Annotated in this window: 55 protein-coding genes (1 of these 55 cut by a window edge); 23 read left to right on the top strand and 32 right to left on the bottom strand. The window is 54.9% G+C overall.

What is annotated here, in order from left to right:
- Nucleotides 1-110: 110 nt before the first annotated feature.
- Both A4E19_04015 and aspA read right to left on the bottom strand, forming a co-directional pair.
- On the bottom strand, nucleotides 111-662 hold the full coding sequence (locus tag A4E19_04015; GenBank protein OQW33559.1) for a hypothetical protein: 552 nt from the start codon (nucleotides 660-662) through the stop codon (nucleotides 111-113).
- Nucleotides 663-876: 214 nt separating this feature from the next.
- Nucleotides 877-2295, bottom strand: coding sequence for an aspartate ammonia-lyase (aspA, locus tag A4E19_04020; GenBank protein OQW33659.1), 1419 nt, complete (start codon nucleotides 2293-2295; stop codon nucleotides 877-879).
- 200 nt (nucleotides 2296-2495) lie between these two features.
- Here aspA and A4E19_04025 point away from each other — a divergent pair, with 200 nt between their 5' ends.
- Nucleotides 2496-2687 (top strand): hypothetical protein, encoded by a 192-nt coding sequence (locus tag A4E19_04025; GenBank protein OQW33560.1) that lies wholly within the window; start codon nucleotides 2496-2498, stop codon nucleotides 2685-2687.
- Nucleotides 2688-2732: 45 nt separating this feature from the next.
- Here the strand turns inward: A4E19_04025 and A4E19_04030 are convergent, their stop codons facing one another.
- A complete protein-coding gene (locus tag A4E19_04030; GenBank protein ID OQW33561.1) occupies nucleotides 2733-2996 on the bottom strand; it encodes a hypothetical protein in 264 nt (87 codons plus the stop codon).
- Between the two features lie 219 nt (nucleotides 2997-3215).
- On the opposite strand from A4E19_04030, the gene A4E19_04035 reads away from it, so the two are divergent.
- Both A4E19_04035 and A4E19_04040 read left to right on the top strand, forming a co-directional pair.
- Complete coding sequence (locus A4E19_04035) at nucleotides 3216-3485, top strand: hypothetical protein (GenBank protein ID OQW33562.1); 270 nt, start codon at nucleotides 3216-3218, stop codon at nucleotides 3483-3485.
- A 252-nt stretch (nucleotides 3486-3737) separates the two neighbouring features.
- Nucleotides 3738-3965, top strand: a complete 228-nt coding sequence (locus A4E19_04040; protein OQW33563.1) for a hypothetical protein — start codon at nucleotides 3738-3740, stop codon at nucleotides 3963-3965.
- 306 nt (nucleotides 3966-4271) lie between these two features.
- On the opposite strand, the gene A4E19_04045 is transcribed toward A4E19_04040, so the two are convergent.
- A complete protein-coding gene (locus tag A4E19_04045) occupies nucleotides 4272-4721 on the bottom strand; it encodes a heat-shock protein Hsp20 (protein ID OQW33564.1) in 450 nt (149 codons plus the stop codon).
- Nucleotides 4722-4862: 141 nt separating this feature from the next.
- The gene (locus A4E19_04050; GenBank protein ID OQW33660.1) at nucleotides 4863-5999 is read right to left on the bottom strand and encodes a citrate synthase; all 1137 of its coding nucleotides are present in this window, start codon (nucleotides 5997-5999) and stop codon (nucleotides 4863-4865) included.
- 154 nt (nucleotides 6000-6153) lie between these two features.
- On the opposite strand from A4E19_04050, the gene A4E19_04055 reads away from it, so the two are divergent.
- The gene (locus A4E19_04055) at nucleotides 6154-6543 is read left to right on the top strand and encodes a hypothetical protein (GenBank protein OQW33565.1); all 390 of its coding nucleotides are present in this window, start codon (nucleotides 6154-6156) and stop codon (nucleotides 6541-6543) included.
- A 9-nt stretch (nucleotides 6544-6552) separates the two neighbouring features.
- Here A4E19_04055 and A4E19_04060 read toward each other — a convergent pair whose 3' ends face one another.
- Nucleotides 6553-6921 carry a hypothetical protein gene (locus A4E19_04060; protein ID OQW33566.1) on the bottom strand — a complete coding sequence of 123 codons (369 nt, stop codon included), beginning with the start codon at nucleotides 6919-6921 and terminating at the stop codon, nucleotides 6553-6555.
- Between the two features lie 92 nt (nucleotides 6922-7013).
- On the opposite strand from A4E19_04060, the gene A4E19_04065 reads away from it, so the two are divergent.
- Nucleotides 7014-7364 carry an arsenate reductase gene (locus A4E19_04065; protein ID OQW33567.1) on the top strand — a complete coding sequence of 117 codons (351 nt, stop codon included), beginning with the start codon at nucleotides 7014-7016 and terminating at the stop codon, nucleotides 7362-7364.
- Between the two features lie 4 nt (nucleotides 7365-7368).
- Here A4E19_04065 and A4E19_04070 read toward each other — a convergent pair whose 3' ends face one another.
- The 4 genes from A4E19_04070 to A4E19_04085 all read right to left on the bottom strand — a co-directional run bounded on the left by A4E19_04070 (nucleotide 7369) and on the right by A4E19_04085 (nucleotide 12270).
- A complete protein-coding gene (locus A4E19_04070) occupies nucleotides 7369-8679 on the bottom strand; it encodes a hypothetical protein (GenBank protein OQW33568.1) in 1311 nt (436 codons plus the stop codon).
- Between the two features lie 200 nt (nucleotides 8680-8879).
- Nucleotides 8880-10091 carry a hypothetical protein gene (locus tag A4E19_04075; protein OQW33569.1) on the bottom strand — a complete coding sequence of 404 codons (1212 nt, stop codon included), beginning with the start codon at nucleotides 10089-10091 and terminating at the stop codon, nucleotides 8880-8882.
- Nucleotides 10092-10098: 7 nt separating this feature from the next.
- Nucleotides 10099-10728 (bottom strand): hypothetical protein, encoded by a 630-nt coding sequence (locus A4E19_04080; GenBank protein ID OQW33570.1) that lies wholly within the window; start codon nucleotides 10726-10728, stop codon nucleotides 10099-10101.
- Between the two features lie 99 nt (nucleotides 10729-10827).
- On the bottom strand, nucleotides 10828-12270 hold the full coding sequence (locus A4E19_04085) for a malate dehydrogenase (GenBank protein OQW33571.1): 1443 nt from the start codon (nucleotides 12268-12270) through the stop codon (nucleotides 10828-10830).
- 141 nt (nucleotides 12271-12411) lie between these two features.
- Here A4E19_04085 and A4E19_04090 point away from each other — a divergent pair, with 141 nt between their 5' ends.
- The 5 genes from A4E19_04090 to A4E19_04110 all read left to right on the top strand — a co-directional run bounded on the left by A4E19_04090 (nucleotide 12412) and on the right by A4E19_04110 (nucleotide 19777).
- Entirely contained in the window at nucleotides 12412-16092 is a 3681-nt protein-coding gene (locus tag A4E19_04090) for a hypothetical protein (protein OQW33572.1), read from the top strand.
- A gap of 34 nt (nucleotides 16093-16126) precedes the next feature.
- Nucleotides 16127-16699: a hypothetical protein gene (locus A4E19_04095; GenBank protein ID OQW33573.1), complete on the top strand. Its 573-nt coding sequence runs from the start codon at nucleotides 16127-16129 to the stop codon at nucleotides 16697-16699.
- Nucleotides 16700-16807: 108 nt separating this feature from the next.
- Nucleotides 16808-18361 carry an exopolyphosphatase gene (locus A4E19_04100; protein OQW33574.1) on the top strand — a complete coding sequence of 518 codons (1554 nt, stop codon included), beginning with the start codon at nucleotides 16808-16810 and terminating at the stop codon, nucleotides 18359-18361.
- Nucleotides 18358-19107, top strand: a complete 750-nt coding sequence (locus A4E19_04105) for a thymidylate kinase (protein OQW33575.1) — start codon at nucleotides 18358-18360, stop codon at nucleotides 19105-19107. Before A4E19_04100 ends, A4E19_04105 begins: the two co-directional genes overlap by 4 nt.
- Nucleotides 19055-19777: a hypothetical protein gene (locus tag A4E19_04110; protein OQW33576.1), complete on the top strand. Its 723-nt coding sequence runs from the start codon at nucleotides 19055-19057 to the stop codon at nucleotides 19775-19777. Before A4E19_04105 ends, A4E19_04110 begins: the two co-directional genes overlap by 53 nt.
- Here the strand turns inward: A4E19_04110 and A4E19_04115 are convergent.
- Nucleotides 19774-20307 carry a hypothetical protein gene (locus A4E19_04115; GenBank protein ID OQW33577.1) on the bottom strand — a complete coding sequence of 178 codons (534 nt, stop codon included), beginning with the start codon at nucleotides 20305-20307 and terminating at the stop codon, nucleotides 19774-19776. The genes A4E19_04110 and A4E19_04115 overlap by 4 nt on opposite strands.
- Before the next feature lie 205 nt (nucleotides 20308-20512).
- On the opposite strand from A4E19_04115, the gene A4E19_04120 reads away from it, so the two are divergent.
- Together A4E19_04120 and A4E19_04125 are read left to right on the top strand one after the other, a co-directional pair.
- Nucleotides 20513-21037: a hypothetical protein gene (locus A4E19_04120; GenBank protein OQW33578.1), complete on the top strand. Its 525-nt coding sequence runs from the start codon at nucleotides 20513-20515 to the stop codon at nucleotides 21035-21037.
- Entirely contained in the window at nucleotides 21034-21237 is a 204-nt protein-coding gene (locus A4E19_04125; protein OQW33579.1) for a hypothetical protein, read from the top strand. The genes A4E19_04120 and A4E19_04125 overlap by 4 nt, the downstream gene beginning before the upstream one ends.
- 13 nt (nucleotides 21238-21250) lie before the next feature.
- Here the strand turns inward: A4E19_04125 and A4E19_04130 are convergent, their stop codons facing one another.
- The 10 genes from A4E19_04130 to A4E19_04175 form a co-directional block, all read right to left on the bottom strand.
- Nucleotides 21251-21679, bottom strand: a complete 429-nt coding sequence (locus A4E19_04130; protein OQW33580.1) for a hypothetical protein — start codon at nucleotides 21677-21679, stop codon at nucleotides 21251-21253.
- Between the two features lie 228 nt (nucleotides 21680-21907).
- Nucleotides 21908-23335 carry a hypothetical protein gene (locus A4E19_04135; protein ID OQW33581.1) on the bottom strand — a complete coding sequence of 476 codons (1428 nt, stop codon included), beginning with the start codon at nucleotides 23333-23335 and terminating at the stop codon, nucleotides 21908-21910.
- Between the two features lie 24 nt (nucleotides 23336-23359).
- Nucleotides 23360-24181 (bottom strand): exopolysaccharide biosynthesis protein, encoded by an 822-nt coding sequence (locus A4E19_04140; protein OQW33582.1) that lies wholly within the window; start codon nucleotides 24179-24181, stop codon nucleotides 23360-23362.
- 13 nt (nucleotides 24182-24194) lie between these two features.
- Nucleotides 24195-25925, bottom strand: coding sequence for a hypothetical protein (locus A4E19_04145; GenBank protein ID OQW33583.1), 1731 nt, complete (start codon nucleotides 25923-25925; stop codon nucleotides 24195-24197).
- Nucleotides 25926-25971: 46 nt separating this feature from the next.
- A complete protein-coding gene (locus tag A4E19_04150) occupies nucleotides 25972-27129 on the bottom strand; it encodes a hypothetical protein (GenBank protein ID OQW33584.1) in 1158 nt (385 codons plus the stop codon).
- A 74-nt stretch (nucleotides 27130-27203) separates the two neighbouring features.
- Nucleotides 27204-27806, bottom strand: coding sequence for a sugar transporter (locus A4E19_04155; protein ID OQW33585.1), 603 nt, complete (start codon nucleotides 27804-27806; stop codon nucleotides 27204-27206).
- Between the two features lie 9 nt (nucleotides 27807-27815).
- On the bottom strand, nucleotides 27816-30245 hold the full coding sequence (locus tag A4E19_04160) for a hypothetical protein (protein OQW33586.1): 2430 nt from the start codon (nucleotides 30243-30245) through the stop codon (nucleotides 27816-27818).
- Nucleotides 30246-30274: 29 nt separating this feature from the next.
- Nucleotides 30275-31909, bottom strand: coding sequence for a hypothetical protein (locus A4E19_04165; GenBank protein ID OQW33587.1), 1635 nt, complete (start codon nucleotides 31907-31909; stop codon nucleotides 30275-30277).
- Between the two features lie 29 nt (nucleotides 31910-31938).
- Entirely contained in the window at nucleotides 31939-33513 is a 1575-nt protein-coding gene (locus tag A4E19_04170; protein OQW33588.1) for a hypothetical protein, read from the bottom strand.
- A 176-nt stretch (nucleotides 33514-33689) separates the two neighbouring features.
- Nucleotides 33690-34364 (bottom strand): hypothetical protein, encoded by a 675-nt coding sequence (locus A4E19_04175; protein OQW33589.1) that lies wholly within the window; start codon nucleotides 34362-34364, stop codon nucleotides 33690-33692.
- A gap of 434 nt (nucleotides 34365-34798) precedes the next feature.
- On the opposite strand from A4E19_04175, the gene A4E19_04180 reads away from it, so the two are divergent.
- The gene (locus A4E19_04180; protein ID OQW33590.1) at nucleotides 34799-35548 is read left to right on the top strand and encodes a hypothetical protein; all 750 of its coding nucleotides are present in this window, start codon (nucleotides 34799-34801) and stop codon (nucleotides 35546-35548) included.
- Between the two features lie 94 nt (nucleotides 35549-35642).
- Here A4E19_04180 and A4E19_04185 read toward each other — a convergent pair whose 3' ends face one another.
- From A4E19_04185 to A4E19_04215, 7 genes are all read right to left on the bottom strand, one after another.
- The gene (locus A4E19_04185; GenBank protein ID OQW33661.1) at nucleotides 35643-36392 is read right to left on the bottom strand and encodes a teichoic acid biosynthesis protein; all 750 of its coding nucleotides are present in this window, start codon (nucleotides 36390-36392) and stop codon (nucleotides 35643-35645) included.
- A 180-nt stretch (nucleotides 36393-36572) separates the two neighbouring features.
- On the bottom strand, nucleotides 36573-37787 hold the full coding sequence (locus A4E19_04190; GenBank protein OQW33591.1) for a hypothetical protein: 1215 nt from the start codon (nucleotides 37785-37787) through the stop codon (nucleotides 36573-36575).
- A 73-nt stretch (nucleotides 37788-37860) separates the two neighbouring features.
- A complete protein-coding gene (locus A4E19_04195; GenBank protein ID OQW33592.1) occupies nucleotides 37861-38064 on the bottom strand; it encodes a hypothetical protein in 204 nt (67 codons plus the stop codon).
- A 439-nt stretch (nucleotides 38065-38503) separates the two neighbouring features.
- Nucleotides 38504-39634: a hypothetical protein gene (locus A4E19_04200; GenBank protein ID OQW33593.1), complete on the bottom strand. Its 1131-nt coding sequence runs from the start codon at nucleotides 39632-39634 to the stop codon at nucleotides 38504-38506.
- A gap of 292 nt (nucleotides 39635-39926) precedes the next feature.
- The gene (locus tag A4E19_04205) at nucleotides 39927-40943 is read right to left on the bottom strand and encodes a hypothetical protein (GenBank protein OQW33594.1); all 1017 of its coding nucleotides are present in this window, start codon (nucleotides 40941-40943) and stop codon (nucleotides 39927-39929) included.
- A 242-nt stretch (nucleotides 40944-41185) separates the two neighbouring features.
- Nucleotides 41186-42940, bottom strand: a complete 1755-nt coding sequence (locus A4E19_04210) for a hypothetical protein (GenBank protein OQW33595.1) — start codon at nucleotides 42938-42940, stop codon at nucleotides 41186-41188.
- A gap of 86 nt (nucleotides 42941-43026) precedes the next feature.
- On the bottom strand, nucleotides 43027-44295 hold the full coding sequence (locus A4E19_04215) for a hypothetical protein (protein ID OQW33596.1): 1269 nt from the start codon (nucleotides 44293-44295) through the stop codon (nucleotides 43027-43029).
- 180 nt (nucleotides 44296-44475) lie between these two features.
- On the opposite strand from A4E19_04215, the gene A4E19_04220 reads away from it, so the two are divergent.
- Nucleotides 44476-44664 carry a hypothetical protein gene (locus A4E19_04220; protein OQW33597.1) on the top strand — a complete coding sequence of 63 codons (189 nt, stop codon included), beginning with the start codon at nucleotides 44476-44478 and terminating at the stop codon, nucleotides 44662-44664.
- Between the two features lie 246 nt (nucleotides 44665-44910).
- On the opposite strand, the gene A4E19_04225 is transcribed toward A4E19_04220, so the two are convergent.
- From A4E19_04225 to A4E19_04240, 4 genes are all read right to left on the bottom strand, one after another.
- Entirely contained in the window at nucleotides 44911-45969 is a 1059-nt protein-coding gene (locus A4E19_04225; protein OQW33662.1) for a UDP-N-acetyl glucosamine 2-epimerase, read from the bottom strand.
- 214 nt (nucleotides 45970-46183) lie between these two features.
- A complete protein-coding gene (locus tag A4E19_04230; GenBank protein ID OQW33598.1) occupies nucleotides 46184-47146 on the bottom strand; it encodes a GDP-fucose synthetase in 963 nt (320 codons plus the stop codon).
- Between the two features lie 20 nt (nucleotides 47147-47166).
- The gene (locus tag A4E19_04235; protein OQW33599.1) at nucleotides 47167-47535 is read right to left on the bottom strand and encodes a four helix bundle protein; all 369 of its coding nucleotides are present in this window, start codon (nucleotides 47533-47535) and stop codon (nucleotides 47167-47169) included.
- A gap of 91 nt (nucleotides 47536-47626) precedes the next feature.
- On the bottom strand, nucleotides 47627-48634 hold the full coding sequence (locus A4E19_04240) for a GDP-mannose 4,6-dehydratase (protein OQW33600.1): 1008 nt from the start codon (nucleotides 48632-48634) through the stop codon (nucleotides 47627-47629).
- Between the two features lie 155 nt (nucleotides 48635-48789).
- On the opposite strand from A4E19_04240, the gene A4E19_04245 reads away from it, so the two are divergent.
- The 9 genes from A4E19_04245 to A4E19_04285 form a co-directional block, all read left to right on the top strand.
- Nucleotides 48790-49698, top strand: a complete 909-nt coding sequence (locus tag A4E19_04245) for a hypothetical protein (GenBank protein OQW33601.1) — start codon at nucleotides 48790-48792, stop codon at nucleotides 49696-49698.
- Between the two features lie 314 nt (nucleotides 49699-50012).
- Nucleotides 50013-51764 carry a type II secretion system protein GspE gene (locus A4E19_04250; protein ID OQW33602.1) on the top strand — a complete coding sequence of 584 codons (1752 nt, stop codon included), beginning with the start codon at nucleotides 50013-50015 and terminating at the stop codon, nucleotides 51762-51764.
- A gap of 34 nt (nucleotides 51765-51798) precedes the next feature.
- Complete coding sequence (locus tag A4E19_04255) at nucleotides 51799-53100, top strand: hypothetical protein (GenBank protein OQW33603.1); 1302 nt, start codon at nucleotides 51799-51801, stop codon at nucleotides 53098-53100.
- Nucleotides 53101-53288: 188 nt separating this feature from the next.
- Nucleotides 53289-53696 (top strand): type II secretion system protein GspG, encoded by a 408-nt coding sequence (locus A4E19_04260; protein ID OQW33663.1) that lies wholly within the window; start codon nucleotides 53289-53291, stop codon nucleotides 53694-53696.
- Between the two features lie 7 nt (nucleotides 53697-53703).
- The gene (locus tag A4E19_04265; protein ID OQW33604.1) at nucleotides 53704-54306 is read left to right on the top strand and encodes a hypothetical protein; all 603 of its coding nucleotides are present in this window, start codon (nucleotides 53704-53706) and stop codon (nucleotides 54304-54306) included.
- A 6-nt stretch (nucleotides 54307-54312) separates the two neighbouring features.
- On the top strand, nucleotides 54313-54750 hold the full coding sequence (locus A4E19_04270; GenBank protein ID OQW33605.1) for a hypothetical protein: 438 nt from the start codon (nucleotides 54313-54315) through the stop codon (nucleotides 54748-54750).
- Nucleotides 54722-55345 carry a hypothetical protein gene (locus A4E19_04275; protein OQW33606.1) on the top strand — a complete coding sequence of 208 codons (624 nt, stop codon included), beginning with the start codon at nucleotides 54722-54724 and terminating at the stop codon, nucleotides 55343-55345. The genes A4E19_04270 and A4E19_04275 overlap by 29 nt, the downstream gene beginning before the upstream one ends.
- On the top strand, nucleotides 55342-56223 hold the full coding sequence (locus A4E19_04280; protein OQW33607.1) for a hypothetical protein: 882 nt from the start codon (nucleotides 55342-55344) through the stop codon (nucleotides 56221-56223). Before A4E19_04275 ends, A4E19_04280 begins: the two co-directional genes overlap by 4 nt.
- A 104-nt stretch (nucleotides 56224-56327) precedes the next feature.
- Nucleotides 56328-57671: the 5' portion of a hypothetical protein gene (locus A4E19_04285; GenBank protein ID OQW33608.1), read on the top strand. Its footprint extends 246 nt past the window's final position; 1344 of the gene's 1590 nt are visible here — the first part of the coding sequence; its start codon is at nucleotides 56328-56330; its stop codon lies beyond the right edge, outside the window.

Consider the following 57671-nt stretch of genomic DNA (forward strand, 5'->3'; position numbering starts at 1 on the left):
TTTCCGAACGCGCCATTTCGTTCGCGCTCTTTGAGAGGTGGAGAAGAAAAAGTCGCCGAGCTTTCAGTGGTCTTCCAGGTCAGGAGGGCATGACGGGAGATCGCAACATGTCAATGTGCCAGGGTTCCGAACGCGGCAAACAGTCGACCCGTCAGGTAATAAGTCCCCGGGGCGTCACCCTGGTACTTGCGTCGCAGGTAGTCGTTCAAAATCCGTCCATCAGCGGCCTTGTGCATGTCGGGATGTTTCAAGTTCATGCGATAGCGTTCGATTCCGGCGGAAACCGAGCTCACAAACACCACGGTCCCGTCCAGATCCACCTTTTCGACGACACCGACATGCGTCAACGGATCGTTCGGCAATCCGTCACGGTTGAAATCCCAGGTATTGTGGAAAAAGACCAGATCCCCCGGATTGACGGTTGGGCCATAGTGAATCCGCCCATGTTGCACCACATGGGTAAAGATGCGCCCGACGCCGTTGCCGCCGTCAAGCTCGCCCAGTCCGCCGTACAAGTCAACACGCTGCGAGGCGTACACCCCCCGGACAAATCCGGAGCAGTCCGGGGCATAGCTTCGGCCACCGACCTGAATACGGGACTGACCCACAAACCGCACGGCGGTTTGTGCGAGCGCCGTCTGCCGCGGGATGCCTTTGGCCATCGCACAGCAATGTGCTCCCCGTGTACTCATCGGGGACATTAGGCTTCTTTCACCATGGAGCGGCTGGCGCCCGTTTGCGGCACAGCCGGAGACCAGGCCGGAAACCAGCAGGGCCAGAATCCCGATCATGAATGAGCGGCTGTGTCCGACAGAACTCATCATGCACTTAGTATACAGACCGGCTGCCATAAGACAATACCTACGGTCCGTTCCGCTATCCTCCGGCGGAACCCACTGGCCCCCCTGGTTCCGTCATGCGCCAAGGATCGAGGAGTTGAGCAAGACGTTTGTCCGGCAAAACCTTTTGGTCTTTGGCCACCTGTCTGACAGTCTTGCCGGACTTGTAGGCGTCCTTCGCCAGTTTTGCCGCTGCTTCGTACCCGATCTCCGGGGCAAGCGCCGTGCACATCGCGAGACTCTCCTCAATGAGACTCTTGCACCGCTCTTCGTTCGCCTTAATGCCCTCAATACACTTCGCGGCAAAGTTATTGGACGCCGTGGCCAGCAGTTCGATCGACTGGAGCAGATTATAGGCCATCACCGGCATCATGACGATGAGTTCAAAGTTTGCCGCTTGGCCGCCGACCGTGACCGTCACATCGTTGCCAATCACTTGTGCACAGACCATCGTCACGGATTCCGCGATGACCGGGTTCACCTTTCCCGGCATGATGGAAGAGCCAGGCTGGGTCTCTGGCAAATTGATTTCTCCTAGTCCGCAGCGGGGGCCCGACCCAAGCCAGCGAATGTCATTGGCGATCTTCATCAGGCTCACAGCCAACACTCGCAATTGCCCACTGGCTTCAACTAGCGAATCTTGGGCCGACTGGGCCTCGAAATGATTCTTGGCTTCTTTGAAGGAGCAGCCAGTCTCTTTAGAAATGATCGCCATCACCTTAGCGGAAAATTTCGGATGGCAGTTGAGCCCCGTCCCCACTGCCGTCCCTCCAAGCGCCACTTCAGCCAAAGCTTCCTGGGCCTGCTTCACTCGCTGAATCCCAAGTTCAATCTGGCGGGCATAGCCACCGAATTCCTGCCCCAAACGAACCGGCGTCGCATCCTGCAAATGCGTGCGCCCGATCTTCACGATTGTGTCGAACTCCTTGGCCTTGCCTCTCAGCGCCTTGTGCAGCCGAGTGAGCGCCGGGAGCAGTTGCTGCTGCATCATCTCCGACCCGGCGATGTGAATGGCCGTCGGAATCACATCGTTGCTCGACTGGCCAAGGTTCACGTGGTCGTTCGGATGCACCAGCTTGCTGCCGCGCGCGCCGCCGAGGAGCTCCGTCGCGCGGTTGGAAATGACCTCGTTCGTGTTCATATTGGTGGACGTGCCGGACCCCGTCTGAAAAATATCGACCGGGAACTCGGCGTCCAATCTACCTTCGACCACTTCGGTCGCCGCCTGTTTGATCGCCTCAGCCGGCTTCTTGTCCAACAAGCCAAGAGAATGGTTCACCGTGGCCGCGGCGCGCTTGATCATTCCCATGGCCCGGATGACCGCCCGCGGTATCCGGAGCGAGCTGATCGGGAAATTTTCGATCGCGCGCGCCGTCTGCACACCATAGTAGGCTTCGGCGGGAACAGCGAGTTCCCCCATGGTATCTCGTTCCATTCGAGTCGGCACTGATGACATACTTTGATTCGGTTTCATGCGTGGCGCTCCATCAATTAGAGGTTCTCACTACTCGCGGGCGCCATGATAAACTCAGCTCGCCGACTTTCACAAGAGCAGACCTCCCATGACTCCTCCGTCCGTCACCGGTCGACGCCTATGCCGGGGCATAAGCGTGAAGAAACACCTCGTGCCGTTACAGTGGATGAAGCCCCTTATCGGTGGAGGAGGATTTGGATCCCTGGCGCACCAAGATCCAGAGCTGCTTTCGCGTCCGCGCCGGCGACGGGCAGCGATATGTGTTGCGGTATGGCCTCGACGAAGATGTCTGTCCGACAATTAACGATCTGAGCGCTGTGGGGAAGAACCAGAAGGCCCGCCTTGGGCTGGCGGGTTTTTGCGACGATCAGTGAGGCAATCCTGTTCGGTTCAGATGTCCTACAATGCCTCTCAGTCCATCACCTTTGCGTGATTTCGCCCTCGCCCCCGTTGACGCTATTCGCCTCGGGTCGGAACATGTAGACCGGTTCGTGCTTCGCGATCTTGAACAAATGCACGATGTCGATCCCCATCCCTGTTAATGCGAGGCACCACCCCCCGACGATCATCAACCAGGCCGGTGAAAACGCTTCTGACGGCTGGTCGAAGTCGAATACAGCCATCACGCCCGCGAGCGCCAGCACCATTCCAACCGTTATCAGTCCATAACTGAGAGTTTTCATCTTCGCCTCCTCAAACATGTCCAGACCATGAACAAGTTCGACAGTTCAGCGGAGAGCCCACCCCTTCCTATTCGTGCGATGGCAGCGCTTCACACCTCCTCTGCATGCACCTGACCAGTACGGCGAGAATCCTGAAAAACTTGGGAGGGACTCTACTCGTTTTCGTCAAATAGGCAATACGCAAAGATGACCCTATCGAGCAGATCCGATTGGGTCTTCATGGTCGATGGAAATATCCGAGGCGGTGGATTGCGCCGATCACTCCTCCGGCGAAGTGACGGTTCCTCGTTTAAAGAATGTCGCCAGCTGCTTGGCCGCAAATGCACTCAAAACGATGCGGTTCGTGAGCGAGATCTGACTATCAGGCTGTCTCTGATCTCGGGATTGATTCAATCCAACGCTCAAAATAATCTCTCCTTTGGTGCTCACCACCTGACGGATGTTGGGGACAATAATCTTGGCGCCGACACGATCGAGCCGAATGCATGAAGACAGAAGTCATTGAGACAAACGGATGGCAACAGATGGAAGCGGCACCCCTTATGGTCCATCGTATGGTATACAGAGCCCTGTGGAAAAACGTTCCTGACCGGAAAGGGAAAGGCCCCATGGCGAAACAGCTTAAAAAACCCACCGTAGAAGTCCCGGCCGACCTCTTAACGCCTGCGACCACGGCAAGCGGCGAAGGGGTCACCTCCACCGTGAGAAGAGGGCTTGAATTGGTCGCTGCCGGAGACGCCTATGGTCGCCTGGGGCGATTTCGCGGCAAGGTCAAGTTGGGGTCAAGTTCTCAGAGCTGCGGCTGGACTGATGCTGCGCCTCGATACAAGTTCCCTGATCGACTATCCGCAAGGCGAAGAAGGGGCTGATGTTGATGTGATCGATCAGGCTCTCCTTGATCAAGTCATAGTTCTTTCACCGGTCACCGTGTCGGAACTTCTCAGCGACCCCCATCTCTCACAGATTTGAAACGGACGATCTTTGAACTTCCTACTCTCCATTACAACAGAAGGCTTTTTGGAACGTGCCGGACTCCTCCGAGCGAAAGTGCTCAGAACCGGTCGCCGAGCCAATTTGGCCGATACCCTCATCACTCAAAGCCGCCTCGATCACCATGCGATACTTGCCATGATCCAGCGACCAACGACGGTATGGGCTGCGATATCCCTTTGATGACGAGGCCTGGGAAATGGATGATGCAGGAATTAAGTACTAAGCAATAAAAAGGCCCGCCTTCTGAGGCGGGCCTTTGTTCGAGAACTGTTTCGGATCGGCTTACCCCACCTTGACTTCGATAGCCTTCGGTTTCGCCTTCTCCGACTTCGGGAGATGGAGATTCAACACCCCATCCTTGAACTCGGCTTTGACCTTCTCCTCTTCGATCACATCCGGCAAGGAGAAGCTCCGAACGAAACTGCCGTACGATCGTTCGATCCGATGGAACTTCTTCCCCTTCTCTTCCTTCTCGTGCTTGCGCTCACCCTGAATGGTCAACACCCCGTCTTCGAGCGTGACCTTCACGTCTTCCTTCTTCACGTCCGGAATCTCGGCCTTGATCTGATACTCCCCTTCGGTCTCGCTGATATCGACCGACGGTGTCCAATCCGCCACAATCATGGTTTCCTTCCCATTGGTACGCGATGCGGCAGGACGCGCGAACATACGATTCAACCGATCCGAGACTTCTTCCAGTTCACGAAACGGATCCCATCGTACGAGTGCCATAGCAACCTCCCTTTATGTGCGTTCTTATTCAGAATGTTCGGTTATGTCTGCTGGCGCCGCGCCGATTCAACCGCCTGACGGATAGATAAATCCGCCTGTGGGCAAGTCAAGAGGATGCGGAGGAGCTGGTCAATACGGAGGTTACCGCTGGTCTATCGGCACATAGGGACGGTCATGCTCGCCGGAATAGATTTGATCGGGTCGGAACAGTTTGTTTTCGCGCAGCTGTTCCAGCCAATGAGCCAACCACCCTGAGACCCGCGCAATGGCAAACAGCGGCGTGAAGAGATCGACATCGATGCCCATCTTATCGTAGATAATTCCGGAATAGAAATCGACGTTGGGATATACCCCTTTGTTGTTCAGGACCTTTCCGGCCGTCTTCTCGACCTCTAACGCCGTTTCATAAAGAGGTGAACTGCCGCACTCTTCGAACAGCCGCCGGCAAAGATCCTGAAGGACGGTGGCACGGGGATCTTTGACCTTGTAGACACGGTGACCGAACCCCATCAGCTTTTTCTTGCTCTGCAGGGCCTGCTCAACGTAAGACCGCGCCTTCTCCGAGGCGCCGATCTCTCTCAACATGACGACCACTTCTTCGTTGGCGCCCCCATGCAAGGGACCTTTCAAGGCACCGATCGAGGATGCCACGACCGTATAGGGATCGGCCAAGGTTGAGGCCGTCACCAGTCCTGTGAAAGTGGACGCGTTCATGGTGTGTTCCGCGTGGAGAATCAGGCAGTCATCAAAAATCTCGGACCACAAGGGCGGCACCGCGGTCTCGGTCAGCATGTAGAAAAAATTCTCGCTGAACCCAAGGTCGTCGCGGGGGGAGATTGGATCATCACCACGGCGCAGCCTTGCCCAGGCCGCCACGATCGTGGGCAACTTCGCGACAAGCCGAACGGCGCTCCAATAATTGTTTTCGACGTCTTTGACGTTACGGCCGGGATAAAACATGCCGAGTGCCGCCACCGCCGCCTGGAGGGCATCCATCGGATGTCCTTGTTCGGGCAAGCACTTCAAGAGGTCGATGATGCGGAACTTGATGCGCCGATGATGGGTGACATCGGTCATCCATTGTTGAAATTCCCTCTTTGACGGGAGATGACCAAAAAGCAGGAGATAGGCCGTTTCCAAGTACGATGAACTCGTACAGAGGGTCTCCACGCGAATGCCCCGGTACTCGAGGATGCCTCGTTGCCCGTCCACATCGCTGATCGATGACGTGGCCGCCGGCACACCGGCTAAGCCAGGCATAAAATCATGGGGCATGATCACACCTTAGAACAAAGACATACGTCGCTTGATTACCCTACCATGGCGACGCGTCGTTCTTGCAATGAAAAATCGTGCTTGGCATACTGAATTCTACGAACTCGCCGTGCCGTCGCGATTGGACGATATCGGCACATGGACCAGATCGTGACCGATGCGAACAGCCCTCTTCATGTGCGGCGTTGTCCTCACGATGACGGAAGTCATGCACGCCTCATCCGCCGTCGCGGAGGAAGATATGGTGGCGTTTGCCGTCGTGAGCGAGCTTCCCAAGGACAAGAGTCGGGTTCCTGCGAAGGTCGCCATCGATGGAGCGGTCACCGACATGAAGCTCCTCGCCTCTGATTCCATCCTGTCGAATTTGGTCTGGAAAAAATTGGAAATCTGCCATGCACTCAAGCTCGAAGGGCACAAGTCTTCGGAAGGTTTCCGGATACAGTCCGTGCGTGCCATCGATGGAGCCATGCTGCCGATGGTACTACAGGGCTTCGCGGGAGATTGTCTGCTCAAAAAGGCGCTGGAAGTAGCGCCCTTTGTCGACTAAGATCGGAGATCAGGCCATGCAGTCCGGACATTGCTCAGGTTCATGGTCGGACTCATATTCCTCCATGGTAAGCGGAAAGAGCGTCTCACAGGATCGGCAGTGCCGGATCTCGAAATAGGGGATGCCCTGCTCGTCGATTTCGGTGGGAAGAAGAAGCTCGTGAGGGTCGTAACCCACGAGTCCTTCATCGCTGAACTTGACAACGGCGAGTCGATCGTTAAAAGCTTCAAAGGTGCCTTCTTGCCCTTTCCGAGCGAGCACATGCCCAAGGACAAAGACCGGCTGTCCCTTACGCTTGATACGAAGGTCCTTCAGCCTGCGCTGGGAGGCAGTGGCACAGGCGAACTGACCGGCGGAAGTGGTACCGACCCACGGCATAGAAGACCTTGTTGACACACCACTGATTAGGATCTAATCATAGACCGAAAAAAATCGTCAAGACCGGTCTTTCCACCAAGGAGCACGTGATCATGGCGGACATTACCATCTATCAGAAACCGACCTGCACGACATGCCGGCAGGCCGTCCAGCTGCTCAAGGACAGCGGTAAGCCCTATACGGCGATCAACTACTACGAGCGTCCCTTTACCAAAGGGCAGCTGAAAATTTTGCTGAAGAAGGCCGGCTTGTCCCCTCAAGACGTGCTTCGAACAAAAGAAGAGATTTATCGGGAACTTGGTCTTGGGACGAAGCAACTGTCAGACGATGCGCTCCTTGACCTGATGGTCAAACACCCCGATTTGATTCAACGGCCGATCGTGGAGAAAGGCGACCAAGCCATTTTGGCAAGACCAGCCGACTCGATCAAGAAACTCCTGTGACCCGTCAGGAGTGCTCGAACTCACTATACGCAACGATACGTCCTGTTTCAGCAAGAGATGGTTTGCGAGGTTCTAGCATGACCGACCCTCGTTTGACCTGGTTTCCCCCTGCTCCTTTGACATCGTACAATGCCCGATACGCTGCTTTGGTGACCAGGTCAAGCGAGGCTCCTGCATTCCCTGTTTCCGCAAATCCGATACTGGCTGTGATCACGAGCTCTTCATATCCAGATCGTGGACGCGATGACCGTACTCTTTCGAAAACACGATCGTGACGCCCCAAATAGATGGTCATGTGTTCCACGGCTTTGCGGATGTGTTCGAGTGCCACGAGGGTTTCCACTGCGGTTTTCTGAGAGAACAGAACCGTGAATTCCTCACCAGCCAGCCGAAAGACCTTTCCAGATCCGCCCGCAGCCATGACTCTTGGAGCCACAAGACGAAGGACCTGATCGCTGACCGATTTGCCATGCAGGTTTCCGTATTGTTTCACTTGGTCGAGGCCGACGACCGCGAGAACAAACTTCTTCCCGAGATTCGCCACAGCGCCCTCATAGGCCAGCTTGCCTAGGGCACCGGTCAGTTCGTCACGGTAACTGCGCTGATGCCATGCCTGGAGGAACGTCAGAAAGAGAATCAGACCGGCGGCAGAGAAGAAATTGGCGGCCGACCATCCCTCATGGTGTTTGTGAAATGCGACAAAGACGGCGAGTAATGCCCAAACCGTTCCACCATCCATCGGATTTTTATCGACGGCATACCGTCCACTGATCAAGACCAAGGCGAGGCTAAATGCGAACAGAGCCGGCTGGGAAAGACTCGTCCAACCAGCCCCCTCCCGTATGGGAACCAGCGGCTGTTGAAACACATGTGCAACACCGGCTGGATCCGATCGAGCGATCGCGAGTATCAAGAGAGGTTGGAACAGGATGAGTGCCAGGCGCAAGGCCCCAGGCCAGGCGGAAGGAGGATCTACTTTGATAAGAGAAAGGGCCAACAAGTTCAGTGGCACTAAGAACGCCGCTGCCGAAAACATCACCTGGCCAAATGACTTGGGATCCGTCTCCGTCGGCGGCACCAGAATGACGGCACAGTCGGCAAATACAAGGATGATGAGCGAAAGAATCAAACGGCTACTCGATAGAAACCAGCCAAAGAATAACCCGAACGCCAGTACGATAAATGGAAGCGCGTGAACGAAACCCTGAACCCAGGGCGGCAAATCTCGTGGACGAAGGAAGCCGAGGGCGGCAAGAAAAATGATGCCTCCTGGCACAATGAAAGCAAGGAGCGATGTGACGATTGGAGGCATCATGTGCTGAGAAGAACAGCACCAGATGCCACCTCAATGAGCGAGAACCGTACCAAGTTCCAGCAGGAAAACCGTGAAAAGACGGTTACAAGATATTGATTTTTAGCGAGATTACCGCAGTGTATCAGTGAACAGTTCGCCCGAATCAGGATAGTGCCATGAGAATCAACGTTTTGTTCCGTTTTGAACGGGTGCGAGACGGTTCATTGCTCGGATAGGGGTTCAGTGGGGATCCAATCAATAGTCCGCTTTTTTGGATCAATAGTAAAGGCGACTTTGCCGTCCAACGCGTCCAGCAGCAGCTCTCCCACCAAGATTCGCCTCCATCCCTTCAGGAGCGGCAGATCTAAGGCCGATCGATCCGTCTTCGCGTCGATCAACTCCTGGAGGTCCCCCGTCGTCGCCAACAAGGTCGGGGCGATCTCTTCTTCGAGGGCGCGCGCCTTGACGATCGCCTGAAGCAGCTCCACAAACCCGTTCCATTCCGGCTCAGGTTTTCGCTCCTTGGTGAGCACCGGCCAGGCCGAGGGGGGAAGCGCGAGCGCCGCTTGCATCGTGGCGAGAATCGATTCGCCGTTACGGTCGATCTCTGACGTATGAAGGCCCCTTACTTTTCGCAACTCATCCTGATGGCGTGGAGGATGTCGCGCCAACTGTAGTAATACTTCGTCACGGACGACCCGGCTCCGTGGCACATTTCTCCGTTTCGCCTCCCCCTCTCGCCAGGCGGCCAGCTCCCGAAGCACCGCGACCGATTTGGGCTTCAGCTGATCCCATCCTCGTATCCGCTGGTAGCGTTCTTGCGGTTCGCGTCGTGTCTCGCCGACGACACCCTCAAGACGTGAAAACTCCTCATGGGCCCACTGCAGTCTGCCCAGTTTCGAGAGGCGGTTGTGCAGATGGTCATGGATGGGCAGCAAAAACGTCACGTCCTCGAGTGCGTAGGCCAATTGGTCCTGGGACAAGGGGCGCGCGCTCCAATTCGTAAAGGTATGAGCCTTGTCCAGCCTTGTTCCATGCACCCGTTGAACTAGGTTGGCATAAGCGACCTGCGGACCAAAACCGACCATCGCCGCGGCGATCTGGGTATCGAAGAACGGTTTGGGGATCTGCCCGGCGTGGAGGGCAAACAGGTCCAGGTCTTGCCGTCCCGCATGCACAACCTTTTGAATCCGCACGTCGCAGACAATCTCCCAAAATCCGTCAAGGACCTTCCCTGACTGAACGGCCGGGAAGTCGATGACGGCGGCCGTGTGGTCGGTCGCCACTTGAATGAGTTCGAGCTTCGGCACGAAACTTTCTTCACCCACGAATTCCGTATCGAGCGCCAGGCGCGGGCTGTCCCGCAGTTGCTCACACAATTCGCTGAGCGCGTTTGTGCTCGTGATGTAGTGATATGGACTAGGCATCGTCACAGGTGCGTTACTCGGAAGGGCTGTAGCGGCGATCCGGAGGCAACATCGGCTCCGTATTGCTGAGACTGAGGTATTCCTTCAGAAACTGATAGGCGTCCAACATGCGGCGAAGTTCCGGTTCAGAGCTGCGATCGCCGTTGTTCGCATCGGGGTGGAGTTGCTTCGCCTTGCTTCGAAACGCGGTGGTGACATCGGCCAGAGAACTGCCGAACTCCACCCCCATAATAGCGTAGGCGTCCATCGCGTTATTCACGCCATGTGGATTCTCCGACGGCGCCCCTGCTCCACCGGCGGCTTTGAGCATATCGGCGAGACTGATCCGCTTGCGGCGCCGCCGGGGACGCTCCCGAATTTCGCTGTCGAACTCATCCCATCGCTCTTCGACGAATTCCAGCCTGGACTCCAGACGCATGGCCCCGGCCAAATCCCGAATCACATCCAATTCTTCCTCGATCTCGAGGAGCGATTTGATGATTTCCTCGAGTCCCTGTTCCACCTGGAAAAACCCGTCGACACGGGCTTCCATCATCGTCTCGACGGCGCAATCCATGCTGTCTTCAGTCTTTGAACGCAATGATCCGATTCGTTTTTGCATCCCGCTACGGAATTTCAGAAACTTCGCGGTCGAAAAGGGCATGGTCTGTCAGCTTCTGAGAAAGGGGTATTCTACCACAGCTTGAACGACGGCCTGAAGACCGCCACGATCTTCTTTTTCGGGGGAATATTGTGGGAGTGTTTACTCGAGGGTGGGCAGATCGTCCGCCTTGGCCCTTCTTCTGGCCACCCCGCTGGCGCGGGCCGCCGCAGCGACCGCCCGCGCCACACGCGGGACGACTTCCTTGTCAAACACGCTGGGAATGATATAGTCCTCGCTCAGAGTCCCTTCCGGAATCACGTGGGCAATGGCCTGGGCTGCGGCCAACTTCATCGCCTCGTTGATTTGGCTGGCCTGCACATCGAGCGCGCCCCGAAAGATCCCGGGAAACGCGAGTGCATTGTTGATTTGATTCGGATAATCGGATCGCCCGGTCGCAAAGATAGCGGCGTGAGTCGCCCCTACTTCCGGAGGAACCTCCGGATCCGGGTTAGCCAAGGCAAAGACGATTCGATCCCGGACCATGAGATTGAGATCGTCCGCAGTCACGACATTCCCGACCGACAGCCCGATAAAGACATCGGCATCCTTCAACGCATCGCGCAACGTGCCTCTCGGGCGGTCCCGCGTCAAACAGGCCCGCAGATCGGCTCGGCAGGCACGCAGTTGCTCGGCTTCTCCGTACAGGATGATGCCTTCCTTGTCGCATCCCAATACATGGGCCGCACCGGCGGCCAACAACATGCGGCAGCATGCGGTTCCCGCGGCACCGAGACCGTTGACGACAATCCGAGCCTGTTCCAGCTGTTTACCGGTCACCCTGAGCGCATTGGTCAATGCCGCCAGCAGGACCACCGCCGTGCCATGCTGGTCGTCGTGCATGACGGGGATATCGAGCACTTGCTTTAGTGTGCGCTCGATCTCGAAGCAGCGGGGCGCGCTGATGTCTTCTAAATTGATGCCGCCGAACCCCGGTGCGATTCCTTGGACAATCCGAACGATCTCGTCCGGTTCCTGCGTGTGCACACAAATCGGCCAGGCATCGATGCCGGCCAGCTCTTTAAAGAGCATCACCTTCCCTTCCATGACCGGGAGAGCCGCTTCCGGACCGAGATTGCCCAAGCCCAACACCGCGGAGCCGTCCGAGACGACGGCCACGCTATTGCTCTTGCTCGTAAAGGTATAAACTTTGGACTTGTCTTTCGCGATTGCGTGAGCCACACGGCCGACCCCAGGGGTATAGACCATGGACAACACGTTTCTGGTACTGATCGGAAACTTGCTGCTCACACGAATCTTACCTCCGAGATGGAGGAGAAAAATCCGGTCGGACGCCGACAGGACGGTGACGTCCGGCAATTCATTCAACCGCGCCAGAACTTTCTCGCCGTGCTCCTCACTCTGCACGTCGAAGGTGATATCTCGCACCATGCGTGTCCTGGTCGCCGATACGATGTCGACGGCGCCCAAATTGGCCTGTTCTTCCGCCAGCAGGGCCGCTACTTTGGCGAACATACCCGGCTTATTCGCGAGTTCCAGTCGGACGGTCAGCCGGTAATTGGAGTATGGACCGATGTCTCTCATTCATGTCCTCCCCGTCTAGACTACCATAACTTCTGCTCACGGCCAGTTAAACGGGTAGTAAGAAAACCGGAAATCCCGCCGTCAACGGCTCTTTTCAGGACTCCGTTGACGCTGTTCCAGCCACGATGCTAGGTTGGCTATATGTCAGCTCCTTCGGGCACACGGACTCCCAATCGACTCGTTCATGAAACGAGTCCCTATCTCCTGCAACATGCCTACAACCCCGTGGATTGGTACCCCTGGGGACCGGAAGCCTTGCAGGCGGCCAAAGAAAAGAATCGTCCCATCTTGCTCTCGATCGGCTATTCCGCCTGTCACTGGTGCCACGTGATGGAACGCGAGTCTTTTGAGGACGATGCGATTGCCGAGCTCATGAATCGATGGTTTATCTGCATCAAGGTCGACCGGGAGGAGCGGCCCGATCTCGATGAGATTTACATGGCCGCCACCGTGGCGATGAACCACGGTCAGGGTGGTTGGCCGATGACGGTATTTCTGACGCCGGCCCAGGAGCCGTTTTTCGCCGGAACCTATTTCCCTCCGGAAGACCGTTGGGGCCGACCTGGGTTTGCCAGCGTCCTAAAAAAGATTGCGGATTATTGGGACACCCGTCCATCGGAAATCCGGGATCAGGCCAAGGAGTTGACGGCACAACTACAAGGTTCAAGAGGGACTCTCTCTCCCATCTCCATCAGCGAATCGGTGCTGGAAGAAGCGGTCGCCCAATTCGCGGACGATTTCGATGAAACCCACGGTGGATTCGGAACGGCGCCCAAGTTTCCCCCGGCGATGGGATTGTCGTTCTTACTGCGAAGTCATCGGCGCTCGCGCAATGCCCACACGCTCAAGATGGTCACCACAACCCTCGACATGATGGCTGCCGGCGGCATCTACGACCACATTGGCGGCGGTTTTGCGCGTTATTCCACAGACGCACGATGGCTGGTGCCGCATTTCGAGAAAATGCTCTATGACAACGCGCTGTTGGCGCGCGTGTACGTCGAGGCTTATCAAGTCACCAAGAAATCTGCCTATCGGCAAGTGGCGACCGAGGTGCTCGACTATGTGCGTCGCGAAATGACGGGACCGGAAGGTGGTTTCTACTCATCGACGGATGCCGACTCCGAGGGTGTCGAGGGGAAGTTTTTCGTCTGGACCCCCACCGAGGTGCGGAATGTCCTCCAGAACGACGAAGATGCACGGCGATTCTGCGCGCTGTACGACATCACGGAATCGGGCAATTGGGAACATACGAACATCCCCAATCGCCTTCGTCCGCTCGAAGAGGTGGCCCGGCAGCTGAATCTGACCACCGATGAGTTGTTGGAAAGCGCGTCCCGTGCCAAGCCGCTGTTATATGAAGCCCGCCGACATCGTGTCTCACCAGGTCTGGATGACAAGGTGATCACCGCCTGGAACGGCATGATGCTGTCGGCCATGGCCGAAGCAGCCCGCGTCTTCGGACACACCGCCTATCTCGAGAGCGCTCAACGAACCGCCGACTTTCTGCTTCACAGCCATACCAAACCGGACGACCGATTATTGCGCACATCCCGCGGCGGCCGCGCCCACCTCGAGGCGTACCTTGAAGACTATGCGTACCTGACAGAGGGGTTGCTGGATCTCTATGAAGCCGGTTCCGCTGAATCATATCTCCACGCCGCGGCACGACTGGCGGAATACGTGATCAGCGATTTTATGGACCAGGAACAGGGCGGATTTTTCACGACCGCGAAACAGCATGAATCCCTCATCCTCCGCCACCGGGAGGGTATGGACGGAGCCACTCCGAGCGCCAACGCCGTTGCCGCGTCGGCGCTCGCCAGACTGTCGTTTCATTTCGATCGCGAAGATTGGCGCCGCGCCGCGACCGCCGCCATACGCGCCCACGGCCGGCAAATATCCCGTTACCCGCGTGCATTCGCCAAAAGTCTGGCCGTCGTCGATTTTTTGACCGAAGGACCAGTTGAAGTGGCCATCGTGGGCGATGAGCCGCAGAACAGCCTTCGCGCACTTCGTGACGCAGTGGCACAGTGCTATCTTCCCAACCGCATCGTGGCGACCGGCTCCCCGGGAGAGCCATCTTCTCTCCCACTCTTAAAGGATAGACCGACCGTTTCCGGCAAGCCCACGTTGTACATTTGTCGAAACTACACCTGCCGGCAGCCGATCACCGACCCCCGTTCCGTCGCCGATGCATTGCGGAACGATCAGCCTGGCTCGATGGATCGCCGAGCCGGGCCGAAACTGCTGCAGGGGGCCAGCCTCCCTGGAAACGCCACCGTTCAAGGAACGGCGACTTATGCGTCCCGCATGATGGCGCGTGCCGGCGAAGCGGGATTGGCACGAGGCTTTACCCTGCTCGGAGCGACCGGCCTGACCACGACACGACTGGGGTTTGGAACATACCGCGTCGATATGCAAAGTCCCGAACACCGGGATGCATTGAGGAAGGCGCTGCGAGAATCGTGCAACCTCATCGACACCTCGACGAATTACACCGACGGCGACAGCGAGCGACTGGTGGGATCCGTGCTGGCCGAACTGGTGGCATCGGGTGAAATCCGCCGCGACGAAATCATCGTGGTCTCCAAAATAGGGTATATTCAAGGGCAGAATCTCAAACTGGCTCAAGCCAACGAACAATCGGGGCGCCCGTACCCCGAACTGGTGAAGTACGGAGACGGCATGTGGCATTGCCTCCATCCGGAATTCTTGGCGGACCAGCTGGCGCTGTCCCTGGATCGTCTGGGACTTGCCACGCTCGATATCTGCCTCTTGCATAATCCTGAATATTTTCTTTTGGAAGCGACGCATCGCGGGGGAGAAGATCTGGAAAAACTCCGAGGCGACTTCTATGCCCGGCTCGAACGGGCGTTCATCTACTTCGAGACGCAAATCAAGGCTGGGCGTCTTCAGTTTTACGGGGTGTCGTCGAACACCGTGACCTCTGCCGCCGACGACCCGGCTGCGACTTCGCTCGGACGGATGGTGGAGGCCGCCGAAGCCGCCGCTCGATCCGCCGGCGCGCCCAACCATCATTTTCGAGTGCTGCAATGCCCGATGAATCTCTTCGAGGCCGGAGCCGCCAGAACCGCCAACACCGGCCCGTCGAAGGATCAGACCGTGTTGGAATATGCCCGACAGAATCATATCGCGGTGTTGGTGAACAGGCCCTTGAACGCCATGGTGGCTCCGAACACCATGTTACGGCTGGCCGATCTGCCGCTCGAAGATCCCCCCATCGATATCGATCGCTCTCTGAGCTCGGTAAGCGCTCTCGAGCAGGAATACCGTTCATCCCTTGCGCCGGCGGTGCCGCCGACCGGGTCGGGGGCAGCGCCGGCCGAATTCTTCAACTGGTCTTCCGAGTTGCAACGCATCCGTCCACAGATTCAGGGGCTCGAACATTGGGAACAGATTGAACATCGCATGATCGCGCCACAAATCAATCACGTCTTACAGCTGCTCTCACATCAGCTTTCCGGAGACGTCGCCGAACAATGGGAACGTTGGCGTCAGCGCTACATCCCTGAGCTGTTGACGTTGCTGCGCGGGTTCCGGCGCGAAGCGACCTTGAAAAGCCATGCGCAAACGGAACGAGTCTCTCGAGCAATCGATCCGCTCCTGCCGGTGTCGCACCGCGCCGCTTCGCTGTCCCAAAAAATGTTGTGGCTCCTTGCGAGTACGCCTGGAGTCACCTGCGTGTTGAACGGCATGCGATCACCGGGATACGTGACGGATGCCTTGACGATCTTACGATGGGAACCGATCAACGATACCCGGCCGATCTATGAAGAAGCGATGACGCGTCCTCAATGACGATCGGCTGTCCTTCACTCGGAGGGAGTGACCTATGAGACAGGTTCTGGCTGTCATTGCATCCGGCACATTGGTCATCGCTCTCCTTCTCGGACAAGGTTGCTCGGCACGGTGGTGGTGGGAATCGGAATCGGGCCAAGAGGAACTGGCACAGGGAGAACTGATCAAGGAGCCCACGATCAAAGAAATTCCCCCCGACGACAGGCACCTGACCGACTCACGCACAGGACCGGCCATGCAGTCGGAACTCGTGTCCCGGAATGCCACCGGCCTGTCTCATGGGACATTGAGCGATGTCCTGTTCGATTTCGATCAAGACACCCTTCGAACGGATGCGATGCGTGTCTTGGAGTCCAACGTGAAGGAGCTTCGGCATGGCACGGTGACCCATCTTATCCTGGAAGGCCGCGGCGACGACTTCGGCACATCCGCGTATAATCTCGTGCTGGCCGAGCGCCGAGCCAGGAACGTGAAATCCTACCTTCGGGAACTGGGGCTCTCCATCGATGTCAAGACCACGAGTTACGGAAAAGATCGCCCCCTGTGCTTCGAATATACCAGCGACTGTCGGCAACACAACCGCAGCGTCCATTTTGTCGTCAAGTGATGTGTCCGTCACTTTCAGGCTGTAATACAAAGTTAACACTCCGATTGTTGACAGCCCCTTCCGCTTTCATTACTGTCTGCAAGCCTCCCGATTCATAAGGATGATCTTGTGTCGAAACTCGCCGTCATCGACATAGGCACCAACTCCATTCACATGGTACTGGCCGAGATTCTGCCGGATGCCAGTTTCAAAATACTCGATCGGTTCAAAGACATCACGCGGCTTGGCAACGGTGTGTTCGCCACCAAGCGGCTTTCCGACGAAGCCATGGCGCGCGCCTTGGACGTCCTCAACACGTTGGTCACGCTCGCCCGAAACAAAGGATTTGACCGTATCATCGCCGTCGCAACCAGCGCAGTGCGCGAAGCTCAAAATGGCGGTGATTTCGTCGCCTTCATCATGGAGCAGATGGGGCTGCGGGTGCGGGTGATCAGCGGGACAGAGGAAGCTCGGCTGATTTTCCTGGGAGTCAAAAACAGTATCGCGCTCCCGGACGGACCGACTCTTATCGTCGACATCGGAGGCGGATCCGTGGAATTGATCGTGGGCAACCCGGAAGGGTTGATCCACGGCAAGAGCCTCAAACTCGGTGCGATCCGTTTGGCGGAGCACTTCCTCCCCAAGACTCCACCCTCCGAGTCGATGATGCAGGCCCTGGAGCAGGCCGTGCTCACCCACCTGCGCGAGGCGTTTGCCTCCTTCAAGATCAAGAAGTTTCATTCACTGGTCGCCACGTCCGGCATGGCGGGAAACATCGGCGAGGTCGTCCACTACCGTCAAACCGGACGACCATTGCCCCAGCACAACCTTGCGACGATCTCGCTGAAAGATCTCCGATCTCTTGAAACGGAACTGGCCAAGTCATCGGTGAAGGCTCGTTTGGCGATCCCCGGTCTGGACCCCAAGCGTGTCGATACGCTGTTGCCGGCCGCCGTGGTCCTCCGCCGTCTTCTGGAGCTGTCCGGCCTCAACGAGGTGACGCTCTGCGACAAAGCCATTCGAGAGGGTGTGATCTATGACTTTGTCGCGCGGCACCGAGAGGGGCTCAAAGCGGAAAACGATATTCCAGACGTTCGGCGCCGGAACGTGATCGGCCTTGCCCGCCGCTGCCACGCGCCCGAGGCGCACTCGCAGCACGTGGCCGGCTTGGCATTGCGTCTCTTCGATCAAACTAAACGGGAACATCACTTGGGCCAACAGGAACGCACTTGGTTGGAATACGCGGCCGTCTTGCACGATGTGGGATATCTCATCAACCCGCGCCAACATCACAAACACACCTACTATCTGATCAAGCACAGCGATCTGGGGGGCTTCACGGCCGAGGAGATCGATGTCGTCGCCAACATCGCGCGCTACCACCGACGAGCATTGCCGTCGCTGAAGCATGAAGGATTCGATGATCTCACACCTCGCATACAGCGCGTGGTCAAAATCCTCGCCTCGTTGTTGCGGATCGCCGACGGGCTCGATCGGACACATTTTTCCCTGGTCCAGGCCGTGAACGTCAAGTTTGGGAAGCAGATGACGATCGAAGTACATCTGACAGGAGACGCGGAGATGGAGTTATGGGCCGCGAAAAGCAGAGCCGACCTCTTCGAACAGATCTTCCGTCGCCGCGTTCAGTTCATCGGAGTGCCGCTGGGAACCGAGCCATCATGACCGACCCTCACACAACGAAGACAGCCCCTCATCCTCATCCCGGCAAGCTGATCATCGTCGAAGGCATCGACGGATCCGGCAAAAGCACCCAACTGCAATTGCTGCATAAGTGGTTGGAGTCCAAGGGGCACAAGGTGTTTTTTACCGAATGGAACTCCTCGGAACTCGTGAAAGAGACTACTAAACGCGGGAAAAAATCGAAGAGCCTTACTCCGACGACATTCAGCTTGCTACACGCCACGGACTTTGCCAGCCGGCTCTATCATCAGATTCTCCCCCCGTTGAAGGCCGGGATGATCGTCCTAGCCGATCGATACATGTACACGGCGTTTGCACGCGATGTCGTGCGGGGCGTCTCCCACGAGTGGGTGCGGAAACTGTACGCGTTTGCGATCAGGCCGGATATGGCGTTTTACTTCAACGTTCCGATCGAAGTCGCGATCTCTCGACTCTCGCGAGGAACCCGCGGGCACTTCAAGTACTATGAAGCCGGGATGGATCTGAATCTGAGTCCGGATATCACCGAAAGCTTCAGGCTTTTTCAGTCTCGCATCCTCACCGAATACGACAAGATCGTCGACGAATTCGGCCTCTTGACGATGGATGCGACTCAAGACATCGAGACGCAACAGGAACAGATGCGGGCGCTTGTGGAAGAAGCGCTCCGCGGCTATAAACCAAGACGAGGCACCTATGGGCGACGCACGCTTTTTTGGCGACGGTTTGAAGTACCTCGATCCGAGTGACCTCAAAGGCAAGCTGATCGCCATTGAAGGAACCGACGGAGTCGGTCGATCGACCCACATTGAGATGCTGCAAGAATGGCTGGAGGTCCAAGGGTACGGCGTAATGACGACCGGATGGACCAGATCCAACCTCATGTCCAAAACGATCGAGATGGCGAAGGCCGGCAATATCGTCGATCGTTGGTCCCTCAGTTTGCTCTACGCGACCGATTTCGCCGATCGTCTCGAGCATCAGATCATTCCGGCTCTTCGATCCGGATTCGTCGTGCTGGCCGACCGCTACATCTATACGGCGTTCGCGCGCGACTTCGTGCGGAGCGCCGACCGACAATGGATCCGCGACGTGTTCGGTTTTGCGGTGATTCCCGACCTGGTCTGCTATCTTCGGATCGATGTTGAAACCCTGGCACTTCGGGTCATCGAGACCACCGGAATGAATTATTGGGAATCCGGCATGGATCTGCGGCTCGGAGCAGACCTCTATGACAGCTTTAAGAAATATCAAACCCTGCTGATCGAAGAATTCGATAAGATGGCGATGGAGTTTCGCTTTAATGTCGTGGATGCCAGGAAATCGCCCGAAGAGATTCAGGATGAGCTCCGAGGATACATTCTCCCGGTCCTACAGAACCATAAGCCATCGGCCGACGGCCAATCGGCCGCCTCTTAAGTTTTCCTCGCTCGTTTCATGCCATATGCTCTCTTGCCCATGGTTCGAAGCTGAATCGGCTGAAGCCACCAACGTAGGTGTCCCTGGCCCGGTTTCATCGTATTCTCTCCCGCAATACAAGCAGCCCCGGCTTTCTTGAGGGGAAAATTAGAGAGCACTTTCCCACAGAGCAACAGACTTGCTGCTTCACCAAGCTGAGGTTCATGGCCCACACAGACCACCACGGCATCGGATGGAAGGGTGTGCAGAACACTGACCAGTTGATCGGGCTTCGCCCCCACCGCCAACTCTTCCCGTGTCTCGACCTTTACCATAGGACAGAGGGCCACACGCAAGAGCCTGGCCGTATCGTAGGCCCTCACGAACGGGCTCGTCAGCAGATGCGTCGGTTTACAATCCAGTGCGGCGAGCCCTTCAGCCGCCTGGCGAACACGCCGTTTCCCCTTCTCCGTGAGAGGGCGATTCTCCTCCGTCCCTTCCCATTCTTCAGGCTCCATAGCGATCCCGTGACGAACCAGAATACAGTCCATAACGACCCTCCTCATCGTGGAGCACGAGACTACCACACAGGCCCCAAGTAATTAACATGAGTTTTACATGGAGATGACAATTGTGAAACGGTGGCTCGATACCCTCACATCAAGATACAAGGACAGAGTCGGGACACACACAACACGAGAGACACTGATCTCGGCCATAGCTTTTTAGGTACGAATAGGGAGGACACACGACATCATGTCGCAGCCGGCACTCGAATCGATTCGTTGGTTTGATGACAAGACCGCCCGCCAGCGTCTCGCCCAATTCGATTTTCTCGATGTGTGGAGCTGGGGCATGAAAGGTGTGCTCAGCCTGGTGATTCTGACGCTCCTCACGGCCTTGACCGGTGGTGCGCTCAAAACGTTTTGGGATATCCGTTTGCTCGTCGACCACTCTCCCGAAGTCGTGTTGCGGCAAGTCATCGTGAATACGCTCATCCTACTGGCGATTGTCGAAGTCTTCAAAACAACGGTGACCTATTTCCGTGAAGGTCGCGTGAAGGTGACGTTCATCGTCGATACGATCCTGGTCGTTATGCTGACGGAAGTGATTTCTCAATGGTTCAAAGGAGGAAACTGGCAATCCCTGGCGACACTCTGCGGAATGTTGCTGGTTCTAGGGATCGTGCGCATCATGGCCGTTCGGTGGAGTCCGGCCTTGAGAACCGGGGTCAAGGATACCCGTCACGCGAACCTGTGCGAACAGGGAGGAGCACCATGACTCAACAAGCTTCGGCGAAAGTGCTGGCCATCATCCAAGAGCGGCGACAGATCCCTCTTGAGGAACTTCTCGTCTCTCTGCCCGAATGCACCTGGAACCAAGTGTTCTCGTTGGTCGACGAACTCAGCCGACGAGATTTAATTCGTTTGCAACGACGAGGGTTCGACTACGAATTGTGCGCCTCTTCCTCGCCCGCTTAGCCACTGTCTCGGACTAACTTTTTTTAGGGGTTACAGGCGGGCGACGGGAACTGAGCCGCTCTATACGCTCTGCCACATCTCGGTATGTCGCATCCTCCCGCCTAATCCAACGATAGGCCTCCAACGTTTCGGCAATACGATCCAATGATTCCAACGTCCGGCCTAGAACATAGAGAATCTGAACGGTTTCCTTGGAGGACGCCGGTGTGGTGTTGAGCGCCTTCTGAAACGCCGTGATCGCATCCTCGTAGCGGCCGGACAATTTATAACACAGCCCAATCTGTGCATAGGCCTTGACTGCCAAGGACAGATTCACGGCGGCCAATTCAAACTGATCGATGGCGGCCTTGTGCAATCCGGCGTTTTTTAACGCCAGCCCCCGCTCATAGCGCTCAGCAGGGCTCACATCGGGGTCGGCCGAGTCCTGGATCGGATTCGACATGATCTTCTTGTTCCTCGATCGCGAACGGCATACCGTTCAATACAAGCAGAAATCCTCGCGTTTAGACAGAAAGAATGGAAAAGCCGCATGAAAAATGAGTGGTCTACGCTTTACGAATGAGTCCAAACTCCCGTTAGACATCGTCTTTCCTATACCGATGAGGAGACATAACCAATTAGGATACGGAGTTTTTCATTTCCCAATGGCGCGGAAGTCTGAGGAAATGCCCTACAAAAAGAGAGAGGACCGTCTATTTCTGACCGCCGATGAGAAGGCGTAGAACAAGTGGACCGCACCACTGAACCACGAATATTTTTCCGATGCGGGTTTCCCTGTATCAATCGACCGCTTGAGAATCTGCCGCAACTCTCGTAATCGGTTCGCGACATCTCTAAAGGTTGAGGTCGTATGAGTAATGCGAAGATAGACCTCGAGAGCTTCGTTCGCCTTCCCGACGGCCTCGAGATTACGCCCTAAGACATAGAGCACATCCAGCACATCGTGCTGCTGAGCCCGAGGGTCCTCTAGAGCGGTGCGGAACGCCTGTATGGCGGCATGATGCTCCTTCATCTTGACGTAGCACAATCCGACTTGTGAATAGGCCTTGAACCAGATCGACTTATCTCTGGCCGCCGTATGAAACAGCCCCACTGCTTCTTTCAAATGCCCTTCCTCCTTGAGCACCATCGCCCGCATGTAGTCCTCCTCGGAAGAGGTCGCCCGATGAGGCTCAGTTGATTCTTGAACCGGCGTGGTCGGCTCTGGGCTCGGAATCGGATCATCCAGCTCGGATGGATCCGCTGGAACCTCCGCCAATTCGAGCAACTCTTCTTTGGCGGCCAGAGGAAGAATTCCTCCCTTGCTTCGGTCCAGAGCGGCTTGGGCCACCAGTTTGGCGGTAACAATTCTTGCCTGTTCCGCGTACCCGTAGGTCAAGGCGATATCCGACACTTGATTGATCAGTCGCGGGTTTCCCCGGCTCAATCGATGCATCAAGGCACAGGCCTTGTTCGTAAAGAGAGACGGGCAACCTCCAGCGACGCGTATTCGATGGCGCACGTAATTCGCAGTATCCACTTCAGAGAGCGGTTTCAGATGATAGTCGACGACGATCCGCTGCGCGAATTGCGTCATATCGATGCGCTGGAGCAGTGTATGGAGATCGGGTTGGCCGGAAAGAATGATCTGGAGCTTCAAGGTCCTACCGTCGTTCATGTTAGACAATAGCCGCAATTCTTCGAGCAGCTCAGCCCCCAGGCTTTGTGCTTCATCAACAATGAGGATGACCCGGCGCGAACGTTTGGACTCCTGCGCAAGAAAATCTGAGAATAAATGATAGGCTTCGATGGGATCCAGCCGCTTGGTGCTTAACCCGAGCGACAACAGAATCCATGGCAGGAGCTGCTCGATGTCGTAACGGGCATTGGTCACGAGCCCGATTTTATGTTTGCTTCCGTGCTCGGCGATGAGCTTCTGCAGAAGGGAAGTCTTCCCCATCCCGGGATCACCCGTGAGCACCATAAACGGCGCCTGACTCAAAATCCCATATTCCAGCAAACTGTAGGCGGCTTGGTGCTCGGATCCCGGGTAGAGAAAACTGCTGTCCGGCAGAAGCGCAAACGGTTTGGTCTTGAACTGATAAAACGCTTCGTACATAGATCCGCCGCGCGATGACCGCGTCTACATGGACACCATGGCCTTCATCTGTGCAAGCGTCAATGACGATCGGCCGGCCTTGTTCAACACCGTTCCCAATACCGGGCGTGAGTTTTTGACGAGCGTCAGGGCTCGCTGGAGTTCGTCACCCGTCGTCTTCCCTTCCTCCACGACCATCAAAAGGGCGTCCGTATACGGGGAGAACGCCAAGACATCCGCCGTATGGAGCAATGGAGGCAGGTCGAATATCACGACGCGAGACGGATACCGATGCTTCAACTCCTCGACGAGCGCCAGCATTTTGGGAGAGGTTAAGATCTCCGTGGAGTTTGAGATCGCTCGTCCTCCCGGCAACAAGACGAACCGTCCGATTCCCGGGTGGAGAAGCAGGTCTTCGACGGGCTGATCGTCCAACAGATAGTCTGCTAGACCGAGGCAGTCGTTCAAGCCGAAGACCTGATGCACGGTGGGATCCTGTAGATCGGAATCGACGAGCAGCACCGTCTGGGTCGTCTCCATGGCCAGACTGACCGCCAAGTTGACGGCAGTCAGAGTCTTGCCTTCGCCGTAACCAGGACTCGTCACTCCCACCACGTTCCACCCGTTCTCTCGCAGTCGCTGCGTGACCTGCGTTCGAAGAATCTTATACGCATCGACGAACGGTCCTTTCTTGTGTGCCGCCATGACTCGGTGTCCGTGCAAAACGTCATACGGAATACTGAGCGACTTGGTTCGTGTATAGGTGATCGATGGCGGCACCGATTGAGCAGTCCGTCTGGAGGTCTCTCCCTGGGAGGAGCCTTTAGAGTCTCTATACAATTCAAGAGCCGTACGAATACGATCCATGAGAACCTTTCTATTACTCCATGCCAAACCGCCTCAGCGCGGTATACCACAAGACGTCCAAAGGAACGACAAACACGTGCAGTAACAAGAGAACCGTCGTAAACGCGCCGATGCCTGCGGTTTGAACCATCCGACGCCGAAACTTCGCCTGAGACACATCAGCTTCGTTCGGCATGAATGGAATCACCGCCAGAGGGAAATGCTGTGTCAAGGCGACGAGCTGATCAGGCGTCCGGATTGAATGATCAAGTGATTCGGCCGCGGCTCCCAAACCGACTCCACCGCCGATGGCAAGAATAAATCCCAGAAGGACAATGGCGACACGATTCGGTTTGTACGGCTTTTCAGGGAGACCAGGAGGATCGATCAATGAAAAGCGTTCGCCCTTTCGTTGAACTTCCAAACCTTCAGCCACTTTCGCTTCCAACAGGCGTGATCGAATGTCCTGATATTTTTGTCCGGAGGTATCTCGATCACGTATCAGGACCAGATACTCTGGTTCGATCATCGGACCCTTTTCCAGGCGTGTCGCATACTCCTGTAGTCGACGTTTGATATCCTGCCTGGTCTTTCGCAACGCTTCCAAGGAAGACCGGGCTGAATTCAACTGAGCCTGAAGATTGATATAGGCGGGATTTTCCGGTCGTTGATGGTTGTTTTTGCTCGATACGGCTCGCAGCCGCAGGACCTCCTGCTCAAGAGCGGAGATTTTTCTCCTGGCCTGTACGATGTCGGGATGGTCGCTCCCCAACCGTTCCAAGTCGGCCGTCAATGCCGCACGTGCATCGATGAGTCGCTTCGAGGTTTCCTCCGCATCGGGCAGTTGTCCCGTCTCTCGTTCCAAAGCCTCGATTTCCTGTTTCATCTTGATCATGTCCGGATGATCAACCGAAAGATTGGCCGAGGCACCCGCATATTCGGCGCGAAGTGCCCGTAAGCGCTCGGATGAATCCAGTATACGTTCGCCTGTCACGGACAGGATGGGCGTATTCGGTTTGATCGTCGCCAATTCTCCTTCAAGATAGGATTTTCGTTCCTCAAGACTTCGGACCTGCTGGTCGACGTCCGACAATTCCCGTTCAGCCTGGTTCATCAACTGTTGATTCAACGGCGTCAGCTCCGGGAGTGCCCCGTTGGCTCGTTGCTTGAACGCTGCGATCTTTTCATCGATTTCGCCGATGTGCCGGGCCAAATTCTCCGCTTCTTGCTGTAGAAACGAGGTGGCCTCCTGAGCCTGGCGTTCTCGACTCTTGAGGTTTTCTCCCAAAAACAAGCTAGTGAGTTCATTCGCCACTTTCTGAGCTACTTCGGGAGAGCGGTTTTGATAGGCCACCGTGAAGGCGATGGTCGCCTTTGTCGGATGCTGGGTGCGTTTATCCACCACATCCGCGCTCATCACTTCGACTTGGATGTCTTTGATAAAGCTCTTCACCACTTCTTCAGCCGGGCTATTCTTACGTTGATCTTCATACAGATTGAATTGTTCGACCACCTTCCAGAGCGTCGTGCGACTCATGACCTGCTGTTTGATGGTCTCGATCCGTTGATCCGCATAACTCGTGATGGTCGATCGGACAAGGTCAGACGGAATTTCTTGTTCTTCAATCAATATCGTCGCCGTCGACTTATAGGTCGGCGGCCAAAGAAATGCCGTCATCAAGGATATGATGAACAGACTCAGTCCGGTGAGCAGGACCGATTTTCGGCGGCGACGAAAAGCCGCGAGGTAGTCCTTCAAATTCATATTGGGTCCGGATGTTGGTAGGGAAACGTGTGTCTGTGCCATAGATTCAGTTTGAAAATGAGAATTTGGGTGGATAATAGGTCACCATGAACGTCGTCGCATGGGATTGGGCTGAATCCGCAGCCGTATCAACGTCACGCCATCGATACATGTACGACACCTCGGCCTGCCACCATTCGAAAAACGTCCATGAGAGTTTCGGCGCCATGCTGACATAGCTGCTGTCCGGAAAGACTCCGCCGATGGCCGCCTGTGTCTTTCCGGAAGTCCGGACACCGACCAGATTAAAGGAACAAGCCAGGGTTTCGGATATTTCATATGACCCGGATAGTTCGCCCCGGTGGGTTTGGATGAGCAATCCAAATCCACTGGGCCCTAGATCACGGGCAAAGGACACGTGAAGGGCGGCCCGCTCAAACTTCTTTTCCATGCTGGCTCCAGTCACCAACACCGTATCCCTGGCCGTGATGTTTCCGGACGACGTTTGCGATGTGGAGGACAAGAATTTCGGGCCTCCATACACGGTGCCGGTCAGCGATTCGCTGAAGACATGCGTCAGACTCATGTTGATGCCCGGGAAATCGGCTCGAAACCCAAACGGCGAATCCGTGGTCCGGAAGTGAACATACGACCCGGACAATTGAAGGTTATCCCGCTCGCTCAGTTGATACAATAAACCGCCGGACCAACCCGCAACGCGATAATCAACCAACCGAGGACTCTCATACGCGGTGTCTGAAAACTGAACGCTCGATTGTACCGACAATGTTTCGGTCACGCGTCTGGTCCACGTCGGGTTCGCCGTCCACTGATTGCGTTGAGTAAATTCCAGGACAACTCCCGTCTCTTGCAATTCTCCAAGCAAGGTATTGTCGCGAGTGAAGCCACCGGAGAACCCGATGGTGTCTTTTTCGGTCCTATACCTCGCGGACAAGGGAGCAAAAACATTCGTAAACTGTCTCTCTTCCTCGCCGAAATACCCGACCACGTCCGTGGCAAGCCGGCTGCTGACATCAAGACGTTCTGTCTTGCCGGCAAACTCCGCCGCGGGTGTCACCCATATGCCGTAGGTCTCGTCATGTGCCAGAGGGGTCAAAACTAAGTTGCTGTTATAGACACCTTTCACCCCGACGGATGGCGCCACGGACCACTCGGCGGCTTCTGATTGTGACACGACGCTCCATGCAATGATCACCGCCGTCAAAAGAACCGAGACGGCAGCCCTCCGACTGCACGTCCGGCCTCTCAAATTAGCGCTCGGTTGCATGCGCGGGATGGTCAAGGCACCATGACGATGTCACCGCGCTGGAGCAGGATGTTCTGTTCCAAATCCCTCCCCTTGCGGACATCTCCATAGCGGAAGGGAATCGCACGTTGTGCTCCTCTCACTCGACGCATGACCTTGATATCATTTTCCGCGGCGAACGGAGTCAGACCACCGGCAAGACTGAGTGCTTGCAGGACGTCGGTATAATGGCCGATCAAGTACTCACCGGGCTTATTCACTCGCCCGACGACGTAGACCTTGTAACTGATGACTTTGGTGACCGCCACGGAAACATTGGGATTCGGAATATACTTCGTCAGCCGCTTCACGATGTCGCCGCGAATCTCCTCGACCGTTCGGTCTTCGGCCTGAATATCGCCAATCAGGGGAAACGAAAACATCCCGTCCGGGCGGACGACAACCTCTCGTGTCAACTGTTCATCCTTCCACACCGATACCAGCAAGATATCCTCGGGACCGAGGCGATACTCGGGATCGGCCATCGACACCACTCCAGGCGTTATCGCATCACCTGCCAGAGCAATCGAATTCACTAGCACTGCCGCTGCAACGACAAGCAAACCGCCGATGATCGATCGAACAGAACAACACATAGGTTCTCCTTACCCCCGTATCTGCGCGAGGGCCTGCTCCGCCTCTCGTCGCCCTTCGAATGGATCCGAATTCTTGAGAGCCTTCGACAGGTAGGTCCGAGCTTCGGTACGCTTCCCGGACTGAAAGAACGCCATCCCAAGATGATAATTCAACACGGACATGTCCGGAGATTTGGTGACCGCATCTTTCAACAATCGAATCGCTTCTTCCGGTTGTCCCATCTTGAACCGTACCCATCCCAGCGTATCGATAAAGAGGGGATGCGGAGCGTCTTTTTCAAAGTCCCGGCTGAGCGCGAAGGCCCTCTGCAAGCTCGATGGATCACCCTTATAATCCACCAGTAAGATCGCCAGATTATTGGCCGCCAGCAGGTTTCGAGGATTCACGCGCAAGGTCGTCTCATAAGCGGCCATGGCACGATCGATCTGCCCCTGTTCGGAATGCGCGGAGGCCAAGAGCATATGCAATTCCTCGCTATCCGGATTGGCCCTGAGACCTTCTTGTAGAATCTGGACAGCCACGTCCGACTGCTTCCGAGACAATGCCAACGTCGCCCAGTTGAGCCAAGGCGCCATCCACTTTGGATTCAGCCGCACGGCCTCTCGATAATGGACAGCCGCCTCTTCGTATTCGTGGGTCACAGCCAAGACTTCCCCCAACAATCCATGCACGAATGGATGATCCTTGCGAGACGCAACCAGAGACTCCAGCCGAGCCTTGGACTGTGCAATCTGCCCCAGAGCAACTTCCACCTTCACCAGCGACAGAAGCGGCTCTGGTTCATTTGGGGCTAAAGTCGCCGCACGCTCGTAGGCTCGACTCGCCTCGGCCAAACGGCTCTGGGCTTCATAGAATCGTCCCTCAGCCAACAGGGCGACATAGCTATTGCTTGCAATCTGGCGGAGGCGCCTCAAAGTTTGCTCCGCTCCCTGCCAGTTCTTCGTCACCAGATCCAACGTCATCAGCATATCGACCGCGTCGACATCATCGGGACGCTGTTTCAGTAAGTCTTCGAGTCTGGCACGGGCCTGCCGATACCGTCCGCTTTTGCTCTCCAGGACGGCCAAGGATCGCTTCGCATCCACCTGATCCGGATAGAGCGCCACGGCCCGCTCAAAACTATCTTTGGCAAGATTGATATCGCCGGTAAGCTGATAGGCCTGACCGAGTAGATAATGCACGGTAGCCAACTCTGGTTGATCGTGCAGGACGGTACGAAACGCCTGCACCGCTTCTTTTCCGTTTCTTCTGGCCAACGCCAGCCGTCCTGACAGAATCAACCCTTCCGATGATCGAGGATTGTCTTTCAGCACCTCCTGCGCCTGGCGCTCGGCATCGGCATGTTTCCCCTCCACAAAATCCATCTCCGCCAATCGGACCTTGGCTTCCAGACCGGCGGGCTTGTCGAGGTACTCCTCGACCAATGCGGTATAACGCGCACGAGCTTTGCCATGCTGTCCGCTTTTCCTGTAGAGCGCACTCAACCCGAGCTGGATTTTGGTTGATTGCGGGATTTGCACCATCGCATCAAGCAGCACCTGCTCGGCAGAAACCACGTCCCGTTTGTTCACAAAGAACTCGGCGAGGAGTAGCCGGCGCTCCTCACTGCTTGGGTCCAAAGCCACCGTCTCTCGCAATACAGCTTCCGCCTTCTGCTCCGCCCCTACCCCAATGTAGAAGCGGGCGAGTCTCACCCGATGATCAAAAGACGTCGGTTCAGCTTCAACCATCCGATGCAGGACTGCCTCGGCACCGGCCATGTTGTGGGCCTGTGTCAGGATCCTATGTAAATTGTTCAGAAGATCTAGGTCCCTTGGATGGGTCTCGAGTGCGCCCTTCAATGTCGTCTCCGCGTCACGATAGCGCCGCTGCTGGCCATATAATGTCGCGAGAAGAATGGCCACATCCGGTTCATTTGGAAACTCCTTCGCGAGGGCTTCAGCCTTGGGAACAGCGGAAGGGATCGCCTCATCCGTCACGGCTTCCGCCGCAATCTTTAACGCCAAGGCCTGAGGGTGATGTGGATCTTTTTTCAGGATCTTGTCCGCGGCTTCAACCACATGATCCGTCAGTCTCGCTTCAAGATAATACTTGGCCAGCGTGATGAGGGCGGCCGTATGATCGGGGACCAGGCGGACAGCCTCTTGATACAGTTGAACGGCGTTACGCCAGTTTTTCTCTTTTTCTTCGACTTGAGCAAAGAGATAGTAGGCCTCCGCATCTTTTGGATCGATCTTCAGCACGTTTCTCAACGCCACCCGTGCTTTGGGGTAATTGGCCGCCTCAATGTACTCATTCGCCCGGGCAAAGTATTTTGCCTTCCTTTCCTCCGGACCTCCGCACGCGGTGACCGTGAAGAGCGCCACAAGCGCGCCACCGATCAACACGCACGTGCCGGAGATCGGCACTGATTTTTTATGAAGAAATAAGGCAAGCATGGGGCTAGGTTATTACGTAACCTGTTTCGCTACAACAAAATCCGAATTCCGAGCCCGAACAGAATCCAGAGTGATACAAGGCCGAGCTGCTTGACGCGGTTTGCAAAGGTATGCAACAGCAGCTCAAACGAAAAAAAAAGCACCATCAATTTGGCGGCGAAGACGCCCAAGTGTGCTATGTCGGCACTGACTTCCGGAAGCAGCGGAAACGTCACGGCCAAGAACACCATCAGATAGTCGAGCGGTGTGGTTTGAAAACGGTTGTCTTCGTTGAACCGTAGGCTCAATAAGACCATGACGGCAACCATGACGAAAAACACGTTGTGGGCCATCGCCACGGCGGACATGGACCGATATCTTGATGCCTCGCACACATACAGCAGAAATGTCGTCCCGACATAGAGCCCGCCGCGCACAAAATACGGCGCGACCCGAGGAGAGAACGAGAGACCGAGCAACACAATGCCGAATATGATGATCGACAGATACCCGACATCCGACGGCACGTTCGATGGGACAAATACCAATGCAATCAGAAAGCAGGGAACCGTCACGGCGAGAAACTGCGTGGGCAGATCCGTCAGCCAGCGGCCATTCATCAGTCTTGTCATCGTCACATTCGGGAGGAAATGGCGGCCTTGTGCAGTGAGATTGGGAAGAAGGCCGCGCCCTGCTGCGATGAACAACATCAAGACTGATCCGGCGATCATGAGATAGAGCGGCAGGATCAAGGTATCGGATTCCCACCGCAGAACGTAGGCCAAGCCCAGCATTCCTGCCTGGATCACGTAGATGACGGTGACGGCTTCATAATGCGTGAACCCAAAGCGAAGCAGCTTGTGGTGAATGTGCGCACGATCGCCGATGAACGGAGAACGGCCTTCCGCCAGCCGTTGTCCCGTCACGCCGAGCGTGTCCAGAAACGGCAACCCCAATAAGAAGAGCGCGAGGCTCGGACTGAAGGGACCGCGTGATGAATCCGTCAACAGCACAGCGAGGACACCCATGATGAATCCCAGCAACTGGCTGCCGCCGTCTCCCATGAAAATCCGAGCCGGATATGTGTTGTACCGTAAGAAACCCAACAGTCCTCCAAGAAAAGGGACCGTCAACAACAAGACCGTCGAGTCATTGGAAAGATAGGCTAAATAGGCAATCCCCGTCAGAGTTAGAAACGACAGGCCACCGGCCAACCCATCCAATCCATCCGTCAAATTGACTGCATTGGACACCCCCACGAGAAACACGACGGTGATGCTCATGCCGATCCATGCCGGCACTTCCACATCAGGCAAGAAAGGAAGCGTGGTAAACCAGATACCTCCACCCCAAACAACCACAAAGGCTGCGAGCAACTGTCCAACGAGCTTGCTTCGGTAGCCAAGGTCGACACGGTCGTCCCAGACACCGAATCCCACAATGATGACACTGCCCAAAAGAACCGACAGTGTGGTCGCCTCTTTTGGGCCCCACCAGGCGATCGACGCACAGGCGCCGACGGCAAAGGCAAGTCCGCCGATCCGTGGAACCGGATGTTCATGAACCTTCCGGCCTCCCGGCTGATCCATGATCTGAAAGCGCTCTGCCATAATCCGCAGAAGTGGAATCAGCGCCATGCACAGCAGCAAGGCGGTCATGGAACTAAAGAACAGCGCGTTCACCATAGACAGTCTCTCAACATTCTCACCAACGCTCAGTCGGGCACGAATTTGGTCAACTCTGGCCCGGCTGCAACCGCAAACCTCTGAAGACGTTGGTCGACTGTGGATTCGGATTCGCCCGGACCGACCAGCGAGGCCAGTCGCACGAGGGCTCCGTCCGTCCGTTGCCGAGAAAAGGCGTCCCACAACAGGTACCACTTGACCAGATATTCATTGGTGAGATGGCGATCCCGTTGTTTGAACCAATACAAAACAACCTGCTTCTGGTCTCCCTTCTGAATGACCGCCCGATTCACTCGTAGCGGCTGCATCATCTCCTGAGACATCGGAAGTTCTCGTTGCGTCAACGACGCGATCTCCCATCCTCCACCCGGCAAACAACTTTTCGGCGAATGGGCCGATTGGCCCTTCCGTTGTGATCGGTAGTAGGCGGCATAGAGATTGACTGGCTGCTCATGGTCTGATCGGTAATCCGCAAGAACGTAGTCGTCGAACCGAAGTGCGTCGATGTATTGCTGTTCCAGTGGGAAGGGTGCTCCGTTCCAGCCATCGATCTGCATCGGAAAATCGACAAAGGTCGCTCGCGGAGGCGGCGTTTCTGCGCGCTGTGCAAGTGCCGCGGTGACCAGACTGAATGGGACGAGGAGTACGACACTGCACAGATAGGCTGGACCAGCAACTACAATGGCCCCTGGCACAACCTTGGACCCATCTCCATGGCCGATATCGACCCTTTGATCTCTCCAGGTGAATCGTTCTCGAAATGGCCTTTCGGGTATTGATGCGTTCACCTTTCCCAGCAGCACCGTTTCCAAGATCAAAAGCCCAAGACTCACCATAAAGATCACCCATCCCTCGAAGAGATGGTAAAAGCCTTCGGCGGCTCCCTTCCCGTAGAGTTCAACCAAAACCCCGATCATGCCGATGCGGAAACCGTTGAGCAGGATCGAGATCGGAACCGATGAAAGAACCAGAAGCACTCTCTTCCACATCTTGTCTTTGAAGAGATAGGCGCAGAGCAGCGCGAGAGAAGTCAGTGGAAGCAGGTAGCGAATACCGCTGCAAGCTTCGACCACTTGAAGTTGCACCGGCCCCAGATCGATGACATTGCCTTCTCGAAAGGCCATCACTCCGACGAGCTGCAAGCAGCCAACACCGAGAGAAGATGACCACAGCTGAAGCTGGCTCGACAGATTTGCGTAGAAGAACATCGGGAGAGGAATAGCCGTGAGCAGGTACCCAAGAGGAAACGCGATGGCCTTGGCTCCATGAATACCGAGCAGCGTGATGGCCAACCCAACGATGACGATCCACAAGGAGACATGAAGGACGACGAACAGTGTGGACAATTCCCCGACTACGTAGAGGACAAGTCCTACCGCAATAACGATAAGCCCTAGCCAGGATTTTTCCCTCGTAACCTGGCTGAGGCGTTGCCGCTGTTGCCAGATAAGATATCCGCTAATGAACGGCACAAAGATTCCGTGGCTGTAGTCTTCTGTGCCCACCCATCGGCTGGACAAATAGGCAAGGCTCTCTGCGTACATGTAGCCCACTAGCGCTACGATCAGGATGGAGGTGAAGAGAAGATAGCGATTGCTAGTCATAAGACAGCGTCATTCAAACGATGATTAGGAATGAGTCAAGCGAACTAAAAAGGTCCGGAAGAGCGGGGCGAAGCTTGATTATCTATGGCAACCTGTGACCTGTCGATTGATTTCGAAGAAAGAACGGGCCCGATACCGCACCTCCTGGTATCAGGCCCAGTCGTCGGGCAGACTTCCTAAGCCTTAGATCCGCCGAGGTTTCTCAAACCTCCCGCACCCAGACCGACCAATGAAATAAGTCCGGCTCCGAACAGAAGCACCGCCGCCGGCAAGGGCACCGCAGTCAGGCTATTCAACGCCCCACGCACATTGACTAAATTTCCATCAGAATCTTCAAACACCAGTCTCCACCTAGTCGCGGTCAACGCGTCTAAGCTGGGCGGATTCTGCAGGTTGGTGTTGGAGAACAACCCTCCGCCTTCACGATCCAAACGCAGATCGAAGCTCGATGGCGCGAAGCCATTGACTTGAGAGCCGGTGGCGGCAGACTCCAGCTTCCAACGATCTCCAAACATCCCACCACCCAGACTGGTGTTCATCGAGACCGTCACAGCATTGGCCCCCGGTGCGAAGGTGGAGGTATAGCCTCCGATCGTCACAGTAAAGGCCGTGACGGCCGGATACGCTCCTCCTGATCCGCTCGTGGCATTGTCGAACTGAAATGATCCGGATACCGGAGAAGTCAGGTTCATCGACGGTGAGAGCAAGGTTCCGCTGATGTTGCTGACTCCTCCCGTGAACGAATAAGTCACCAGCGCCGCTTGGGCTACGTTTAATGGGAGCCCCAGTGTACACAGCACGATCGCCGGCAGAGCAAATCTCTTTCCAAACAACTTCTTAATCATCCGCATAACACCGCTCCTTCCAGAGGTTGGTACATGAGGGACACAGATCGTGTGGCACTGCACAGCAAATCTCGGACCATTTACCGACTGATGAATGCTGTTGAAAACTAAGCAAGGTTAGAGAGTATTAAGGTGACGACTGTGTGCACGCTCCTTCGACGGTGTTCAATTATGTAAATCCATGTGAGAGCGGAAAAAACTACCTACTGCGCTTGGGCTTAATATAGCTCTTGAGTTCCAATTCGAATGCAACTCTTCACGACCTAGATGAGCCATGCGAACAAAACCCTACACCTACCTGAGTGCGAAGAACGTAAAACCTTGAGTGCTGCCTTGCCGATGTCCCCATGTCCTCATATGAATACGAATCCGCATCAAGTTGAGATTTCATATTTAGATTTCTTTGGACAGTTTTTTCGCCTTGCCACACAATCGTGTCCATGGCAATTGCAGAACAAACAATCGACATAAAGAAAAAGCTGGAACCGAAGGAAGCTTTTCCTTATCAGCCACCTACTGATGGAATTAGACAGAAGTATCGTCATTTGTTTGAGATGACTGAGCCGTTATCACCACGATTCATCAAAGTGGCCTTTGACAGGGTAGTTGCGGCAATCATGGTCTTGGTGTCGGCCCCTATTCTGTTACTACTTAAGATCGCATATGTCATCGAGGGATGGCTGATTCCTGAAAATGCTGGCCCGATGTTTTTTTATTACAACGCCGTGAGTGCAGGTCAAATTATACCGAAATACAAACTCCGTCTTATCAAAGTAAAATACATTGATCCTGAAGGAGCCAAGCGACACGACTGGCTTGCCTATTCAGCGGAATGGACACCAGATAGCCGAACGTATGTCGGTCGGTTTGTAAAGAAATTCTACCTGGATGAGTTACCCCAGTTTTATAGCGTCCTCATAGGTGACATGAGCATTGTCGGTCCACGCCCTCTATCGGTGTTGCATTATGAGCGGGATCGTGCGCAGGGCAATATTACACGCTTCCTCCTGCGAGGGGGCATGTTGGGATTGGGGCATGTTAATAAAGGCACACCCGAGATGGGCAAACCAATTTACGAATATGAGTATGTGGACCAATACATGAGCCGGTCTTCATTAGGCCTACTGATGTTGGATCTCTGGATCATCTGGCGCGGGATTTTGGTTATTGTCAAAGGCGGGGGACACTGACACGTCAGGAAGAAAGTCAGCTCAAGCACATCATACAGAGTTTCGAGTACAATCTCTGCTTGCTGGCATCAAAACCCCACATAGACTTGGAACGCTAACACTTACTCGAAGCATTTCGCTTCGCCCCGAACAATTCGAACCCAAGGTAAGTTAGGAACAATGAATTTGTCACCAGGTACCGCTTCCAAAGCCGCTTTGGCTCACACACCAATCGGAACAGCCACTCAAGTCCTGACTGTTGCATCCAAAGTGGCGCCCTCTTCACCGTGCCTGCATGGTAATCAAATGCCGCTCCAACTCCGATCATCACCGCCCGAACCTTTCCCCGATGCGCCGCCATCCAAAATTCTTGCTTCGGACAACCCAGACCTACGAACACGATATGGGCACCTGAACTGTTGAGGCGATCAGTCATCTCCTGCTCCTCTTCATCCGAAAGGAGCCTGAAAGGAGGTGAATGAACTCCGGCAATGGTCAGCTGTGGAAACGCGATCCTCAAGGTATTGGTCAGTCGTTCCAGCGTTTCTGATGTGCTTCCATAAAGAAATATCGATAGTCCCTTCTCCGCTGCCTGCCCGCACAGACGCCACATGAGATCTGGGCCGTTAATACGTTCCTGCCATTGAAACCCTATACTGCGCAGCACCCACACAAGCGGCATACCATCCGGCGTAGCCATATCCCCCTCGTTGATGACCCGGCGGAAGGCAGGGTTCTGCTTTGCCGTTACCACCGAATGGACATTGCAGATGGAGACATAACGCGATTGTCTTTCTCTACTCCATTGCAGAAGGGTATCGATTGCTTCTTCCCACAGGATTGCATCAATGAAGCAATCCAAAATTAGCCCCCCGGTACGCTGGCCAATCTTATCGAGCACACCGACGGCTCCGTTTCCGTTAGCGTTAACCATTCTCATGGGTTATTTTTCGAAGAACCACCTTTCCGCCGCATCATCGTTTTCAATCAACCACCATCATAACTCCACACGTAACATCTGCGACTCACAGTAAACGGCCGTGCTTCAAAGCCGTACGCATTGCCCTTGCATGTTTGGAGCCTTTTGGGCATTTCTAATTGCGTCGCTGTAGATTTCCAAAAGTTGGTCAAGATGGCGTTGTGGAGAAAACCGTTCCCGCGCCGAAACAAGCGCGTTCGCGGCCATGTTGCAAGTGTCTGCTTCCTTGTTACCAATCCGACGGAGACATTCGGTCAGCGCCTCTGCATCACCTGCTGGAAAAAGCAAACCCGTGCGACCGTGCTCGATAAGATCTGGCAACCCGCCTATGCGACTGGCAATAACCGGCGTACCCAGAGCCAACGACTCTGCTACCGAAAGAGGGAAGTTTTCATAACACTCCGAGGGTATGACCGTGCACAGCGCCTCGGCGATAAGACGTCGCTTTGTCTCCCCCGCCACATGACCGACGAACTCGACGTAGTTCATCCCAAGTTCGCCAACTGCACTGCGCAAATCGACCTCGAGCGGCCCAGCCCCTGCAATCTTAAGAGGCAATTCCGGAACCGAGCGGGCAGCTGCAAGAAGCGTGGCCAGACCTTTTTCAGAACTCAACCTGCCAAGGTACAGCCCATACCGCTGCTTAGTTGCCGGGCCTTCGGCGAAATCACTCACAAAATTACCACAGACCCGTATCTTCTCCCCTGGTATTCCAGTCGACACGAGTTTCTCCGCAGCAAATGCGTTGAGCGCGATGTACCGATCGATGCAAGAGTGAAAGGTTCCGCTTCGCCACCCCCATGCAATCGCCGCTGCATAGAGCGAACTCGTCGCTTTACTCCCATGCATGCAGCGGTTCCTGACTGCCTCCCAATAACTCTTTTCCTGACACGCCTCGCAAATCTTGCCATTCACGTAGAACAGGCCGTTCGGACAGAGAAAACGGTAGTTGTGGATGGTCTGTACTACTGGGATAGAATAGCGTTTGAGAACGACGTAGACCGATGGTGAAAGCATCGGAAACACATTGTGAACATGTGCAAGATCCGGCTTATGGTCGGAAACGTGGTGTTCCAGTCGTTTAGCAATCTGGAAGTTGTATGGAATCTGTAAGAATGCTGATGTCTTCTTGAAAAGCGTCATTTCATCAAGCGTATTACTGTCCGCCACGAACTGAACGACCGCATGGCCATGGCTCTCTAGCAGACGCTTCTCCGCTTCCACGACACCGCATTCTCCTCCACGCGTCCGGTAAAAGTTGTGAACCTGAAGGATCTTCATGTGAGTGCCAATCGTCCAGCGATATACACTGCGGTCTTATGATCGCATCCACATAACAACCCGAATACTGTTGCTATGACGGCACCCTTACGTCGCCATGCGGGCTGGCGCTACGGATGACGACGCGCATGCGCTGAGCCATCAAAGCGTCCATCGCAACGTGGTGTCTGCAAACAGTTTGCGATTCCTTCGGCAAACCGCTACACCATATCTTCAAGCGTGTATCGTTCTGCGGATACGCGGCATCCTCCTCGCAGGCGGGCTCACTCTTCTTCATTGCTCAGCAGCTCCACAACACCGGCGCTGTCGGGTCCCATCTCATTTGTGTCACGATACCATTCACACCGTCACAGAGATAGGCAATCTCTGGACCGTTCCCCCTGCTATTGACTGTGCCCATCAGCACTCCGCAGACAAATGAATCAAGAATGCTCAGCCAACTGATTCTGAATTGAGCATCACCTGTGCAATAGAAACATACGCTATTTTTTCGCGACAGAAGCGAGCCCTCACCCAGTGCACCAAAGAGTGAGACTGACACCATGACTGCACCCTCTTCTGCTCTGACCCATTACAAACATCAGTAGGGGGGATCCGGCATCTCACGTCCAACTGCCTCAGCCGATTGCGAACAGTGGTATTAGGCACGTCCTCTTGTGAGCTCTTCCGCATAGAAGCAGTCATATTGGTCGTGGATCGCAAGCTCCATTCACGGTTCATGTTCTAGACAAACACCGGACTATGCCTTCAGAAAATCTGTTAGCCATACTGTCCAACGTGTATAATACTGCGCTTGCCTGACAGCCATTTTTAAGAGCTTCTTGCCGCTCCCTTGATTGGAAATACTCACTCACTGAATCCACATACGCCATTAGATTATTCTCAGTGATCCATCCATTAACTTTGTTTTGAATGAATGTAATTTCCGGACCATGCGATTCAAGGTTCGTCGTATACAGCGGCACACCCGCGACAAAGCTGTCTACACTGACAAGACCTACGGTGCCAGGCTGAAGGAGCACATCGCTCGCTTTGAAATATACGGCACGTTCCGCATCGAACTTGGCTCCCACATAATGAATCCAAGGATACCGTGAAGCCGCTCGGTGCCCTTTCTCTTCTTCCGGGCCACTACCAATAAGAATTACATGTAAACCAGGAAATCGCTGCTTCAGAAGACTTACTGCTTCCAGAAGGAAGTCGATTCTTTTTGGCGGAATGAAGGCGCCACAATACAAGCCGACCGGGCCAGAGTCGATTCCCAATAATGTCTTTAGCTCGTGTACATCATTGGCAGTGACAGATTCGATGGCCCCCCGAAACTGGTCATTGTCTATAGCATTCTGGACCACAGTGATTCGATCAGTTGGAAAGCCATTGGCCTTCACAATATTGAAAGTGTGTGTGGTATATGCAAACCACCAGTCAACGTGGTTCAAGAGCAAGGACTTTAACTGTTCCGGAATGCTACGTGGGTTTTTTGCTCTGACGTTGATTCCTTGTCCCCAAAAAGCCACTTTCCGAATTCCCATTCTTCTCCCGAGCTGCAAGATGTAGTTAAAGAGATATGCGCTAGCCTGCTCAACTATAACGAGATTTGAATCTTTCAAATGACTCCACACAGGTTGCCACACGAACATCCCTCCAGGACCTTGAACATACCGATTAGTAATTCGGACCACCCATGGAGCATCAATAACAACACTCTCAGGAACTGTCCCCGGATACTCTTGTCCGTAGACAAGTTGAAAGTCGATGCCATGGTCGGTAAGGTATCGCTGGAGAAGCCTAAAGAAGGAGACTCTGTAATGGGGAACGATTCGCTGAATGATTGTTACCTTTGGCATGACTTCCTAACTTCCTTATGGGCAAGACCTAGGGCAATCCTCCATGCTACGTCGTATTGAGAACGGGTCTCAAGCCGTAGTACGCCGTTGACCGGACAAGCTGCAGTAGCTGGCATTGGCGCCCGATGGATAAGGGATGTGTTTGGTCGATCATCGCGTTTCGCTTAGCAAGCCCGCCTTGGTTCGCGCATCTTCTAAAAAATCATTGCCCAATCTTGGCATTCAGCCTCTACTGAATTAATATCCGATTGACAAGTGGGGAGCCGTACACCATCCATAGTGATCCACATTGCTAATGTCGTTCCTGAATGACCGAAGAAAGCATAAAGAGGTATGGAATCATGACATGTTGATATATCAGCGTGTTGTCAGTTAAAAAGATTGTCAGCATAAATGTTGCCAATGCCCGTGCCGAGGGCTCCCTCGGGGCGAGAACCAATCCTACAAATACAATCATTGCGATCGCACCGTAACTTAACCATATTGCTAGAAGGTCATTGTGAAAGGGAGTCCACACGGCCTTGGCAATATGCCCTCCGATAACCTCATCCATACCGACACCCGCCACTGCAAAATCAGTATAATCAAATTTGACTCGCCCCAAGACCTCTTTCCAGAGCTCTTGTCGTCCCATAGAAAGCGCGTTTGCTGATCTGCCAGTCGTAGCTGTTAGCAACTCATCAAACCGCCCATAAGCGAATTCAATACCTAACAGAATGACTAGTGTCGCGACGAACACTCCACAGAGGGCATAGACTCCACCACTCCTAACTCTCTTAGGCATGAGCAACGTAATGGCGAATGCCGCCATTGCAAACAGCACGATGCGCTTAAACGCCAAGATTGTAAGAATAAAATTGATGAAACCTAACAAATAACGCCCCTTCAGTATCCAGAAACATGCAAAGAGTCCTAAGGGGAAGGCGAATGGGCTTTCCGTCACCACTCGAGAATCGATCAGTCCTTTTTCCAGCACCTGGGTATCTATGGAAAGAGCATTTCCAGTAAACCAGGAATAAGCAAGCAGACTCATAAAGACCACATTGAGATACAGCAGGTTTATGTCAGATTTGGAGAAGTCCACCAATAGAAAGATTGACGTGTAGACACAAACAAAGAAAGTCCATTTCCACGCAAAAAGTCCTGACACAGGAATGTAGAAGACAAATAAAACCAACAACCAAATGAATGGAGCAGTCATAATCAATTGCGGTACGCTCGGCATCCTCCCACCATCAAGAAGCCATAAAACAAAAATGAGAAAAGGACACGCGTAGATCGCATTTCGAACAACAGGAAGTTGAAGCATCGATATCGATAGGCAGGCTAGGACCAATACAAAAGCAACTGATTGTACCTGCAGCCGATTTCTACAGTGCCCTATGCCGCCCGTATTGTCGGTTGGGAGGTTTTCGCATCCTGATAACCGATCTGCTTGTCCCTGCAGGTAATTATTCACAGGACAGACTCTAAGAAAGTTAACGATTGGTGAGTACGCGCCTGAAACATCACTGTCCTTCTTAGTTAGAAAACGTTGATTGATTGTGGCAGCTAATGCAATAAGATCGGCCCAGATGTCTTTGGTGTCTGATTCGTAGGAAACGTTCTCTCATTTCCCTCCGATGTCAACATATTCACCCATTCCTCAAATCTTGTTTCCATATCGAGAGGCTTCTCGTTTGTTCGCCATAGCACAACTTTGTGCTCGCCTTTTGGTGTTACTAATTCCAAGCGCCACACTTGGTCATCATGAGCTTGCCAACTGACTGATACGCTTTGGACTTTTTTCCCGACAAGCCAACCACTCAAAGTCTTAAGAGCTAAACCCGCCGGACTCAGTGCTTCGTAACGACGGACTCCTGGTTGCCACAGTCTTACAGTCTGTTCTGTATCGTCGTCCCAGACATACCAGATGAATCCATCGATTCCGAGGGCCAGCTGGACAAGATAGCTTCTCATCACTAACTGAATTGCTTGATCGTCTGAAAGAAGTGCTTTCTCCTTAGAATGAGAAAGACGCACACGACCTTCTGTGTTTAAAACAGGCACATCGTCTAGAGAGTGTCGTTTCAGAACGTCACGGAGTGCCACGATCAAAGGCAAGCTATTTTCTGGAACAGTAGTGGGGTAGTAGTGCCACGATACATAATCGACAAATGCTCCACCACCTAGATCAAGAAATCGGTCCAATAGTCCTAGACCATAGGCCGTGATATTAGGTGATGAAACCAAATTCTCAGGATCCGACCTCTTTAGTTCTTCGGCGGCCGTCTTCGTCATTGCCAGTAATTCTTCGACAGTGCCATTGAATTGGTGGGCTTGGTCGCTCTCATTCCAGATTTCCCAATATCTGACCCTTCCACGAAGCCTCTGCCCCAACTCCCCTACATACATCCTCCAATCGTCCATAAGAGTAGGTGGATTTGCAGTACCTTTATAGTAAGGATGGCTGGATCGCCTTGAAGCCCACATCGGCGTAACGGCGAGAGTAAGCATCACCTCACAGTCTCTATCCTGCTTGGCCACATGGTCCAAATAGAACTGTAACCGACTGACTGGGCTCCGGCGCTTCGACCAGTCTGAACTTCTAATCACTCCTCTTTCCGGTTCAAGATCAGCCCAGTTTGTACCGGTATCCCACAATCTAAGCACACCAAAGCCAGTGGATGGCCAGGAAAGATGTGTTCCTAGCTTATTAATGTGCATGCCAAAGAACCTTCTAGAAATGTTTCCTTTTCGCTCAGCAGCATCTAGACCATTATTCAGAACGTCGCGCGTAATATCTTTGAGCCGCGCATCATCTATGATGATTGACGATTCACTCAAGATTCTCAACCCAACCACACCTGCAATATCCTCATCAAAGCCTCCTCGAATGCGAATATCTTCCCATCCTCCCCGTAATTGCTTATAGTCGACAGCTCCTTCGCGATACGGCGGTTTCTTTTCCCGCAAGACTAATTGAACATATGCACCACTTGATGAGTAAACGGAAATTGATGCTTCATACACTTTTCCGGCACCAAAACTTACAGGCTGGGCGAATATCACTCCTCCTTTTTCCTCTAAACGTTTGACTGTTACAGCCTGTGCGCTCCCGCTATGGGGAGCAGGTGCTTGGACTGATTCCACCAATACATTCTTACGCATCGTCTCGGGCCATGCGTTTATGTACCATCCCTGCACCACATCATTTCTCGAAGGTTCCGCTTCGAAGGTCCCATTAACTAACAGGTTCTCTTGGGCGATTGCGTCTTGAAACTCAAGCGCAAGAGCAATCACAGCTATTATCACGACAGTTCGCATACTTCTCAGCAACGGGCTCGTGGTGGAAAGAAACCCATACTTAATTTATTAGGCCATCAAGAGAAACGTTCTTGTCGTAGTTACTCTTATTGCTGCTTCACCAAGTGACCCGGCAAGGATGGTACTTGCCCATCGTCGTCGATCTTCGCTGCTCTGCACCCTTCAGTCGAGGCCGACGACCGTAGCGCAGCTTTAATATGATCGATGCGTTGTTCGTTTATCGTTTTCCTGAGAAAAAGATGAAAACTGTACACAGCTAGCCAACATAGTTGTGTGATTATCAATCCCGTGGCCGCACCAGCCACCCCCCACAATTGAATGAGTGGGTAGGCAATGACCCCTGTGATGACAGCCGAAACCGATTTCGCAAAGAACCCCACTTGCGGCATTTCTGCGGTGCGAAACGCAATGCTCAACATGCTGTTCACAACCGTCAATACCATGACTAGACCTAGCATAGGCACTAAATACGCATATTGTGCATAACCTAAAGCAAAAACATAGCCAAGTAATGGTCGTGCTCCAATGGAAAGAATCACACAAGCAATCGCTGCCAATCCCGTGGCCGCGAGTCCAACCTTACTAAGCCATTGTCGCCAAGCCTTGTAACCGTCGTGAATTAGGGATCGTCGGGCGACAGGTATCGAGTAGGATGTTATTCCGATTAGCAATACATTTAGACTTCCGACCAATGTCTGCGCTGCGCTAAAGGCACCGACTGATTCGACATCAACCCATAGGGCGATCAGATACAAATACGCTTGTGAGGATGCGACAAATACAACACTCTCGATCAATAACCATTTACCATAAGCCCAATTTCTCCATAGCTCAGCCTCAACTCTGTGGAAGCTCGGTCTTTTAATAGTAGCTCCTCCCAGAGTGCTAACTAACGATCCCACAACGCCGCCAGCTGCAATTGCATACAAGCCCGTGTCCACCTCCAATAAATGTGCATTGGCCAGCAGCAACAGAAGCAAGAGTCTTGTCACGTGATTTGCGACATCACTAGCCAAAACCCAGCGCCACCTAAAACGAGTAGCGTTAAAAACTCGAACGAGTTCCTGAAACTGTACCGCAAATACGCAAATCGCGAATGCCAGCGCATTATGGAAACCAGCATCTTGAACAATACCAACAGCGATGAAACCAGCAGTCGCAGCAAAAAGACCGAGGATAAATCGATATATCACCTGGCATGCGAAATACTCGTTGAGAGTATCAGCGCTTTCATGGACGCCGAACACTTTAACAGGGTCTGAGACCAAAGCATTTGAAAAGCCATTGACAACCAACATGGTCGCAAAAAGCAGACTATACACGCCAAAATCATAAGGAGTGAGCGTCCTTGCCATTAAAACTGTCGTTATAAACGTAGACAAGGAACAGATTCCCTGATCAACGATTGATAGCGCGCTCCCCCCGCTCAAAACCCGAACAAGCACATGTCTACGGCCTGTTGACATACGGTGTAAACTTCCTCTCCAACTTGTAGGCATAGAAAGAGTTGGACGATGCTATAACAACATTACGTGATGATGAGTAGGATTGTAGTTTTTGGGGTCGTGTTGAGATGGCCCCGCGAAGCGGATACCATGATTAATTACTTATTAGTGGAAATCATTCGGTCTGTGATTACTCGGCGCTCGGACAACTCAATTCATGCCGTGATAGTTATGAAGGCTACTGTGATGGTATTGGTTCTGCAAGCTTGCGACAACTGAAAACCATTTTTGTGACAGTTAAACATGGTCCAGAGCGAGGGATTTCAATCTTGTGATGAATCAGCGAGTTGTCGAATCGACTGGGGAATGTCGTCTTCAATGAACGGAGGCCGATAGTACAGAGGCGTACCAACTGGGACAGATCGAAACGCAGGAGTTATTTCTGGCTGTACCTTGTAGATTGATTGCTCGATCACCGATTAGCCACGACTGGACGGATGTGGCTATGCGTGGATCAGCCACGAGTTACCTATCGTTCAGCACCCGTTCCAAATGTTCGACAATCCGCTCAGCCGCCTTTCCATCCCACAGCGGCGGGATCGCGCCTTTCTTCCACTGCCCTGCCATCAATCGCGCAAGTGCTGGTGGAAGTTTATTGGGGTCGGTTCCGATTAGTTCGTTTGTACCGACCGTAATAGTTTCAGGTCGTTCGGTGTTGTCGCGAAGAGTGAGGCACGGCACTCCAAGAACCGTCGTCTCCTCGGTAATCCCGCCTGAATCGGTAATCACGCCTTTGGCATGTTTCACGAGATAATTGAATTCCAGGTAGCCCAGTGGGTCAACATAATGCATGGAGGGAAGGTTACTCCCCGTCTCTCGCAGATTCTTGGCCGTCCTGGGATGGACAGGAAACATAACGGGCAAACCTTGTGTCCCATCCGCAATGGCCCGCAAAAGTCTGAGCAGTTGCTGTTCTCCGTCAACGTTCGCCGGCCGGTGCAGGGTCACTACAAAATATTTCTGCGGCTCAAGCTTCAGTCCCTGCCAACAGGCCGGAGGTCGCAGGCGCGGCGCGTTCTTGAGCAACGTGTCGATCATGGTGTTGCCCACGAAAAAGATCCGGTCGTCGGTCACGCCGGCACGGCGCAGATTCTCGTTGGCCGTCTCGCTCGTGGTGAAAAACCAGTTGGTGATGGAATCGGTCACCACACGATTGATTTCCTCCGGCATCGTCCAGTCACCGGATCGTATGCCGCCTTCCACATGACCCACCGACACACCCAGTTTTCGCGCCGCGATGGAACAGGCCATCGTAGACGTCACGTCCCCCACGACAAGACAGAGGTCGCTCCTTTCCTTCAAGAGAACTCTTTCATACCCAACCATGATACCGGCGGTTTGCTCGGCCTGGGTGCCGGACCCCACTTCGAGGTTGATGTCCGGATCAGGAATCCCGAGCTCTTCAAAAAAACTGCCGGACATGGCCCGGTCATAATGCTGGCCCGTATGAATCAATCGGTACCGCAGGCCACCACCACGCTCCTCCGCCCTGTTGAGGGCCTCAATGATCGGCGCGATCTTCATGAAATTGGGCCGTGCTCCGGCGATGATATCGAGACGCTTCACTCAACACCTCACAGTGCAAGACGAAACAACCAGGCAGTGCTCCCATTGTAGCTTACTTAGAGTTTGGTTCAATAATTTACGCTTCCGACGAGGATGAGCCGCACTCGAGACTAAGGCGAAGGTGAGCCCATCCTTGCGAGTTCCGGTGGAATGAACAGACCTGGCGAGCGATCTAAAAATGCACTTCCCGTATCGTCTGACTGTTGGCGTGAAACCACTGAACGGTTTTTTTCAGTCCGTCGCGTAAGCGATGTCGGGCTTGAAATCCGAAGAGCTGCTTGGCCCGACTGACATCCAGGCACCGACGCGGCTGGCCGTTCGGCTTCGTGATGTCCCACTGGATTTGACCGGTGAAACCAACTTCCACTGCGATTGATTGGGCAAGATTGCGTATCGAGATCTCTTCACCCGTCCCCAGGTTGACCGGAAGACTCCCCTCGTACTGTTCGGCCGCCAACAGAATCCCCTCGGCCGCATCCTCGACATATAAAAATTCCCGGCTCGGCGACCCATCTCCCCAGAGCGTAATCGATGCCTGTCCCGTTTCCTTAGCCGCCACGCATTTCCGAATCAGAGCCGGGATCACATGGGAGGTCTCCAAGTCGAAGTTATCGCGCGGGCCGTAGAGGTTCACGGGAAAGAGCACGATGGAATTGAATCCATACTGCTGACGGTAGGCTTGCGACTGGACCAACATCATTTTCTTCGCCAACCCGTACGGGGCATTGGTTTCCTCGGGATACCCATTCCAAATATCGTCTTCCTTAAAAGGAATCGGAGCGAACTTGGGGTAGGCACAGATGGTCCCGATCGCCACAAATTTGTTCACTCCCCGTTGGCGGCCTACTTCGATCAACTGGGTGCCCATCATGAGGTTGTCGTAGAAAAACCGTCCGGGATTGGCTTGATTGGCACCGATCCCGCCGACACGTGCCGCGAGATGGATCACCACATCGGGTTTTGCGTCGCTGTATAGTTGCTGCACGGCATCCATCTGTACCAAATCGTAGTCCTTACTCCGGGGAACGATGATCTGCCGACACCCTTTCACGGCCAACTGGTCCACGACGAATGAACCGAGAAACCCGGCTCCCCCCGTCACGACAACACGCTTATCGGACCAGAAAGATGACATAAAGAAGACCTAGGCTAAGGTTAAGGTTGAGTAGCCCGGCGAAGAGAGCGTATCAGCGCGTTGAGTTCCTGCCAAATCTCCCCGACAAGACACATGGCATGGTCTGACTCATTCAGCTTGAGGTATCCTACGTGTCTTCCATAGATCAGATGATTCTTGGTTTCGGCCAGCGAACCCCTGGATTCGTAATAAAAATTCAGCTTATCCTTGGTATGTTGACGTCCGAACCCTTCAGCAAGATTGCCCGAGACCGAAAGGGCGGACCTTCTAATCTGTGAGGTTAACCCATAATCTTCTTTCCTTGGAAGTCCCTCCGTGAGCAAGAACACCTCTTTGGCAAGCTCCATCCCCTTCTGCCAAACCGGCATGTCCTCGAACGAACTAAACACTCTTCCACCGTGGAGAAGCACTCAGGGTACGGTTACGGTAAGGGATGATATATCTTGGGTCAAGTATCTGCGCCCACCCTCAGCCTCAACCTCAACCTTTCTTCTGCGTCCCCTCAAGCCGTTCTTTTTCTGCCGCCAGATCGGCGTCGACCATCATGGCCACCAATTCCTCGAACCGCACCTTGGGCTGCCAGCCGAGTTGACGCTGCGCCTTGCTGGCATCCCCGATGAGCAGATCGACTTCCGTCGGCCGGTAGTACTTCGCATCGATCTTCACATGCTTTTTCCAGTCCAGCTGCAGCCGGTCAAAGGCCAGTTCCAGCATCTCCTTGACGGTATGCGTCTCCCCCGTGGCAATGACGTAGTCATCGGGCGTCTGAGCCTGCAACATCATCCACATGGCTGCCACATAGTCGCCGGCGTAGCCCCAGTCGCGCTTGGCCTCCAGGTTGCCCAGGAACAAATCTTGTTGAATGCCCAGCTTGATCCGCGCGGCCGCCTTGGTGATTTTCCTGGTCACAAATGTTTCCCCCCGCCGCGGCGACTCATGATTGAACAGAATCCCATTACAGGCAAAGAGATTGTACGCCTCCCGATAATTCACCGTGATCCAATAGGAATAGACCTTGGCGGCTCCGTACGGACTTCGGGGATAGAAGGGCGTCGTTTCCTTCTGCGGCACTTCCAGCACCTTGCCGAACATCTCGCTGGACGAAGCTTGATAGAACTTCGGTTTGAGCCCCGATTCCCGGATGGCCTCGAGCAGGCGGATGGTGCCGAGCCCGGTGATTTCGCCCGTGTATTCGGGAATATCAAAACTGACTCGCACGTGGCTTTGGGCCCCGAGGTTATAGATTTCATCGGGCTGGACCGTGCGCAAGATCCGGTTCAGGGAACTGGCGTCGTTGAGATCCCCGTAGACCAAGTGCAGACGCCGATGCGGCACATGCGGATCTTCATAGATGGGATCGATCCGTCCCGTATTGAAGGAGCTGGATCGGCGGATGATGCCGTAGACCTCGTAGCCTCGTCCAAGCAAGAATTCCGACAGATAGGAGCCATCCTGGCCGGTGATTCCGGTGATCAGCGCTTTCTTCACAAGTCACGCCTCCCTTCCAATTTTGAGAGGGAATTATTACCGGCTTCAGGGACTTTGTCCAATGATTGTGTAATCACAATTGACACAGGGTTCTTGCCACAAAAGATATCGACCAGGTACTATGCTCAACAGGAATAAACCGAAGCAAGATCCTCGTGGCAACAATTCCTCCTCAACGGGTGCGCCGAATCGGTCTCTTTCTCTGTTTGCTCGGGAGCGGCATGCTGATTGCCCACTCCATCAATGCCTTTGTTGCCGAGGCGTTGTATGTGATCCCTACACATTCAGTTGGAGCGAACGACAATGGATCGCCTGGATCACGGTTACTCGCCTATTCGCCGACCCAGGCGGCAGAGGATGTGCGTTCCAGCGGCCTCTTCGCACTCCCTGCCGCACCGCAGGGTGGGCTCAAAAGCTCCGACGGACGAGGTCCCGGCGGCGCTCCGGTTCGAGCGTCACTGGGTCTCGCCGCCAGGTTGCGCTTGATCGGTATCGTATTCGGCGAACAGCGCGGCGTCTTTGCGATCGTCGAAGAACTGGCCTCCAAACAACAAATGTTGTATCGGATCCATGACCAGGTGCTCGATCTCGGGGAAGTGAGCGAGATTCGGCGGAACGGAATCTTGGTTCGCCAAGGCAATGTGGAGGAACTCTTGGAGCTGGCGCAGGCGGACACCCCGCCGGTCCCCGGAGGTTCTTCCGGTACTGTGCCTTCTGCCGTCCAAACACCGCCAACCGGTGTTCCTCTACGAAAGGTGATCGACCGCCGTGAAGTAGAACAGGCCATGAACGACCTGCCGAAACTCTTATCTCAGGCCAGAGCCGTACCACATATGGTCAATGGAGCCACCAGCGGGTTTCGTATGGACTACATCGCCCCGACCAGTTTCTACGAAAAAATAGGGGTCCAGACGGGGGATGTGCTGCAACGTGTCAATGGAGTCGATATTCGGGATCCCAGCACCATGTTGAATCTCCTGCAACAACTGAAGAATGAGCAGATCGTCAAGCTTGATGTCCTACGGAACAACCAACGCTCAACCATCACATACGAGCTTCGCTGACCGAGAAGGTGGCATCCCCGTTCAGGATTCTCCGTCCACACTGATCTCCTCATCCCGAACTGAGCTTTTCTGGACATGCACGACCAGTCCAACGCGCTCGCCTGCCGCGATGGCGGATCGACCTTCCGGGGCGGAATGTATCGGCTGAAACCGACTGTAGGCGGACATCGACGACGGGTCAATCTCACGATTAAGAATCGAGGTGTCCTTGCCAGGCCGTCTGAAGGGAGAGTATCTTTACGGCGAAGACAAGAGTGTATTGAAGAAGCGGCCTATGGTAACGCTACGCTTTATTCACGAGAGGTCAGGCCAACTTGTCCGAACGACTCGACAACGATCAGTCCAATCCTAATGTTCGCCGTCCTCTGCTGGGTCGCATCCTAGAGGAAAAGTTCAACCTCTTGGACTCAAAACTCGCGGAGGCCTTGAGCTACCAGCAAGAGAAAGGCGGCCTGCTGGGTGAGGTCCTGCTGCATTTGCGCGTACTGCGCGAAGAGCAATTGCTGGAGGCGCTGGCCCAGCAATTCGAAATGCCGTGGATGCCGCATCTCGACACCACGCACGTCGATCATGAGTTGATCAAGAAGGTCCCCATCGCATTTTGTCGACGATACCGTGTCTTGCCGCTTCGATATGAAGAGGGAGTCATTCTGACCGCGTCGACTGATCCGCTGGAAACCGTCGCGCTGGACGACCTTCGATTACTGTTGGGCAAGCCGATCAAACCGGTCTTAACCACCAGCGTCGTGCTGCTTGCCTGTTTGAACCGAGCCTATGACGAAATCGCCAACCCGGCCGGCGCGGAACAGGTGATGGAAGACATTGCGGCCAATCAGAGTCTCGACCAGCTCGCACATGAACTCGATGAGCCGCAAGACTTGCTGGATGCCACCGATGAAGCTCCGATCATTCGCCTGGTCAATTCGGTGCTGTTTCAGGCGGTTCGTCAACGTGCGAGCGACATCCACTTCGAATCGTTCGAGCGGGGACTGGTGGTGAGATATCGCATCGACGGCGTCCTCTATCCTGTTCTTACGCCACCGAAGCACTTGCAATCCAGTATTATCGCGCGCTTGAAGATCATGGCCGGTCTCAACATTGCCGAGAAGCGCTTGCCGCAAGACGGCCGGTTCGGCATCAGGACCGCCGGAAAAGACGTCGACCTTCGAGTCTCGGTATTGCCCACGTCCCATGGCGAACGGGTCGTGTTGCGATTGTTGGAGAAGGAAAATCGCCTCTTGAATCTCTCCGAAATGGGGTTCTCGAAAGAACGGCTTGCCGTCATCCATCAGTTGATCCAACTCGCTCACGGCATTATCCTCGTCACCGGTCCGACGGGAAGCGGCAAAACCACGACCCTCTATGCCGCCTTGAGCCACATCAATGCACCGGACAAGAACATCATCACGGTCGAAGATCCGGTGGAATACCAGCTGCTCGGCATCGGGCAAATGCAAGTGAACCCGAAGATCAATCTGTCGTTTGCCGCCGGCCTACGTTCGATTCTCCGGCAAGATCCCGACGTCATCATGATCGGGGAAATTCGAGACCGTGAAACGGCAGAGATCGCCATCCACGCTTCCTTGACCGGCCATTTGGTATTTTCCACCCTGCATACCAACGACGCCGCGAGCGCCGCCACCCGTCTGATCGATATGGGCATCGAGCCGTTTCTGGTCGCCTCTTCGGTCGTCGCCGTGCTCGCGCAACGACTCCTGAGAAGGATTTGCCCGGACTGCAAACGTCCCTATACGGCGAGCGAAGAGGAGCTGAGTCGCTTGGACGTCGCACCCGGCTCCAACGTCACCCTGTATCGAGGAGCCGGCTGTGCAGCCTGTTCCCAAACCGGCTATCGGGGACGTACCGGCATTTTTGAGCTCATGGTGCTGGACGACGAGATCAGGCGACTCATCGGAAGCAAAGCCGACTCCACCGCCATCAAACAGACCGCCGTCGCCAAAGGCATGGTGACCTTAAAACAGGAAGGAGCCGAGCGAGTCATGCAAGGCCACACGACGTTGGAAGAAGTCATGCGGATCACGCAACAGGAAATCGAAGTCGAATGATGCGAGACCGATGCGCTGACCGCCTCCCCGAGTTGTGGTGGTCTTGGATCATCCGACGCCGGTCGTCCCAATCCAACCGTGCTGGAGTCTGCTGAGCATGCCGGTCTATCAATACCAGGGCTACCGAAACGACGGCGGAGCCGCGGCCGGAATCATCGACGCTGAAAACGTCAAAGTCGCCCGCCTCAAACTGAGAAAAGAGGGCGTCTACCCGACCAATGTCGTCGAGCAGGGCCAAGCTCCGAGTCGATCACAAGAGAAAACCGACAGCCGCATCGAGCGATCCATCGGTCGATCGGCCACCCTTTCCTCGACCGATATGGCTTTGATGACCAGGCAGTTCGCGACCCTGCTCGTGGCCGGACTCCCGTTGGTCGACGCTCTCGGCGTGTTAGTGGACCAGGCCGAGAAGAAACCCATCAAGGCCCTTCTGGCCGACATCCGGGAACAAATCCGGGGGGGAAAAGCGTTGAGCGCCGTCTTGGAAACGTACGAGAAGGATTTTTCTCCGATCTATGTCCACATGGTGCGGGCCGGAGAGGCCAGCGGGGCGTTGGATCAAATTTTATTCAAGCTCGCGGAGTTTTTGGAGAAGCAACTTGCCTTGAGGAACAAAGTCACCAATGCGATGCTCTACCCCATGATCATGCTGGTGATCGGATCGGTGATCCTTTTTTTCCTTATTACGTTTGTCGTCCCAAAGATCACGCTGGTGTTCGCTCAACAGAAACAAGCTCTGCCATGGCCGACGGTCGCCTTGATGTCGGTGAGCCAGTTCTTCGCCGATTACTGGATGGCGTTGGTCGGGCTCATACTTGCGGGCCTCTATCTGACGCGGCGATTCATCCGGACCGGGGCCGGCCGCCTCCTGGCGGACCGGTTGACCCTGAAACTTCCATTGATCGGAGACGTCGCGCGGATGGTGTCGATTTCCCGGCTCACCAGCACGCTGTCCACGATGCTGGCCAGCGGAGTTCAACTCCTCGACGCGATGGACGTCTCGAAGCGCGTCATGAACAATCGTGTGCTCGAAGAAACGGTGGAGACGGCACGGCAAAACATCCGAGAAGGAGAGACCATTGCCGATCCGTTGAAGCGGAGCGGAGAATTTCCGGCGCTGGTCACCCACATGATCGCCGTCGGTGAAAAAAGCGGTGAAATGGAGGAGATGTTGCGCCGAGTGAGCCAAATATACGACAGTGAAGTGGAGCGCGTCATCGCCCGTTTGACCTCGCTCATGGAGCCGATCATGATTCTTGCCATGGGGGCTATCGTCCTCTTCATCGTCGTCGCGATTCTCTTGCCCATCTTCGAGATGGGGCAGATGATTCGATAAGGAAGACACGGAACCATGCGCCGTTTGACATCGTGGAATGAGACAAAGGGGGATGGATGATGACTGATCCAGAAAAGCGGAACGCGGAGGCAGGACCGGCCGGAAAATGGACGCGCTTCCACCGTGCCGTCGCGTGCCTTGTACGACCTACCGCAGGAAGTGCCGCCGGCTTTACATTCATCGAAATCATGGTCGTCGTGGCCATCTTGGCCATTCTCGCTGCGCTGGTCGTCCCGCGCATCATGGGGAGGACGGATGACGCCAAGCGCACGGCGGCCAAAGTCCAAATTCGCAATATCGAAGGTGCGCTGCAACTCTACAAACTGGATAACGGCGTCTACCCAACGACGGAACAGGGACTCAAGGCGCTCGTTGAAAAACCAACCGTCGGGGTGATCCCCAAAAAATGGAAGATCGGAGGATACCTCCCAAAGCTTCCTGAAGATCCCTGGGGCAATCCGTATAAGTACCTCAGCCCGGTCCAACGAGGAGACTATAAAGTGGAATACGAGATCACCTCGCTCGGGACGGACGGCGAAGTCGGCGGTGAGGGCGTGAACGCCGATATCACCAATTGGAATCTCGATAAAGAATAGGAAGTCAATGGTCATTCGTCACTGGTCATTGGAGAGATCAGGCTTCACCATCTTGGAAATGCTGATCGTCCTGTTTCTACTGACCATCGTCGTGGTCGTCGTCCTGCCGCGGTTCAGTCTCGACGAAGATCTCCGCTCCACCGGGCGAAAACTCGTCGGTGTCCTGCGGACGTTCCAAGGACTGGCGGCCACGAGCCAACAACCCGTGAAGCTCTACCTCGATTTGGATCAGGGCATCTACTGGATGATGCGGGTGGAAGGAAAGGAAGAGCGGCTTCCGCTCGATCCGGCCTGGAAGCTTCCTCGTTCGCTGCCCGAATCGATTCGATTTTCTGAAGTCTCCATCGGACCGGACAAACATTTTTCCGGACGAGTCGATGTGTCCTTCTTCGCCAACGGCCGAATTGAGCCGGTCACGATGTATCTGACGGACACGAAGAACAACCTCCTGGGGCTCGCCGTCGATTCATTGACGGGAGGGATTCGAGTCAGCGACGAACGGTTCGACCCTCCGCTGAACCGATTCATCCCCGATCGAGTCAAGATTCTGCTGAAGCCGAACAGTCAAGCAGGAACGACGCCGAGGGGACTGTTTCCGACGCAACAGTAGATCGTGATGGCCCGACTGGTATCTCGAACCGAGTGCGGCGAAGGGGGATTCACTCTACTCGAAGTGCTGCTGGCCATCGCCTTGCTGGCGATCGCACTTCCGATTCTCCTTGGCCTGAGAAATTTTGACTTGGAGCTGCAGGAGCGCGCGTCCGAACTGAGGGCCGCCACGCTGTTGGCCCAGGAAAAACTGCTGGAGACCGAGCTCGTAGGACAATATTCCATCGGGGAAAGCAGCGGCGATTTTCCGAGCATCCCGCTTGGAGCACAAACCACCATACAGGCGGTCCCGCGAGCCATCGGGTACCGATGGAAACGCACGATCGCCCCCACCCCGCTGGAGTTGATTCGGGAGATTCGGATCAAGGTCTCGTGGCTGCGGGGCGAGCGGGAAGAATCGGTAGAGGTCAGCACGTATGTTTTCGCCGGTCGTCTCACATTCTAGATCTCAAACCGGCTTTACGCTGGTCGAGGTGTTGGTGGCCGTGGCGTTGCTCGGCATGATCGGCGCCATGGTCTTCGGTTCGCTCGTCATGACGATGAGAGCCGTAGATTCCGGACGAGACCATGCGGCAAAGGAACAGTCGATCAGAAGGATTCTCCGCCTCATGGCCGAGGAAATCGCTCTGAGCAAACGCACGACGATGTATCCCTGGGTGGGAACGAATGGGACACAAGAGGGGCAACCGGCCGACATCCTGGCCATCCTGGCGATGAGTCAAGAATCGAGCACGTCGGTCGCCAAGGAAAGCGAGACCGTTCGCGTGGTATATACACGCGAACGTGATCGGCTCATTCGGTTCGTCCGCAGGAATCTTTATACGTTGACCGATACCAATGAGTCGTTGGATCAGATGGAACTCGCCGATCGCGTCCGGGCCTTCAATATTCGATATTACGACGACCAGAACCGGATCTGGATCGACGAATGGCCCGCGGCCGTCAAGATTCCCAAGGCAGTATTGATTGAAGTGACGTTCCAGTACCCCGACGCCGAACCATGGACGGTGCGGGAGTGGGTGACGATCGGCGTATCATGACCATCAAATTGCCTGAAGCATGGCGGGAAATCCTGGCATGGACGGCTGGAGGACTCGCAATTCTAGTGTTGTGCCTGATTGCGACCTTTCCTTATGGAGCGCTCCAGACGCGGGTGGTCGCGGAACTCTCCCGGGCCACCGGTATGGAAGTCCGCGTGGCCGATTGGACCGTATGGCTCCCGGTTGGCCTTGAATGGCGGAATGTCACCTTGTCGAAGTCGAACTGGCCTCCGATTCAATTGGCTGCGCTGCAGGCCAAACTGGGCATCACCGACGCATTGGGCGGCACGCTGGGGCTCGATGTCGTCGCAAAGCTGAACGACACCCTTCCTCCCGGACTCGCCAAAGGCACGCTCACCGCTTCATCTCTTTCATTGGCCGCCCCCGTTGCGATCAAGGGGCAGGTGCAACAGGTGGACCTTTCCAAGCTTCTCAGCCGTTACGTCACTCACGGGATGCTTAACGGGGATTTTTCGCATCGAGTGGACCCCGGCCAGGCAAATTCCACCACCATGAAGGGAGAAGGAACATGGACCGCCGAGGCGACGGACTTGGTCATCGATCAGATCCCTCTCGGGAACGGCAGAACCCTCTCGCTCACGTTCGGTAGGGTCTCGGCAGGACTGGCGTGCCGAGATCTTCGCTGCGACGTGACGCAATTGAGAGGCGAGGGAATCGACGGCTCCTTTACAGGAGAAGGATCCATCACCATCCAGCAACCGGCGCAACAGAGTCAATTGAATCTCACGGTGACGGTCGTCCCCGGACCTGGGTTTGCCGCGAAAGCCGGATCACTGGGCATTCCCTCGCCTCCTCCGGGAACACCCATGACGGTGAAGATCATAGGAACCTTGGCACAGGCAAGGATTGCATTGTAAAGTACTGGCTGCGGTTTCAAGTTGCAACCTGTCACGAGGATGAGTCAATCTTGCGCCATGAAACCGGCAATCACCAACCTGACCTGAAAGCGAAATCTTGATTCATGGCTATCGTGAATGAATGTGTCGGACTGGACATCGGGCAAACGGGCTTGAAAGCCGTGCGGTTCCGCCGTCGCTTGAGCGGGCGCGAAACGATCGATTATTTCCAACACCCCATGCCGTTTTCCCGTCCGGAGGATCTCGAGCCGGCTCGGCGCCTGCCGTCGCTGCGTGGATTCCTCTGGCGAAACGGGCTCTATGCCGCAGACCGATTGGTGACCGCGATTCCTTGTCAGGACCTGTTCGTCAGAACCCTGTCCTTTCCCTTCAACGATTCGACCAAGCTCGCCCAAGTCGTGCCCTTTGAGGTCGAAAATCTCGTCCCGATGCCGCTCGAAGACCTTGCGGTGGGAAGCCTGGTGCTCCCTCCAGGACAGGTGGCGGACGGCACGCCCCGCGAGAACAAGGGCTCGGAGGTGCTCGTCACGGCCGCGCCGAGGGACAAAGTGGCGGAGCATCTCCGGTTTCTGGCCCAAGCCGATGTGGAACCCTCGGCGATCAATGTCGACGCGCTCGCCCTCTTTTCCGTCACGCAGTATTTGCAAGAGGAAGGAGCGGCGGTCCCGCAAGATCTCGCCATTATCGACGTCGGAGCATCGAAGACGACCCTGTGCCTCGTGCAGGGAGGGCGCCCCATGGTTCTCCGAACGATCCTGTGGGGCGGCAACCATTTGACCCATGCATTGGCCGTCCGGCACGCCTGTAATTTCGCCGATGCGGAACGTCGGAAGCGCGCGATGACCGTGGATCAGGTGGAGGGGTTGTTCGAGCCGGTCCTGAAAGAGCTTCGTATCACGTTGCAGGCTCACCTGGGAAACGAGCGCAGTCGCCTCACCCACTGCTGGGTCTGCGGAGGTGGTTCCAAACTGCAGGAAGTCGCGGGATATCTGTCCCGACAATTGGGTCTCTATCCGGTCGGACCTCGACAGGGGTTCGGAGCTGAGACCCCTCGGGCCTTTTCCATCGCGTTCGGGCTGGCCATTCATCCGAAGATCATCAGGCCACGATGGCGATTCAAGTCAACGCCCATGGAGCTCGCGCTCGATCTCAAAGGCGTGGCCGATGCGGCTTTGCCGGACATCGCCGCGACCAAACAAGACCGTCGGTTGGCGATCGCCGCCGGTTTGGTCATCGCGGCCTTGGCGATCATCGATTTTTCCGTTCACTTCATCCTGCACGACCAGCGGGTGACTCGGCTGAAAGCCGCGCTGCACGGCCAGTATGAGCAATACTTCGGTACCGGAACGGGAGCCTCGCCTGGCGAAGAACTGGACCAAGCCACATATCGCCTTGGAGTCCTCGACAAAGCGCTCGGCGTCGTCGATACCTCCAACGGCAAAGCGCTG

The organism is Nitrospira sp. SG-bin1 (genome assembly GCA_002083365.1).
Lineage (GTDB): Bacteria > Nitrospirota > Nitrospiria > Nitrospirales > Nitrospiraceae > Nitrospira_D.

Excerpts from the sequence above, each read along its gene's own strand:
- A4E19_04015 (OQW33559.1), bottom strand. The coding sequence starts at position 662 with ATGGCCAAAGGCATCCCGCGGCAGACGGCGCTCGCACAAACCGCCGTG.
- aspA (OQW33659.1), bottom strand. The coding sequence starts at position 2,295 with ATGTCATCAGTGCCGACTCGAATGGAACGAGATACCATGGGGGAACTC.
- A4E19_04030 (OQW33561.1), bottom strand. The coding sequence starts at position 2,996 with ATGAAAACTCTCAGTTATGGACTGATAACGGTTGGAATGGTGCTGGCG.
- A4E19_04035 (OQW33562.1), top strand. The coding sequence starts at position 3,216 with ATGGTCGATGGAAATATCCGAGGCGGTGGATTGCGCCGATCACTCCTC.
- A4E19_04040 (OQW33563.1), top strand. The coding sequence starts at position 3,738 with ATGGTCGCCTGGGGCGATTTCGCGGCAAGGTCAAGTTGGGGTCAAGTT.
- A4E19_04045 (OQW33564.1), bottom strand. The coding sequence starts at position 4,721 with ATGGCACTCGTACGATGGGATCCGTTTCGTGAACTGGAAGAAGTCTCG.
- A4E19_04055 (OQW33565.1), top strand. The coding sequence starts at position 6,154 with ATGCGAACAGCCCTCTTCATGTGCGGCGTTGTCCTCACGATGACGGAA.
- A4E19_04060 (OQW33566.1), bottom strand. The coding sequence starts at position 6,921 with ATGCCGTGGGTCGGTACCACTTCCGCCGGTCAGTTCGCCTGTGCCACT.
- A4E19_04065 (OQW33567.1), top strand. The coding sequence starts at position 7,014 with ATGGCGGACATTACCATCTATCAGAAACCGACCTGCACGACATGCCGG.
- A4E19_04070 (OQW33568.1), bottom strand. The coding sequence starts at position 8,679 with ATGATGCCTCCAATCGTCACATCGCTCCTTGCTTTCATTGTGCCAGGA.
- A4E19_04080 (OQW33570.1), bottom strand. The coding sequence starts at position 10,728 with ATGCCCTTTTCGACCGCGAAGTTTCTGAAATTCCGTAGCGGGATGCAA.
- A4E19_04085 (OQW33571.1), bottom strand. The coding sequence starts at position 12,270 with ATGAGAGACATCGGTCCATACTCCAATTACCGGCTGACCGTCCGACTG.
- A4E19_04090 (OQW33572.1), top strand. The coding sequence starts at position 12,412 with ATGTCAGCTCCTTCGGGCACACGGACTCCCAATCGACTCGTTCATGAA.
- A4E19_04095 (OQW33573.1), top strand. The coding sequence starts at position 16,127 with ATGAGACAGGTTCTGGCTGTCATTGCATCCGGCACATTGGTCATCGCT.
- A4E19_04105 (OQW33575.1), top strand. The coding sequence starts at position 18,358 with ATGACCGACCCTCACACAACGAAGACAGCCCCTCATCCTCATCCCGGC.
- A4E19_04110 (OQW33576.1), top strand. The coding sequence starts at position 19,055 with ATGGGCGACGCACGCTTTTTTGGCGACGGTTTGAAGTACCTCGATCCG.
- A4E19_04115 (OQW33577.1), bottom strand. The coding sequence starts at position 20,307 with ATGGACTGTATTCTGGTTCGTCACGGGATCGCTATGGAGCCTGAAGAA.
- A4E19_04120 (OQW33578.1), top strand. The coding sequence starts at position 20,513 with ATGTCGCAGCCGGCACTCGAATCGATTCGTTGGTTTGATGACAAGACC.
- A4E19_04125 (OQW33579.1), top strand. The coding sequence starts at position 21,034 with ATGACTCAACAAGCTTCGGCGAAAGTGCTGGCCATCATCCAAGAGCGG.
- A4E19_04130 (OQW33580.1), bottom strand. The coding sequence starts at position 21,679 with ATGTCGAATCCGATCCAGGACTCGGCCGACCCCGATGTGAGCCCTGCT.
- A4E19_04135 (OQW33581.1), bottom strand. The coding sequence starts at position 23,335 with ATGTACGAAGCGTTTTATCAGTTCAAGACCAAACCGTTTGCGCTTCTG.
- A4E19_04140 (OQW33582.1), bottom strand. The coding sequence starts at position 24,181 with ATGGATCGTATTCGTACGGCTCTTGAATTGTATAGAGACTCTAAAGGC.
- A4E19_04145 (OQW33583.1), bottom strand. The coding sequence starts at position 25,925 with ATGAATTTGAAGGACTACCTCGCGGCTTTTCGTCGCCGCCGAAAATCG.
- A4E19_04155 (OQW33585.1), bottom strand. The coding sequence starts at position 27,806 with ATGTGTTGTTCTGTTCGATCGATCATCGGCGGTTTGCTTGTCGTTGCA.
- A4E19_04160 (OQW33586.1), bottom strand. The coding sequence starts at position 30,245 with ATGCTTGCCTTATTTCTTCATAAAAAATCAGTGCCGATCTCCGGCACG.
- A4E19_04165 (OQW33587.1), bottom strand. The coding sequence starts at position 31,909 with ATGGTGAACGCGCTGTTCTTTAGTTCCATGACCGCCTTGCTGCTGTGC.
- A4E19_04170 (OQW33588.1), bottom strand. The coding sequence starts at position 33,513 with ATGACTAGCAATCGCTATCTTCTCTTCACCTCCATCCTGATCGTAGCG.
- A4E19_04175 (OQW33589.1), bottom strand. The coding sequence starts at position 34,364 with ATGCGGATGATTAAGAAGTTGTTTGGAAAGAGATTTGCTCTGCCGGCG.
- A4E19_04180 (OQW33590.1), top strand. The coding sequence starts at position 34,799 with ATGGCAATTGCAGAACAAACAATCGACATAAAGAAAAAGCTGGAACCG.
- A4E19_04190 (OQW33591.1), bottom strand. The coding sequence starts at position 37,787 with ATGAAGATCCTTCAGGTTCACAACTTTTACCGGACGCGTGGAGGAGAA.
- A4E19_04195 (OQW33592.1), bottom strand. The coding sequence starts at position 38,064 with ATGAAGAAGAGTGAGCCCGCCTGCGAGGAGGATGCCGCGTATCCGCAG.
- A4E19_04200 (OQW33593.1), bottom strand. The coding sequence starts at position 39,634 with ATGCCAAAGGTAACAATCATTCAGCGAATCGTTCCCCATTACAGAGTC.
- A4E19_04205 (OQW33594.1), bottom strand. The coding sequence starts at position 40,943 with ATGCTTCAACTTCCTGTTGTTCGAAATGCGATCTACGCGTGTCCTTTT.
- A4E19_04210 (OQW33595.1), bottom strand. The coding sequence starts at position 42,940 with ATGCGAACTGTCGTGATAATAGCTGTGATTGCTCTTGCGCTTGAGTTT.
- A4E19_04215 (OQW33596.1), bottom strand. The coding sequence starts at position 44,295 with ATGGCAAGGACGCTCACTCCTTATGATTTTGGCGTGTATAGTCTGCTT.
- A4E19_04220 (OQW33597.1), top strand. The coding sequence starts at position 44,476 with ATGATGAGTAGGATTGTAGTTTTTGGGGTCGTGTTGAGATGGCCCCGC.
- A4E19_04225 (OQW33662.1), bottom strand. The coding sequence starts at position 45,969 with ATGAAGATCGCGCCGATCATTGAGGCCCTCAACAGGGCGGAGGAGCGT.
- A4E19_04230 (OQW33598.1), bottom strand. The coding sequence starts at position 47,146 with ATGTCATCTTTCTGGTCCGATAAGCGTGTTGTCGTGACGGGGGGAGCC.
- A4E19_04260 (OQW33663.1), top strand. The coding sequence starts at position 53,289 with ATGGTCGTCGTGGCCATCTTGGCCATTCTCGCTGCGCTGGTCGTCCCG.
- A4E19_04265 (OQW33604.1), top strand. The coding sequence starts at position 53,704 with ATGGTCATTCGTCACTGGTCATTGGAGAGATCAGGCTTCACCATCTTG.
- A4E19_04270 (OQW33605.1), top strand. The coding sequence starts at position 54,313 with ATGGCCCGACTGGTATCTCGAACCGAGTGCGGCGAAGGGGGATTCACT.
- A4E19_04275 (OQW33606.1), top strand. The coding sequence starts at position 54,722 with ATGTTTTCGCCGGTCGTCTCACATTCTAGATCTCAAACCGGCTTTACG.
- A4E19_04280 (OQW33607.1), top strand. The coding sequence starts at position 55,342 with ATGACCATCAAATTGCCTGAAGCATGGCGGGAAATCCTGGCATGGACG.